This is a genomic window from Cellulosimicrobium sp. MI9406 (assembly GCF_040595865.1).
In the GTDB taxonomy this organism is placed as follows: domain Bacteria; phylum Actinomycetota; class Actinomycetes; order Actinomycetales; family Cellulomonadaceae; genus Cellulosimicrobium; species Cellulosimicrobium funkei.
In genome coordinates, this window is the sequence record NZ_JALIZI010000012.1 from 1 (window position 1) to 57671 (window position 57671).

Annotated in this window: 39 protein-coding genes (1 of these 39 running past the window's edge); 10 read left to right on the forward strand and 29 right to left on the reverse strand. The window is 73.8% G+C overall.

All coding sequences use genetic code 11. The annotated features are described in order from the left end of the window. Positions 1-448: 448 nt before the first annotated feature. Together MT994_RS18790 and MT994_RS18795 are read right to left on the reverse strand one after the other, a co-directional pair. Complete coding sequence (locus tag MT994_RS18790; protein WP_354807519.1) at positions 449-2140, reverse strand: 5-oxoprolinase/urea amidolyase family protein; 1692 nt, start codon at positions 2138-2140, stop codon at positions 449-451. Continuing rightward, the gene (locus tag MT994_RS18795) at positions 2137-2937 is read right to left on the reverse strand and encodes a 5-oxoprolinase subunit PxpA (protein ID WP_354807521.1); all 801 of its coding nucleotides are present in this window, start codon (positions 2935-2937) and stop codon (positions 2137-2139) included. Before MT994_RS18795 ends, MT994_RS18790 begins: the two co-directional genes overlap by 4 nt. A gap of 136 nt (positions 2938-3073) precedes the next feature. Here MT994_RS18795 and MT994_RS18800 point away from each other — a divergent pair, with 136 nt between their 5' ends. Continuing rightward, complete coding sequence (locus MT994_RS18800) at positions 3074-3748, forward strand: GNAT family N-acetyltransferase (RefSeq protein WP_354807522.1); 675 nt, start codon at positions 3074-3076, stop codon at positions 3746-3748. Between the two features lie 112 nt (positions 3749-3860). Here the strand turns inward: MT994_RS18800 and MT994_RS18805 are convergent, their stop codons facing one another. The 15 genes from MT994_RS18805 to MT994_RS18875 form a co-directional block, all read right to left on the reverse strand. Next, positions 3861-4595: a hypothetical protein gene (locus MT994_RS18805; RefSeq protein WP_354807523.1), complete on the reverse strand. Its 735-nt coding sequence runs from the start codon at positions 4593-4595 to the stop codon at positions 3861-3863. A 262-nt stretch (positions 4596-4857) separates the two neighbouring features. Then, positions 4858-10443 (reverse strand): ThuA domain-containing protein, encoded by a 5586-nt coding sequence (locus MT994_RS18810; RefSeq protein ID WP_354807524.1) that lies wholly within the window; start codon positions 10441-10443, stop codon positions 4858-4860. Between the two features lie 105 nt (positions 10444-10548). Further along, on the reverse strand, positions 10549-11493 hold the full coding sequence (locus MT994_RS18815; RefSeq protein ID WP_354807525.1) for a sugar phosphate isomerase/epimerase family protein: 945 nt from the start codon (positions 11491-11493) through the stop codon (positions 10549-10551). Between the two features lie 186 nt (positions 11494-11679). Continuing rightward, positions 11680-12903, reverse strand: a complete 1224-nt coding sequence (locus tag MT994_RS18820; protein WP_076406053.1) for a substrate-binding domain-containing protein — start codon at positions 12901-12903, stop codon at positions 11680-11682. Positions 12904-13051: 148 nt separating this feature from the next. Beyond that, positions 13052-14134, reverse strand: coding sequence for an ABC transporter permease (locus tag MT994_RS18825; protein ID WP_061268735.1), 1083 nt, complete (start codon positions 14132-14134; stop codon positions 13052-13054). After that, positions 14131-15177, reverse strand: coding sequence for an ABC transporter permease (locus tag MT994_RS18830; protein ID WP_354807526.1), 1047 nt, complete (start codon positions 15175-15177; stop codon positions 14131-14133). Before MT994_RS18830 ends, MT994_RS18825 begins: the two co-directional genes overlap by 4 nt. Beyond that, complete coding sequence (locus MT994_RS18835; protein ID WP_354807527.1) at positions 15174-16832, reverse strand: sugar ABC transporter ATP-binding protein; 1659 nt, start codon at positions 16830-16832, stop codon at positions 15174-15176. Before MT994_RS18835 ends, MT994_RS18830 begins: the two co-directional genes overlap by 4 nt. Further along, the gene (locus MT994_RS18840) at positions 16829-18076 is read right to left on the reverse strand and encodes a Gfo/Idh/MocA family oxidoreductase (protein WP_194520986.1); all 1248 of its coding nucleotides are present in this window, start codon (positions 18074-18076) and stop codon (positions 16829-16831) included. The genes MT994_RS18835 and MT994_RS18840 overlap by 4 nt, the downstream gene beginning before the upstream one ends. 234 nt (positions 18077-18310) lie before the next feature. Next, positions 18311-19312, reverse strand: coding sequence for a sugar phosphate isomerase/epimerase (locus tag MT994_RS18845; RefSeq protein WP_021483379.1), 1002 nt, complete (start codon positions 19310-19312; stop codon positions 18311-18313). A 40-nt stretch (positions 19313-19352) separates the two neighbouring features. Beyond that, on the reverse strand, positions 19353-20147 hold the full coding sequence (locus MT994_RS18850) for a hypothetical protein (RefSeq protein ID WP_354807529.1): 795 nt from the start codon (positions 20145-20147) through the stop codon (positions 19353-19355). A 255-nt stretch (positions 20148-20402) separates the two neighbouring features. Further along, entirely contained in the window at positions 20403-25388 is a 4986-nt protein-coding gene (locus MT994_RS18855) for a ThuA domain-containing protein (RefSeq protein WP_354807530.1), read from the reverse strand. Positions 25389-25640: 252 nt separating this feature from the next. Further along, positions 25641-26813, reverse strand: a complete 1173-nt coding sequence (locus tag MT994_RS18860) for a Gfo/Idh/MocA family oxidoreductase (protein ID WP_021479936.1) — start codon at positions 26811-26813, stop codon at positions 25641-25643. 119 nt (positions 26814-26932) lie between these two features. Further along, positions 26933-28000: a substrate-binding domain-containing protein gene (locus MT994_RS18865; RefSeq protein WP_021479937.1), complete on the reverse strand. Its 1068-nt coding sequence runs from the start codon at positions 27998-28000 to the stop codon at positions 26933-26935. Between the two features lie 117 nt (positions 28001-28117). After that, complete coding sequence (locus MT994_RS18870; protein WP_021479938.1) at positions 28118-29158, reverse strand: ABC transporter permease; 1041 nt, start codon at positions 29156-29158, stop codon at positions 28118-28120. Next, complete coding sequence (locus MT994_RS18875) at positions 29155-30675, reverse strand: sugar ABC transporter ATP-binding protein (protein ID WP_021479939.1); 1521 nt, start codon at positions 30673-30675, stop codon at positions 29155-29157. The genes MT994_RS18870 and MT994_RS18875 overlap by 4 nt, the downstream gene beginning before the upstream one ends. 408 nt (positions 30676-31083) lie before the next feature. Between MT994_RS18875 and MT994_RS18880 the strand changes: the two genes are divergently transcribed. The 4 genes from MT994_RS18880 to MT994_RS18895 all read left to right on the forward strand — a co-directional run bounded on the left by MT994_RS18880 (position 31084) and on the right by MT994_RS18895 (position 34395). Continuing rightward, a complete protein-coding gene (locus MT994_RS18880) occupies positions 31084-32265 on the forward strand; it encodes an ROK family protein (protein WP_034655387.1) in 1182 nt (393 codons plus the stop codon). 69 nt (positions 32266-32334) lie between these two features. Then, entirely contained in the window at positions 32335-33000 is a 666-nt protein-coding gene (locus MT994_RS18885; RefSeq protein WP_021483712.1) for a ThuA domain-containing protein, read from the forward strand. 10 nt (positions 33001-33010) lie between these two features. After that, positions 33011-33922 carry a dihydrodipicolinate synthase family protein gene (locus MT994_RS18890; RefSeq protein WP_354807532.1) on the forward strand — a complete coding sequence of 304 codons (912 nt, stop codon included), beginning with the start codon at positions 33011-33013 and terminating at the stop codon, positions 33920-33922. A gap of 200 nt (positions 33923-34122) precedes the next feature. Continuing rightward, positions 34123-34395 carry a hypothetical protein gene (locus tag MT994_RS18895; RefSeq protein WP_241770100.1) on the forward strand — a complete coding sequence of 91 codons (273 nt, stop codon included), beginning with the start codon at positions 34123-34125 and terminating at the stop codon, positions 34393-34395. A 9-nt stretch (positions 34396-34404) separates the two neighbouring features. On the opposite strand, the gene MT994_RS18900 is transcribed toward MT994_RS18895, so the two are convergent. From MT994_RS18900 to MT994_RS18910, 3 genes are all read right to left on the reverse strand, one after another. After that, positions 34405-35508, reverse strand: coding sequence for a hypothetical protein (locus tag MT994_RS18900; protein WP_354807533.1), 1104 nt, complete (start codon positions 35506-35508; stop codon positions 34405-34407). Positions 35509-35542: 34 nt separating this feature from the next. Continuing rightward, positions 35543-37930 (reverse strand): NAD-dependent DNA ligase LigA, encoded by a 2388-nt coding sequence (gene ligA, locus MT994_RS18905; protein ID WP_354807572.1) that lies wholly within the window; start codon positions 37928-37930, stop codon positions 35543-35545. 122 nt (positions 37931-38052) lie between these two features. Beyond that, positions 38053-38634 (reverse strand): M15 family metallopeptidase, encoded by a 582-nt coding sequence (locus MT994_RS18910; RefSeq protein ID WP_194520991.1) that lies wholly within the window; start codon positions 38632-38634, stop codon positions 38053-38055. Between the two features lie 195 nt (positions 38635-38829). Between MT994_RS18910 and MT994_RS18915 the strand changes: the two genes are divergently transcribed. Further along, entirely contained in the window at positions 38830-40053 is a 1224-nt protein-coding gene (locus MT994_RS18915; protein WP_168946063.1) for a histidine kinase, read from the forward strand. Next, positions 40050-40775, forward strand: a complete 726-nt coding sequence (locus tag MT994_RS18920; RefSeq protein WP_031315413.1) for a response regulator transcription factor — start codon at positions 40050-40052, stop codon at positions 40773-40775. Before MT994_RS18915 ends, MT994_RS18920 begins: the two co-directional genes overlap by 4 nt. A gap of 7 nt (positions 40776-40782) precedes the next feature. Here MT994_RS18920 and MT994_RS18925 read toward each other — a convergent pair whose 3' ends face one another. From MT994_RS18925 to adhE, 3 genes are all read right to left on the reverse strand, one after another. Further along, the gene (locus MT994_RS18925) at positions 40783-41172 is read right to left on the reverse strand and encodes a hypothetical protein (protein WP_021480880.1); all 390 of its coding nucleotides are present in this window, start codon (positions 41170-41172) and stop codon (positions 40783-40785) included. A gap of 64 nt (positions 41173-41236) precedes the next feature. After that, the gene (locus MT994_RS18930) at positions 41237-41458 is read right to left on the reverse strand and encodes a helix-turn-helix transcriptional regulator (RefSeq protein ID WP_031315411.1); all 222 of its coding nucleotides are present in this window, start codon (positions 41456-41458) and stop codon (positions 41237-41239) included. A 214-nt stretch (positions 41459-41672) separates the two neighbouring features. Continuing rightward, positions 41673-44417 (reverse strand): bifunctional acetaldehyde-CoA/alcohol dehydrogenase, encoded by a 2745-nt coding sequence (gene adhE / locus MT994_RS18935; RefSeq protein WP_354807536.1) that lies wholly within the window; start codon positions 44415-44417, stop codon positions 41673-41675. A 206-nt stretch (positions 44418-44623) separates the two neighbouring features. On the opposite strand from adhE, the gene MT994_RS18940 reads away from it, so the two are divergent. Further along, a complete protein-coding gene (locus MT994_RS18940; protein WP_354807538.1) occupies positions 44624-46846 on the forward strand; it encodes a prolyl oligopeptidase family serine peptidase in 2223 nt (740 codons plus the stop codon). A gap of 93 nt (positions 46847-46939) precedes the next feature. On the opposite strand, the gene MT994_RS18945 is transcribed toward MT994_RS18940, so the two are convergent. The 3 genes from MT994_RS18945 to MT994_RS18955 all read right to left on the reverse strand — a co-directional run bounded on the left by MT994_RS18945 (position 46940) and on the right by MT994_RS18955 (position 51423). Continuing rightward, positions 46940-49417, reverse strand: coding sequence for a glycosyl hydrolase family 65 protein (locus MT994_RS18945; RefSeq protein WP_043656207.1), 2478 nt, complete (start codon positions 49415-49417; stop codon positions 46940-46942). Next, entirely contained in the window at positions 49414-50202 is a 789-nt protein-coding gene (locus MT994_RS18950; RefSeq protein WP_354807539.1) for a beta-phosphoglucomutase family hydrolase, read from the reverse strand. The genes MT994_RS18945 and MT994_RS18950 overlap by 4 nt, the downstream gene beginning before the upstream one ends. 168 nt (positions 50203-50370) lie before the next feature. Beyond that, positions 50371-51423, reverse strand: a complete 1053-nt coding sequence (locus MT994_RS18955) for a hypothetical protein (RefSeq protein WP_354807541.1) — start codon at positions 51421-51423, stop codon at positions 50371-50373. Positions 51424-51581: 158 nt separating this feature from the next. Between MT994_RS18955 and MT994_RS18960 the strand changes: the two genes are divergently transcribed. Next, positions 51582-52010, forward strand: coding sequence for an ester cyclase (locus tag MT994_RS18960; RefSeq protein WP_194520996.1), 429 nt, complete (start codon positions 51582-51584; stop codon positions 52008-52010). Here MT994_RS18960 and mnmA read toward each other — a convergent pair. Both mnmA and MT994_RS18970 read right to left on the reverse strand, forming a co-directional pair. Next, complete coding sequence (gene mnmA / locus MT994_RS18965) at positions 51983-53170, reverse strand: tRNA 2-thiouridine(34) synthase MnmA (protein WP_354807543.1); 1188 nt, start codon at positions 53168-53170, stop codon at positions 51983-51985. The genes MT994_RS18960 and mnmA overlap by 28 nt on opposite strands. Beyond that, the gene (locus tag MT994_RS18970; RefSeq protein ID WP_354807573.1) at positions 53167-54399 is read right to left on the reverse strand and encodes a cysteine desulfurase family protein; all 1233 of its coding nucleotides are present in this window, start codon (positions 54397-54399) and stop codon (positions 53167-53169) included. The genes mnmA and MT994_RS18970 overlap by 4 nt, the downstream gene beginning before the upstream one ends. 290 nt (positions 54400-54689) lie before the next feature. Between MT994_RS18970 and MT994_RS18975 the strand changes: the two genes are divergently transcribed. Then, a complete protein-coding gene (locus tag MT994_RS18975; RefSeq protein ID WP_354807545.1) occupies positions 54690-55736 on the forward strand; it encodes an aminoglycoside phosphotransferase family protein in 1047 nt (348 codons plus the stop codon). A 61-nt stretch (positions 55737-55797) separates the two neighbouring features. Here the strand turns inward: MT994_RS18975 and MT994_RS18980 are convergent, their stop codons facing one another. After that, positions 55798-57671, reverse strand: partial view of a PhoX family phosphatase gene (locus tag MT994_RS18980; protein ID WP_194520999.1) — the 3' portion only. It continues 259 nt past the right edge of the window; 1874 of the gene's 2133 nt are visible here — the last part of the coding sequence; its start codon lies beyond the right edge, outside the window; its stop codon occupies positions 55798-55800.

Below are 57671 nucleotides of genomic sequence, written 5' to 3' on the forward strand. Positions count from 1 at the left end.
CCAGGCCAGCCATGCCACAGGGACAAAAAATTTGGCATTGACTAACAAGCACACTGTTGAGTTCTCAAACAACCGACACACACCAACTCAGCACCACCCGACCGGGCAGAACCTCGCTTGGGGCAACCCTTCAACCTTACCAGGTCTTCCCCGGCTCCTCAACCCCGGCTGTTCGCCGTGGTCCAGTCGCCGTGGTCTTCCTCGTCGCGGGCAGAGAACACTCTACGCCATGCGGTGGAAGGGTTTCGACCCCGGGACCAGCCACCCTCGATCGTTCGAGGCGGTGTCTGTTCCTCCCTGTCGGGCCGACATCCAGAACATTACGCGGCCTCGCGCGACATGGTCAAGCCGCTCCCCGGTGACCCGGCCCACAGGGACGCTGCCGCTCGCCGCACGGCACGACGTGCGGCCGTCCGCCCCGCCCTCCCACGCTCCCCCGGCGCCGCGCTCAGACCGTCGTCGCGAGCCGCAGGATCACGCGGTCCCCCGGTCGGAGCTGGGCCGCACGGTCGACGTCCCGCTCGCGGAGCACCCCGATGACGGGGTATCCCCCGGTGACCGGGCGGTCCGCGAGGAAGACGACGGGACGCCCGTCGGGCGGGACCTGGACCGCGCCGCGGACGAGCCCCTCGGACGCCAGCTCCCCCGGCCTGCGGGGCACGGCCTGGCCGTCGAGCCGCAGGGCGACGCGGTCGCTGTCCGGCGACACGGTCCGCAGCGCGCGCAGCGCGTGCCCCGCACCGGGGAGGAACCAGTCGGACCGCGGCCCGGGCAGCACCTCGAGCACCGCGCCCGCCCGCTCGCCCGGACGCGGCTCGCCGGGCGGGAACCGCACCGGTGCGACGTCGGGCCACGGCCACGTGCCCGACGGCGCGGCCCCCACCGCGACGACGTCGCCCGGCTGCAGGGGTTCCGGACCGAGCCGGGCCAGCACGTCCCGCGCGCGCGACCCGAGGACCGCGGGCGGCCGGAGCCCGCCACGCACCGCGAGGTAGGTGCGCAGACCGCGCGCCGCCAGGCCGAGGCGGAGGGTACCGCCGTCGGGCACCCGGAGGGCCGCGTGCATGCCGACCGGGCTCCCGTCCACGCTCGCGGGGACCGCCGCCCCCGCCAGCGCGACGACCGCCCCGCCGGCGAACCGCACGGCGAGACCGCCGAGGGTGACCTCGATCGCCGCCGCACCGTCCGGGTTGCCCACGAGCCGGTTCGCGAGCGCGTGCGACGCGCGGTCGGCCGCTCCCGACGGCCCGACGCCGACAGCGGCGAGCCCCGGGCGCCCCGCGTCCTCGACGAGCGCGAGGGGACCCGTCGCGAGCACCTCCAGGGCGCGCGCGGCCGGCAGCGAGGGGGTGGTGGCCCCGTCCTGTGCGGGCTGCACGCGCGGCGCCCCCGCGCTCCCGTCCTGCTGCGCCCTCCCCGACGGCACGAGCGGGCCGCCGCCCGCGGTCACGGCCGCGCGGACCGGCACGAACCGCACGCGCGCGCCGGGCGCGACGAGCGAGGGCGGGTCGCGGTCGACGTCGAACATCCGCGCGTCCGTGCGGCCGAGGAGGCGCCACCCGCCCGGGGACTCCCCCGGGTAGACGGCGGTGAGCCCGCCCGCGAGCGCCACCGAGCCGGCGGGGACGCGGGTGCGCGGGGTGGCCAGGCGCGGGGCGGCGATCGCGGGATCGACCCCGGAGAGGTACGTGAAGCCCGGCGCGAACCCGCCGAACGCGGCCTCGTACTCGCGGCCGTGGTGCCGCGCGACGACCTCCTCAACGCTCAGGCCCGCCCAGCGGGCGACGTCGTCCAGGTCGGGGCCGTCGTAGCGCACGGGGATCTCGACGAGCTCCCCGACGTGGGTGGTGGGGCCGGTCGTCGACGCGCGCCGCGCCGCCGCGCGCAGCCACGCCCGGGCGGCGGGGACGTCCGCGGGCGCCGCGCAGCGCACGAGCACCGTGCGGGCGGCCGGGACGACGTCGACCACGCCGGGCGGCGCGTCGCCCAGGGCCCGGTGCAGCGCGCGCACGGCGGCGAGGTCGGGAAGGTCGACGAGCAGCGCGGCCTCGCCGAACGCGTGCACCGTCACCTCGCCGTCGGGGCCGTCGGCCGCGTCGCGGACCGGTGACCCGGGAGCGGGCGACCCTCCGGTCGTCACGGCACCGCGTCCTCGCCCGCCGAGCCGCCGTGCGGGGAGTCGACGAAGGGCTGCACGACGACCCCGGCCTCCTGGAGCGCGGTCCGCAGCGCCCCGAGCAGCCCGACCGCCCCGGGGGTGTCCGAGTGGACGCACACCGAGTCCGCCTCGACGCGCAGCGACGTGCCGTCCGCGGCCTCGACCGTGCCGGTCGTCACGAGCCGGACGACGCGCCGGGCGACCTCGTCGCCGTCGTGCACGACGGCGCCCGGCCGCCCGCGCGGGACGAGCTCGCCCGACGGGAGGTAGCCGCGGTCCGCGAAGGCCTCGCGGACGGTGGGCTGGCCCGCCGCGTCCGCGAGCCGCAGCACGGCCGAGCCGGGCAGCCCGACGACGGGCAGCGTGGGGTCGTAGGCGTGCACCGCGTCGACGACGGCCCGGGCCTGCGCCTCGTGGTGGACGATCGCGTTGTAGAGCGCGCCGTGCGGCTTGACGTACCGCACGCGGTCCCCCGCGAGCTGGGCGAACCCGTCGAGAGCGGCGAGCTGGTAGAGCACCTCGTCGGCGAGCTCGCCGGGGTCCACGTCCATGAACCGCCGCCCGAAGCCCGCCCGGTCCCGGTAGCTCACGTGCGCGCCCACCCGCACCCCGCGCGCGGCGGCGTCCCGCGTCACGGTCCGCATGGTCGTCGCGTCGCCCGCGTGGAACCCGCACGCGACGTTCGCGCTGGTCACGAGGCCGAGCAGGGCATGGTCGTCGCCGAGGGTCCAGCGGCCGAAGCCCTCGCCGAGGTCGGCGTTGAGGTCGATGCGCGTCACGCGTCCATCATGCCCGGGACGCGCGCTCGGCGGGCTCCGCCGCGGACCCCACCGGTGCGCCACCGGTGCGCCACTGCTGCGCCACCGCGGTGCCCACCGTGCCGTGGGCGGAGACCGCGGGCGTAGATTTCCTGGCATGCCGGACGACACCACCACCGCCACGACGGCCGTGCGCCGCGCGACGACGGCCGACGCCGCCGCGCTCGCGGACCTGGCCGCGCTCACGTTCCCGCTCGCGTGCCCGCCCGGCACGTCGCCCGACGCGATCGCGGAGCACGTCGCGACGCAGCTCTCGCCCGACCGGTTCCGCGCGTGGGCCGCGAGCGCCGCGCACGCGCTGCTGCTCGTCGAGGCGGCGTCGCCCGGCGCCTCAGCAGGAACGTCGGCGGGCGCGTCGGGAGACACGTCGCCAAGCACGTCGGCGGGCACGTCGGCAGGCACCGTGGAGACGGACGCCGGGTCGCCCGAGGCCCCGAGCGGCCCCCTCGGGTACGCGCTGCTGGCACGAGGCCTCCCCGACCACCCGGACGTGGCGGCCGCCGTCGGGCCGGGCGAGGCGGTGGAGCTGTCGAAGATCTACGTGCACCCCGCCGCGCAGGGCACGGGCGTCGCGAGCGTGCTCATGACCGCGACGACGGGGGCCGCGGCGCTGCTCGGGCCCGGGCTCCCCCTCTGGCTCGGCACGAACGGGCACAACGCGCGCGCCCAGGCCTTCTACCGCAAGCACGGGTTCGCCGTGGTGGGTGGCCGGACGTACGTCGTCGGCGGGGAGACCCATGCGGACGTGGTCATGGCCCTGCCCCGCCGCTGACGGACGGGAGGTCCCGGTCGGGCTCGGCCTGCACCCCGGAGGGCGCCCGACCGGGAGGTCGGTGGGCGGCCCGTGCGGGCCGCGGTCGTCCGGTGGACGGTGGTCGGTCGGCTCAGTGGTCGTGCGCGTCCTCGCCGTCGGCGCCCTCGTGGCCGCCCTCGTCACCGCCCGTGTGGCCGAGGCCGAGGCCCCCGTCGAGCGAGTCGTCGGGGTGGACGGGCAGGAAGACGTGGACGTGGCCCTGGCCGCCCGCCGTCGAGCGCAGGTCGAGCTGGACGGCGGCGAGACCCCACGTCTCGACGGCGCGCGTGCGCAGGTCGCCCGCGAGGGCGTACAGGTCGGGGGCCGCGGCGGAGTCGGCGCTCGCGGCGAGCCCGACGGCGTCGAGCGCGTCCCCGACGAGCTCGAGCGACGTGAGCATCCCGTTGCGGACGATGTTGTGCTCGGAGGAGCCGCTCGCGAGCGCCTCGGTCTCGGCGACGAGACCGTCGACGGTCGCGTGCCACGCCCCGACGTCCGCCGGGTCCGCGGGGACGGCGCTCGACCCGTCGACGGGGAGCACCGCGTGGAGGCCGTGCAGGACGGGGACGAGCTCGGTCTGGAGGTACCGGGCGTGGTCGATCGACGCGACGAGGTTCTCGGCGTCGCGCGCCTCCTCAGCCGCCTCGAGCTCGGCGACGCGCGCCGGGTCGACGGCGAAGCCGCCGTCGTCAGCGGCCGCGCCGCCGCGCGTGAGCCCCACGACGGCCGCGACGGCGACCGCCACGAGCGCCAGCGCGCCGACGACGAGCAGGACGCGGCGCCACGGGTCGAGGCCCACGAACCACCGGCGCGCGCGGACGCGCACCGGTGGCCGGGGTTCGGGGCGGCCGGCACCGCCCCGGTCGGCAGGACGGGAGCGTGCGGGCGTCGTCGGGCCGCCGGTGCGGCCGGAGCCCTTCCGGGATCCTCCCGCCGGGGTCCGGGTCGTCGGCGTCCGTGCCGAGGTGCGCTGTGCCACCTGTCGCTCCTGTCCTGTGGTCCTCCCGCCGGGTCCGCCGGCCCGGCCCGTGGGCCGGGCCGGCGAGGCGGCCGGTGACGGGGGCGGGTCTCCCGTCACCGGCCCGCCGTCAGCCGCAGCTCACGGCGTCGTACGGCACCTCGATCTCGGTCGTGACGTCGCCGAGCGTCGCCGTGACCGTCGCCGTGCCCGCCTCGAACGCCGTCGCGCGCGACGCGAACGACTGGTAGGCGTTGGCACCCACCTCGACCGCGCCGAACTCCTTGGAGCCGAACGGCGTGGTGAGGGTGATCGCGATGGGCGCCTCGTCGGCGTTCGTCGCGCGCAGGGCGAGGTACGCCTTGCCCGCGAGGCAGCGGGCCGAGGCGGTGACCTCGACGTCGACCGTGGGCTCGGGCTCGGACTCCGTCGTGAGACGGAACCAGTCGAACGCCACCGTGACCGGCGTCTCCTGCTCCGGACCGATCGCCATGAGGCCGACCTTGGTCAGCGCGGCGTCGTTCGTGACCGGGTCGCCCAGCGGCGTCCAGTTCACCCCGCCGTCGCTGACCCAGCCCTGGTACGTGCTGCCCACCTTCTCGAGCCGCAGGTACCAGTAGCCCGACTCGGTCGAGTCGGCGAGCTCGAGCTGACGGTTGCCGCCGTTGCCGAACTGGCCGCCCTTCTCCGAGACGAGCTCGGCGCCGAGGTTCAGCGCCGCGCCCGGGGCGTTCTTCGCGAGCACGTCGGCCTTGACGTAGTTGTCGTCGTCGCCGTACGCGATGAGGCCCGCGAGCTGCCACCGGTGCACGAGCGGCGCCTTGAACCGCGTCTCGACGACCCAGTCGCCCTCCGGTGCCGTCTGGAGGACGAAGTTGCGCGGGTCGCCGTTGTTGCCGGCGTTGATGTCGCCCGGCTGGGTCGTGATGCGCAGCTCGCCGTCGGCGACGGCGACCTTCGACCCGTCGTAGCGCACGACCGCGTCCCAGCGGCAGCCGTCGAGGGCGTCGCCCTCGAACTCGTCGTTCGGCTCGCGCTCGCCGTCGTCCGACCCGTCGCCCGTGACGCGCACGTGGTCGACCCTGGCGACCGAGTCGGGGGCCGCGGTGTCGCCGCCGGCCATCACGCCGAACGTCGCGCCCGGCTTCACGGGCGCCGAGCCCGCGAGCGCCGTCCACGTCCGGCCGTCCGCCGAGTACGCGGCCGTGATGGCGGAGCCGTCCGAGACGAGGCGCAGGTGGATCGACGTCGGGAAGTCCCCCGCGACGTTCGTCTGGCCGTGCCACGTGCGGGCGCCGCCGGTCTCGGTCTGGAACTCGAGGAACCGGTTGCCGTTCTGGTTCTTCGTGAACGCGAGCTTCGTGTACTCGTCGTCGGTCACGTGGACCAGGAGTCCGGCGTGCTGCCAGTGCCGGGCGAGCGGGACGTCGAGCTTCGTCTCGAGCGTCCAGGCGCCGGCGGGTGCGGGCTGACCGAGGTAGCTGATCGGCCCGGTCTGCGCCTCGTTGATGTCGCCCTGCACGACCGGCAGGACGGCGTGGCCGTCGGCGACGGTGATCGGCTTGCCGTCGGCCTGGCGGACGACCGTCCACCGCGGGTCGAGGGTGTCGCCGTCGAACTCGTCCGACGCCTGCGCGAGGCACTGCGGCGGGGTCTCCTCACCGGGTCCCCCGGTCTGCGGGTCGTCGTCGAACGCGAAGTCCTGGAACTCGACGGCGCTCGTGGCCGACGTGCTGTGCGCGGTGACGAAGAGCCCCACGTCCTGCACGGACGCCGCACCCGGGAGGGCCTGGGGCTCCCCGATCTGCGTGAAGTTCTCGCCGTCCTTGCTCCAGGAGGCCGTGTACAGGTCGCCGTCGCGCACGATCCGCACCCACGCGGGGTAGCTCGTCGAGCTCGCGGCGGACGACGTGACGAGCTGGCCGGCCGCGTTGCCGCGGAGCCACTCGAAGCCGCCGCTCGGGCGCATGCCCAGGGCGGCGTAGCCCGGCGAGCTCCCGACCTGCGTGACGTCGTTGCGGACGATGATCCCGGCCTTGGCAGACCCGTTCGAGTTGCCCTGGCTGTTGATCTTCACCGTCGCCGACCAGTTCTCGTCGGCGCCCTGCTCGCGGTAGATGGTCGAGTACTCGTCGGTGCCCTGCCACATGTTCGCGCCGCCCGACGTGATGAGGTACTTGCCCTCGGCGAGCTGCTCGAACGTCCCGTTCGCGTTGGTGAAGGTCTTCATGCCCCCGAAGAGGTCGCCGACCTGCGCCACGACGACGCGGGACCGCGTGTAGAGGCCCTTGTCGTTGGTCGCGACCGCGGTCAGCTCGTAGTTGTTGTCCGCCGTCACCTCCCACGTGGCCTCGTACGGCGCCTCGGTGTCGGTCCCGATCGACTCGCCGTCGACGAAGAACTCGACCTCGGTGACCGTGTTCTCCGTGTCGTCGGCCTCGGCCGTGACCGTGATCTCGCCCTGCTCCAGGCGCACGCCCGCCTCGGGCGCGGTGATGCGCACCTTCGGCCGCGTGGTGGCGGAGACGCCCTTGCCGTCGGCCTCGACGAAGTTGAGGCGACGCTCGCCCGCGCCGGGGAAGACGACGTAGAGCGTGAACGGCTCCCGGGGGTCGGTGACGTCCACGGTCACGTCGGTGAACGTGCCGAGACCCGTCTGCGGGATCTGGGCCGTGCCGAGGAGCTCGCCGTCCGCGGCGTCGCGCCGCAGCTCGATCGTGCCCTCGGCCGCCGCGGCGACGCGCAGCGTGAGCGCCTGCACGCCGTACAGGCTCACCGGGTCGTACGACGCCCAGGCCCCGTTCGACCCGGTGATGACCGAGCCGCCGCCCTCGACGTCCCGGCTCGGGATCGTCGTGGTGCCGTCGGAGTCGGCGTGGAACTCCGCCTCGCGCTTCTTCGGGAAGATGAGCGTGGTGTCCGAGCCGGTGAGGGCCGGGACGTCGTCCACGCCGCCGCGGTCGGTGTAGCGCGCGTCGATCACGTAGAAGACGTTCATGTCCTCGCCGTGGCCGCCGCCGAGGCTCGTCGCGACCGTGCCCGTCCGGCCGTGCAGCGGCTCGGAGGGGTGCGCGTGCGCGTCGTGGCCGAGCGCGGGCTGGATGATGACCTGCTCGTCGTCGATGGTCTCGCCGTCCGGCGAGTCCTCGGCGTCCGTCACGGCCACGTCCCACGTGATGTCGTCGCCGAAGGTGAAGAACGAGCCGGTGGGCGGCAGGCCGAAGTCGACCTCGGGCCGCGTGTTGCCGACCGTGATCGGCACGGTCGCCGTGCCCACCTTGCCGGCAGGGTCGGTCACCGTGAGGCGGGCGTCGTAGACGCCGTTCTCCGTGTAGGTGTGGCTCGGGGCGGCGGACGTCGAGTCCGTCGTGCCGTCACCGTCGAAGTCCCACGCGTACGTGAGCGCCTCGCCCTCGGGGTCGGTGCTCCCGGTCCCGTCGAACGACACCTCGAGCGGCGCGATGCCGGAGTCCGGCGTCGCGACCGGCTTCGACACCGGCGAGCGCGAGCCCGACAGGTAGTCGATGCGGTGCAGGCCCGAGTTCGGGTTGTCGCGGCCGAAGCCGCCGCCCCAGTCGAGCACGTACATCGCGCCGTCGGGCCCGAACTTCGAGTCGATCGGCGCGAGGAACTGCTCCTGCGGGAGGAACGGGTTGACCTTCTCGACGTCGGTCACGCCGGGAGCGGCCTCGGGGTCCTTGAGGTCGATCGTGTACATCTTGTTCCGGGCCCACTCGTAGAAGAAGGCCTTGCCGTCGTAGGACGACGGGAACTTCGTGTCCGAGTCGAGCTCCGGGTCGTACTCGTAGAACGGGCCGCCCATGGGCGCGAGGCCGCCGCCGGCGTTGATGACGCCGGGCACGGACGAGCGCTGGTAGCCGTACCAGAGGTCCGCCGGCTGCGCGGCGGGGAGCTCGGTGAGGCCGGTGTTCTTCACCGAGTCGTTGACCGGGGCGTCGCAGTCGAAGAAGTCACCGACCGTGACCGGGCTCGTGCGGTAGTCGACGTCGCGGAACGGCTCGTTGTTCCCCATGCACAGGGGCCAGCCGAAGAAGCCGGGCTCCTTGATGAGGTTCCACTCGGCGATACCCGCGGGGCCGCGGTTCGCCGGGTTGTCCGACCCGTTGTCGGGCGAGTAGTCGGCGACGCCGAGGTTGCCCGTCTTCGGGTCGATGGTGAACCGGAAGGGGTTGCGGAAGCCCATCGCGTAGATCTCGGGCAGCGTCTTCTCGGTGCCCGGCGCGAAGAGGTTGCCCTCGGGGATCGAGTACGTGCCGTCGTCCTCGGGGTGGACCCGCAGCACCTTGCCGCGCAGGTCGTTCGTGTTCGCCGACGTCGCGCGCGCGTCGTGGAACGTGCCGTCGCGCTCGGAGATCGGCGCGTAGCCGCCGGACGGCTCGGAGTGCGGGTTCACGTCGTCGCCCACGCCGATGTACAGGTCACCGGTCTCGTGGTCGACGAGCAGGCCGCCGCCTGTGTGGCCCGGCTCGTCGGGCAGGCGCCCGGCCGGGATCTCCATCAGGACCTTCTCCGACGCGGGGTCGATCACGGTCGCGCCGGGGCCGTCCGACGACACCGTGAACCGCGAGACGCGGTTGAAGAAGTTCGCCGGGTCGGAGTCGTTCGAGCTCGCGGGCGAGTAGTACTGGTACAGGTACCCGTTCTCCGCGAAGTCCTTGTCGAGCGCGATGCCGAGCAGGCCGTCCTCGCCGCCCGAGTACACGGGGAGCGTGAGCGCCGTCGTCGTGTTCTGCGTCCGCGGGTCGTAGACGCGGACCTGGCCGCGCACGAGCTCGGTGTAGAACACGCGGCCGTCGGGCGCGACGTCCATGCCGAAGGGGGCGCTCGTGTTCGAGTCGAGCGCGACCTTCTCGAACGAGCCCCAGTCGGTGCCGCCGCAGTCGCCCTCGACGAGGCCCGCCGCCCACTGCACGCCGCCGACGACGTGCTGCACGAAGTCGGGCTCCTGCGTGTAGTGCGCCCCGAAGTGGCCCATGCCCGTCATCCAGGCACGACCGCCGTCGTACGGCTTGCACCAGGAGATCGGGTGGTCGTAGCCCATCTTGTTGCCGCCGGCGTCGTACGTCGTCTCGTCCATCGTGGCGAGGACGTGCGCGCTGCCGCGGACGTTGGCCGAGAAGTTGTACCACTCGTCCGCGCGCGTCCAGCGCTGGGACAGGTGCTCGGTCGACGGGTGCGTGCGGTCCTCGACGCGGACCGTGCCGGGCAGGCCGGGGCTGTTGCCCGTGGCGGCGTGACCGGGCATGAGCGCGCCGATCATGTCGTCCCACCACTGGTAGCTGCCGCGCATGTCGGTCGCGTTGTGGATGGCGACGATGCCGCCGCCCGCCTGCTGGTAGCGCTCGAGCGCGGCCTTCTCGTCCGCGTTCCACGGGTCGCCCGACGTCTGGAACATGACGAGGGCGTCGTACTGCGCGAGGTTCTCGTCGGTGAACACCGAGGAGTCCTCGGTGTGGTCGGACTCGATGCCGACCTCGGCGAACGCGGCCTCGAGCACGGGCGTGCCCTGCGTGATCGCCTCGGTGTGCCGGAACTGGGTCGTCTTGGTGAAGATGAGCACCTTGTGCTCGTCCTCCGCAGGGACGGGGTCGTCCGCGGCAACGGCCGTCGTGACGGGCGCAAGCGTGAACGCGAGCGCCCCGACGGTCAGTGCGGCGGCGACCGATCTCGCCCTGCGTGGGCGTCGTGCAGTCATCGTGGTGCCTCCAGGGGCATGACGTGCGGGCCCGGACGTCGTCGTCCGGGCAGGGTGGTCGTCATCCCGCGGCGTGCCGGCGCCGGCGGTCGTCTGCGACTACGGCTACGTGCTCTCCGGCTCGGGCATCAGTCCCTTCAGGTAGGCGAGGCCATCGACGGCGATGGCGTCCTGGGTCGGCGCCAGCGGGCGCCAGATCGAGGCGGCCGTGGCGATCGTCGCGTTCTCGGCGGTGAAGGACTCGATGACGAGCGGTCCGTCGTAGCCGGTCGCGTCGAGCGCGGCGAGCAGGCCGCGCCAGTCGAGGTGGTCGGTGCCCGGTGCGCCGCGGTCGTTGCCGCACACCTGGACGTGCGCGATGCGCTCGCCCGCGCGCGTCACCGCGGCGGGCAGGTCCGTCTCCTCGATGTTCATGTGGTAGACGTCGAGCATGAGGCCGATGCCGGCCGCGGGCAGGCGCCGCACGACCTCCAGCCCCTGGTCGACGGTGTTGACGAGGCTCGTCTCGTAGCGGTTGAGCGGCTCGAGCCCGACGACGACGCCCGCCGCCATGGCGTGCTCGACGACCGGGGCGAGGTGCTCGGCGAGCTCCTCGTAGGCAGCCTCGCGCTCGGCCGGGCCGAGCCGCCACGTGCGCCCGACCGACGCGTACGCCGGGCCGCCGATCACCGGGGCGCCGACGGTCCGCGCGACGTCGACGACGTGGCGCATGTAGTCCTGCGTGGCGCGCACCGTCGCGGCGTCCGTGGCGACGAGCTCGCGCCCCTCGCCCATGACGAGCGAGACGCTCGCGGCGAGGCCGTGGTCGGCGAGGACGGCGGCCGCCGTCGCCGGGTCCCAGTCCCCCGGGTTCTCGACGGGCAGCTCGAGCACGTCGAAGCCCCACCCCGCGACACGCGGGGCGATGTCACGCAGCGCGCCGTCGGTCAGGGGCGACGTCCACACCCACGTGTTGACGCCGAGCGCGCGCCGGCGCACCGGGACGGGCGCGCCGTCGGGCGCGAGCAGGTCGGTCGCGCGGTGCGCGGGGGTCGGGCGGGGAAGAGCCACGTCGCTCTCTCTCGTCGGGTCCGAGCACTCGGCCGTCCCGCCCGCGTGCCCGACGCCGGCGGCGCACCCCCGTGCGGGAGGTGCGCCGCGCCGTCGGGCGGGCGGGCGGGGCGCCCGGCCGGTCGGACGGCGACCGGGCGGCCCCAGGTGGTCCGGCCGCGCGGCCGGACCGGGGTGGTGCTGGCGTCAGCGGTCGGTCCAGGCCTCCGGGAACCCGGGCAGGTCCTCGCCGCCGAACTTCGCGTAGTGCAGGGACGGCATGTCCTTGTTCGCCTCGAGGTAGGCGTCGAGGTCCTCGGCGACGACCGGCGACTGCGGCAGGACCCACTCGGACGGCACCTGCTCGCCGGCCCAGATCATCTGCGCCGCGAGGATGGGCGTGCGCCACTGGAAGTTGGAGTACACGGCGCCGATGGCGGTCATGTCCGTGTCCTTCCACTTGCGCAGGAAGCTCATCTCGTCCTCGCCCATGAAGACGGGGTACGGCTTGCCCGCGTCCTCGAACGCCTCGACGGCTGCGACGGCGCCGTCGCCGGCGTCCATCCAGATGCCGTCCACGTCCCCGCGCTGAAGGTACTGGGTGACGATGTCCTTGATCTTCGCCCCGTCGCCGCCGGTGAACTCGGCGCCCACGACCTCGAGCTCCGACTCGGAGAAGATCTTGTCGGCCGCGGCCCAGCGGTTCTCGAGCACGTCGACGCCGGGCAGGATGCGCAGCGCGAGGACCTTCGAGCCGGGCTCGAGGTTCTCGACGAGGAACTCGGCGCCGTCGGCGCCGTACGCGTAGCCGCCGATCGGGTGGATGAACGTCACCATGCAGTCGGTGTTGACGCCGCGGTCGAACACGATGACGGGCTTGCCCGACTCGCACGCCGCCTCGACGGCGGGCGTGAGGGTCGCGGTGGTCGACGGCGAGATGATGATCGCGTCGCAGTCGCCCGCCGCGACGAACGCCTGGATGTCGGAGATCTGCTTGTTGTCGTCGTCGGCGGCGTCGGAGACGCGGAACTCGCCGATCACGCCCTCCTCGGTGAGGACGTCGACCTGCTGCTGCATGGTGATGAACCCGGTGACGCGCCACGGGTTGGACACCGACGCGTTCGAGAAGCACAGCGTGTTGCCGCCCTCGGCGCTCGCGAACTCGGCCGTGTCCACGTACTCGGGCTCGATGGCCTGGAGCCACGGCTGGTCGGCCGGGCCCTCGGGCACGACCTCGCGCTGGGCGAGCTGGCGGTCGTAGTCCGCCTGGACGAACCACTCGGAGTCGGCGCCGCCGGACTCCTCGCCCGCGGGGCTCTCCTCGGCCGAGGTCTCCCCGCCCGTGTCGGTGGGGGTGTCGGTCGTGCAGGCGGCCGCGAGGAACAGCGTGGCCACCGCCGTGCCGGCCAGGAGTGCTCGTGTACGTCGCATGTCCTTCTTCTCCTTGGTGAGACGTCGTCGTCCCGCAACGTGCGGGGAAGGGGGTACAGCTCGGGTGCTGCCGCACGGCCGTGCGCGGGGGTCCGGCAGGGGTCGTGCGCGGGGAGGGGCGCGGGCGTCGTCGCCGGGCGCGCGGGGCTCAGGCGTTCGCGGGGGCGGGCTCCTTCGGTGCGGGGGTCGGGCCCGCCGCCGGCGGGGCGTCGGGGGTGGACGCGCGGCGCCGCGACCGGCGCGGCAGCGCGGCGTAGGCGACGGCCGCGATGATGATCACGCCCTGCACGGCGGGGCGGATCGTCGACGGCAGGCTCAGCTGGTTGAACAGGGTGAACAGCGCCTCGAGCGTGAGCGCGCCCGCCATCGCGGCGATCACGGTCCCCCGCCCGCCGCCGAGGACGACGCCCCCGAGCACGACGGCGGTGATCGCCATGAACTCCAGGCCCTGCCCGACCTGGGCGGTGACGCCGGCGTACCCGCCGATGAGGATCGCCGCGACGGTCGCCAGGAAGCCCGACAGGAGGAAGGCGCGCGTGCGCACCCACCACACCGAGCCGCCCGCGTAGCCCGCCGCGACGTCGTTGTCGCCCGTGGCGACGAGCGTGCGGCCGAAGGGGCGGCGCATGAGCAGGGCCGCGGCCACGCCGAGCACGACGACGACGAGCAGCGCGTACGGCACCTGGAACTGGCCCGGGTTGTCGGGGATGCCCCCGCGTCCCCACTGCCGGAACCCGTCGGTGAGGGCGCCCGTGGGGGCGCCGCCCGTCCAGAGCCGGATCGCGCCGTAGAGCACGAGCATCATGCCGAGCGTCGTGATGAACGACGGCACCTTGAGCAGCGTGGTCACGAGGCCGTTGACGAGCCCGACCGCGAGGCCGAAGACGATCATGAGGGCCATGACGGGCCAGGTCATCGAGTCCTCGCCGTCCATGAGCTTCGCGGCGATGACGACCTGGGCGCCCACGAGCGAGCCGACCGACAGGTCGAACTCGCCCGAGACGATGACGAAGTACTGCCCGATCGCGAGGATGACCAGCGGTGCGGCCTTCTTGACGAACGCCATGAGCGACATCGGCTCGCCGAACGACGGGTTCATCACGAGGATGACCGCGAAGACGAGCACGAGCAGCGCGAACACGGTCCAGCTGCCGCCCGCGGTGAGGCGCTCGAGCCAGCCGGCCCGCGGCGCGCGCGCCGGGATGGTCCGGCGCGTGGTGTCGGTGGTCATGCGGACGCACCTCCGGTGCGGGTCGGGCGGAAGCGGGCCCGGCTGCTCGCCGGGTCGATCTGGCGCCGGGCGTACAGGGCGACGGCGGCGATGATGATGACGCCGCGCAGCACGTCCTTGAAGAACGGGTCGACGTCGAGCACGTTGAACACCGTGTCGAGCACGGCGAGGATCAGCACGCCGCCCACCGTCCCGACGACCGAGCCGCGCCCGCCCATGAGGAGCGTCCCGCCGAGCACGACGGCGGCGATCGAGTCGAGGTCGAGACCGTAGGAGTAGACGAGCGCGTTGCCGGTGCCGAAGCGCGCGGCGATGAGCAGGCCGGCGACGCCCGCGCAGACCGAGCACAGCACGTGCGCGAGGATCAGCGTCCGGTCCGTCCGGATGCCCGAGAGCCGCGCGACGTCGGTGTTCCCCCCGACGGCGAACATGTGGTACCCGGGGCGGGTGCGCGTCAGGAGCACGACGCCCGCGGCCGCGACGAGCAGCATGACGACCGTCGAGACCGGCACGGGGCCGACGCGCGTGTACCCGAACATCTGGAACGAGGCGGGCACCTCCCCCGCCGGGCCCTTGAACTGCGTGTCGAGGTAGCCCTTGATGATGAGCCCGACGCCGAGCGTCGCGATGAACGCGTTGACGCGCAGCTTCGCGATGACGAGCCCGTTGACGAGGCCGACGACCGCCGCGACGCCCACCGCCGCGAGGACGCCGAGCCAGACGCGCGACGGGTCGCCCGCCATGGTCGTCGCGCCGACGATCGAGCTGAGCGCGACGACGTAGCCGACGGACAGGTCGAGCGACTTGCACAGGACGGCGAACGTCTGCCCGATCGCGACGAAGCCGAGCAGGCTCGTCTGCGTGAGCATGTACGCCGTGTTCGCCGTGCTGAACAGGTTGCCGCCGCCCACGGCCACGAGGACGCCGGCGATCACGAGGATCCCGACGAGGGCGAGGTAGACGATCTCCGTCGAGCCCAGCCGGCGACGGCGCGCGGGTGCGCGGCTCGCGGTGGGGGCGGCGGTCGCGACCGCGGTGCTCATCGGTGCTCCTTCGGGCCGTCGGGGGCGTGCGGGGCGTTGCCGGGCGTGGTGCCGGGGTCGGCGCCCGGGAGGTCGTCGGCGTCGGCGAGGGCGCCGAGGTCGACCTGGACGTGCTCGCCGGAGGTGTCCTCGCCCGCGCCCGTGGCGAGCGCCATGACGGTCTCCTCGTCGCTGCCCGCGGGGAGCTCGCCCGCGAGGCGGCCGTCGCGCATGACGAGCACGCGGTCGGCCATGGCGACCACCTCGGGGAGCTCGGACGAGATGAACAGCACGGCGACGCCGTTCGCGGTGAGCTCGCGCATGAGGTCGTAGACCGCGCGCTTGGCGCCCACGTCGATACCGCGCGTCGGCTCGTCGAGCACGATGACCTGCGGGTCCGTGACGAGCCACTTCGCGAGGACGACCTTCTGCTGGTTGCCGCCCGACAGGTACTGGACCTCGGCCTCCTGCGAGCTCGCGACGAGCTCGAGCGAGGACAGGATGCCCGGGATGCGCCTCGCGCGCCGGTCGGCCTGGCCGGGCACGACGGCGTCGAGCACGAGGCGCGCGTTGGCGAGGATCGACTGGCCCAGCGCGAGCCCCTCGGCCTTGCGGTCCTCGGTGACGAGAGCGAGGCCGGCGCGGACCGCCTGGCGCGGCGAGCGCACGTCGACCGGCTTCCCGCCGATGAGGACGCGGCCGCGCGTGAACCCCGCGATGCCGAAGACGCCGTGCGCGATCTCCGTGCGTCCCGAGCCCTGGAGCCCGGCGAGCGCGACGATCTCGCCCGCGCGGACCTCGAACGACACGTCGTCGACCTGCGTGTTGCCGACGCCCTCGAGCGCGAGCCGCACCTCGCCCGGGACGATCGCGGGGTCCTTGTCCGGGAAGTACCCCGCGAAGTCGCGGCCGACCATCGTGCGCACGAGGCGGTCCGCGTCGATGTCCGCCGTCGGCGTCGTCAGCACGTGGTTGCCGTCCTTGAGCACCGTGATGGTGTCGCAGAGGTCGAAGATCTCCTTGAGGCGGTGCGAGACGTAGAGGATCGCGACGCCGCGCTCCTTGAGCCGGTGCACGAGCTCGTAGAGGAGCTCGACCTCCTGGTCGGCGAGCGCCGCCGTCGGCTCGTCCATGGAGATGATCCGCGCGTCGTAGGAGACGGCCTTGACGATCTCGACGATCTGCTGCTGCGCCACGGAGAGCGAGCCGACGCGCGTCCACGACGCGAGCCCCGTCAGGCCGAGCTCGGTGAGCAGGGCGGTCGTGTCCGCGTGCATGCGCCGCCGGTCGACGAGGCCCGCGCGGCGCGGCTCGCGGCCGAGGTAGACGTTCTCCGCGACGGACCGCTCGGGCAGGAGGTTGAACTCCTGGAACACCGTCGACACGCCCGCGTGCTGCGCGGCGAGCGGCGAGGCGAACGTCGTCGTCTCGCCGTCGAGCTCGAGCGTGCCCGCGTCGGGGCGGTGCACGCCGGCGATGATCTTCATGAGCGTCGACTTGCCGGCGCCGTTCTCGCCGACGAGCGCGTGGACCTCGCCGGGCCGCACGTCGAGGTCGATCCCGCGCAGCACGGAGTTCCCGAAGAACTCCTTGCCGATGCCGCGCAGGCGCAGGAGCGGCCGGTCGTCGCCCTCCCCCGCGGCGGGACGCGGCTCGCGCGTCGTCGTCGCGGTCACGACGCGACCTCGACCCAGCCGCCCGTGCGCACCGACGTGGCCACGGCGTCGGCGAGCCGCGCTGCGCGCAGGCCGTCGTCGAACGTGGGCAGGCCGTCCGGGACGACGCCCCCGATGGCCGCGGCGGTGTCGGCGACGAGCGCGTCGAAGCAGTCCTGGTAGCCCTGCGCGTGCCCGGCGGGGAGGCGCGAGTACCGGGCCGCCGCCGGGGACAGCGTCTCGGGGTCGCGCACGAGAAGGCGCGACGTCGTGCGCCGGCCCTCCCAGAGCGTCTCGGGCTGCTCCTGGTCGAACGCGAGGGTCGACTCCGAGCCGGAGATCTCGAGGTAGAGCCGGTTCTTGCGGCCGGCCGACACCTGCGAGATCACGGCCGAGCCGAGCGCGCCGCCGTCCGTCGCGTACTGGAGCGTCACGGCGTCCTCGGTCGCGACCTCGTGCACGACGCCGTCGGCGCCCCGGCGGTGCGGGTTCACCGTGGCCGACTGCGCGACGAGGCGCACGATGCGCTGGCCCGTCGTGAACTCCAGCAGGTCGCAGAAGTGGGAGCCGATGTCGCCGAACGCGCGGCTCGCGCCGCCCAGCGCGGGGTCGACGCGCCAGTTGTCGTCGGAGTCGCGCAGCAGCCAGTCCTGCAGGTACGAGCCGTGCACGAGCGAGACGGTGCCCACCTCGCCGCGGCGCACGCGCTCGCGCGCCTCGCGGACCATGGCGTGGAAGCGGTAGGTGAACGGCACGACGGCGACGCGGCCGTCCCGCTCCCGCGCCGCGGCCGCGAGGCCGGCGAGCTCGACCGCGCCCGCGACGTCGGTCGCGAGCGGCTTCTCGCACACCACGTGCTTGCCGGCGGCGAGCGCCGCGCGCGCCAGGGGGACGTGCAGGTGGTTGGGCGTGCACACGTGCACCACGTCGACCTCGGGGTCGGTGAGCAGCTCCTCGACCGTCGCGACGGCGCGCTCGGCGCCGAGGCCCGGCGCGGCGGCGCGCGCGATGTCGAGGTCGGCGGCGGCGACGCTCACGACGCGGCCTCCGCCCGTGCGCACGGCCCGGGCGTGGACCCCGCCCATGAACCCGGTGCCGAGGATCCCGGCGCGATACCCGGCGGCGGGCAGCCCGAGCTCGTCGGGGCTGCTGGCGGGGAAGGTGCTTCGGGCGGTCGAGGCCCCTGGCGTGGTCGCTCCCGGGAGGGGCGTCTCCGGCTCCAGCACCGGGGTACGCACGTCCTGCGCGACGTCGTCGGCTCGCATGGATGACAACGTAGGGGCACTTATGTCGAGCGTCAAGCAAAAGCCGAACATCGATCGTCACGTTTAGATAACCCTGTCCGCAAAACAAATGTGAAGGATCACATCGGCGCCGCCGGACGCGGGCACGCCACCGCCCCCGGCCGTCGGGACGGCCGGGGGCGGTGGCGTGTCGGACTGCCCCCACCCGCCGGTCGGCGACGCCGACCGACGGGGAGACTGCGGTGCTGCGTGGTGCTACTTGGTCGAGAACGCGGCGTCGAAAGCCGCGTCGGGCGCGTCGAACGCGTACTTCTTGACGAACTCCAGGGCCTCGGGGGCACCGACGAGACGGTCCATGCCGGCGTCCTCCCACTCGACCGAGATCGGGCCCTCGTAGCCGATCGTGTTGAGCATCCGGAACGCGTCCTCCCACGGCACGTCGCCGTGGCCCGTGGAGATGAAGTCCCAGCCGCGGCGCGGGTCCGCCCAGGCCAGGTGCGAGCCCATGCGGCCGTTGCGGCCGTTGTGCATCCGCTTCTTCGTGTCCTTGCAGTCCACGTGGTAGATGCGGTCCTTGAAGTCCCACAGGAAGCTCACCGGGTCGAGGTCCTGCCACACCATGTGGCTCGGGTCCCAGTTGAGCCCGAACGCCTCGCGGTGCCCGATCGCCTCGAGCGTGCGGACCGTCGTCCAGTAGTCGTACGCGATCTCGCTCGGGTGCACCTCGTGCGCGAACCGCACCCCGACCTCGTCGAACACGTCGAGGATCGGGTTCCAGCGGTCCGCGAAGTCCTGGTACCCGGCGTCGATCGCCTCCTGGGAGACCGGCGGGAACATCGCGACGTACTTCCAGATCGCCGAGCCCGTGAAGCCCACGACGGTCTTCACGCCCAGCTTCGCCGCGAGGCGCGCGGTGTGCTTCATCTCCTCCGCGGCGCGCTGGCGCACGCCCTCGGGGTCGCCGTCGCCCCACACGACGTCCGGCAGGATGTCGCGGTGGCGCTGGTCGATCGGGTCGTCGCACACCGCCTGGCCCTTGAGGTGGTTCGAGATCGCGTAGACCTTGAGGTCGTACTTGGCCAGCAGGTCGAGCTTGCCCTGGACGTACTCGTCGTCGTCCCAGCGCCAGGGGTCGAGGTGGTCGCCCCAGCACGCGATCTCCAGGCCGTCGTAGCCCCAGCCGGACGCGAGGCGTGCCACCTCCTCGAACGGCAGGTCGGCCCACTGCCCGGTGAAGAGGGTGATCGGTCGTGCCATGGTCGTGTCTCCTTCGGTCGTTCTCGGTTCGTGCCCGGGGTCACCGGGCGGACGTCTTGGTCAGGGGGCGGGGCGAGTCCGCCGCGGCCTCGTCGGTGCCCGACGCGCGCGAGCGGCGCCGCACGACGACGTAGCCCCCGGCGAGCAGCAGCGCGGCGACCACGGCGACGGCGACCCACACGAGCGCGCTCGTCGAGCCTTCGTCCGTGGCGGTGCCGTCGGCCGCGGCGCCCTCTCCGGCGGCGTCGTCGCCCGCGGCGGCGTCGTCGCCGGCCGCGTCGGCGCCTGCTGCGTCATCCTCCGCACCGGCGGCGTCGCCGCCCTCCTGCGCCGCCGCGTCGCCCTCGCGCGGGGCGGGCTCCGGCAGCGGCACGACGTCGACCTGCGCCGACGCGGTGGCCTCGGCGGGGTGGGTGATCGTGGCGGTGAGCGTCCAGTTGCCGTCGGCGAGGACGCCGGGGTCGGACGTGTACCAGCCGACGCCCTCGGACGCCGACCGCAGCGTGAGGGGGCCGACGGTCTCGCCGGCCGCGGACTCCCCCGTCACCGAGACGTCGGCCGCCTCCTCGACGGGGTGGCCGTCGACCTTCCAGGTGAGGTTCGCGGACACGCCGCCCTGGCCGTCCGTGCCGAGCGAGATGACGACGTCGCCGCCGTGGGCGCCGGCCGGGGCCGCGCCGACGAGCGCGAGCACGCCGCCGAGCAGGAGGCCCAGCGCCGCGGTGAGGAGCGCGCGGGCGCGGTGCCGCACGGGGGCGGCCGTCCGGCGGAGCGGCAGGAGCCGCGTGCCGCCCGGAGGCCGGGGGCTGGTGCGCTGGCGGGGCGTACGGGACATCGGGTCATCACCTCGTCGTGGGTCCGTGTGCGGTGGGGGCGGCGGTCGTCGCCGGTCCCCCGGGGTGCCCCGGCGCCGGGCCGGAGCGCCCGTTCCCGGGCGCCGGGGCCGGAGACCCGGAGGTCCCCGTCGTGCTCGTCGTGCGGGCAGCGTACGGTCGGCCCGGCCGATGGGCCGCCCGGACGCCCGAGCGCCCGCGCGCCGAGCGCGGTGCCCGGCGGGCCGGTGCTCAGCGCACCGACCCGCCGGAGCTCGTCAGGAGCAGGACCGGGCCGCGTAGTCCGCCGTCCCGGAGAACGTCCTCCCCTCGGCGTCCGTGGCGGTCACGGTCACGGTGCCCGCGTCGACCGCGACGGCGCGCGACGCGAACGACTGGTACGCGTTCGCACCGGGCGCGACGTCCGCGACCTGCTTCGACCCGTACGGGGTCTCGAGCGTGATCGCGAGCGGGACCGTGTCGTCGTTCGCCGCGCGGACCGCGACGAACACCTTGCCGGCCATGCAGCGCGTCTCCGCGGTGATGGTGACGGCGATCGGCTCGGCCTCGTCCTCGACCACCCGGAAGTGGCCGAAGGACGCCGGAGCACCGGTGTCGGCCGACGCCCCGAGGGCGAAGAGCCCGACCTTGGCGTCCGCGGCGGGCGCGTTGGTCACGCTCTCGTCGAACGTGGTCCACGTCTCGCCGTCCGCGCTGTACGCGCCGGTGAACGTGTCACCGGAGCGCGTGAGGCGCAGGTGCCACACCGACTCGGCGAGGCTCCCCGTCTGCGGCTGCGGGTTCTGCACCACGCCGCCGACCTCGCTGCGCAGCTCGATCCGGGCGTTGCGCGCCTGGCCGGCCTGGTTGTCGACCACGTAGTCGAGCTTCACGTAGTCGTCGTCGCCGCCGTAGACGATCAGACCGCCCTGCTGGTACTGACGGTCGAACGCGGAGCCGTCGACGACGGTCTCGATCGTCCACTCGTCACCCGGCTGGTCCTGCAGCACGATGTTCGGCACCGGGCGGTTGTCCGTCCCGTAGATGTCCGTGGGCGTCGTGTCGATCTGCAGGGAGCCGTCCGTCACGCGGTAGCCGGTGGGGTCCTCGCGGACGATCGACCAGCGGCACGTGTCGAGGGCGTCGCCGTCGAACTCGTCGTCCGGCCCGGGGGCCGCCGCCGTGTCGTCGGGCGTGATGTGGAACCAGTCGAACTCGGCGTCGACGACCGGGGTGGTCGTGTTGTTGCCCTTGAGGGCCACGAGCCCGATCTTCGCGTTCTCCAGGTCGGCGATCGACTTGGTCTGCGGCATCGTCGTGAAGTCGATGCCGTCGGCCGAGTAGGCCGCCTGGAGGCTCGCGCCGTCGCTGACGAACCGCACGTAGACCGTGTCGGGGTAGTCGGCACCGAGCGCGGCCGAGTTGGACTCGTTGACCTCGTTCGGCTGGGCGTTCTCCTCACGGATGAACTGGAAGATCCGCGTCGCCGGGTCCGCCGTGGCCGACCGGCCCTGGAGCACCATCTTCGCGTAGTTGTCCTGGTCCTCCCAGATCAGCAGACCGGCCTGCTGGTACTGCTGGCGGGCCGGCAGGGTCACCTTCGCGGTGGCCGTGAACGGTCCGTCCGGGAGGTCCTGGAGCACCAGGTTCGGCACGACGGTGTTGTCCGTGCCGTAGAAGTCCCGCGTCGCCGTGGGGACCACCAGGCGCCCGTCGCGCACGACGAGGTTCTGGTCGCGGTTCGTCACGGTCCAGCGGTCCTCGTCGAGGTCGGTGCCGAGGAAGTCGTCCGAGCGGCCGGAGAAGCAGAGCCCCGGACCGGTCTCGGGCGCCTTGACGGTCACCGTCGTGTACTCGACCGAGTACGCGCCGCGCTCGTCGGTGGCCCGCACCTGGAGCCGGTAGGTGCCCGGCTGGTCGTACGTGACCGCGAACGAGTCGGTGCCGTCGACGAACCCGTCGCCGAGGCCCGCGTCCCACGCGAACGTGACGGCCTCGTCCTCGGGGTCGGTCGCCGTGACCGACGCCGTGACCTCCAGCGGAGCGGTGCCCTCCGTCGGCGTGACCTCGAACGTGTCGATGGTCGGGCGCACGTTGTCCGTGACGCCGCGGCCGTCGAACTCGAGCCAGTTGACGTTCATCTGGCCGGCCACGTTGACGAAGTAGAGCGTCCCCGTGCCCTCGGGCACGTCGGTGATCTCCGTCGTCGCCATCGTGTACGCCTGCCAGTCACCGGTGTTCGGCACGGTCACCCGGCCGATCTCCGGACCGTCGGGCGCGTCCCAGCGCACGGACACCGTGCCGCCCGAGGGCGACGCGACGCGCATGCCGAGACCCTCGACGTTGTAGAGCGACATGGGCTCGTAGGCCCACCAATCGTCGACCTCGATGTAGCCGAGGTTCTGGCCGCCGCCCGCGGTGTCGCTGGCCTGCTCCGTCTGGACGCCCGGGTCACCCGTGCTCGCCGAGCCGGGGAGCCGGCCCGTCGAGGTGTAGTACTCGGCCTGGAGCAGCTTCGGCTGCAGGATCTGGAGCGAGTTCGTCGTGAGCGGGACGCCCACCTCGCCGCCGTCGTCGGTGTAGAACGCCTCGAGCACCCAGAAGATGTTGGCCTCGAGCCCGTGGCCCTCGTCGCGGGCCGTCTGCATGACGCCCTCGCAGCCGGTCAGCTCCTCCATCGGGTGCGCGTGGGCGTCGTGCCCGAGCGCGGTCATCATCTGGAGGTTGGAGCAGTCCACCTCGCCGTCGGGGTCCTCGACCTCGACGACGTAGCGCACCTGGTCGCCCCACTCGAACACGCCACCGTTGTCCGGGAACGTGATCGTCACGCTCGGCGCCTGGTTCCCGACGACGATGCTGACGTTCGCGAAGCCCGTCTGGCCGTTCGCGTCGGTCGCCACGAGCTGCGCGGTGTAGCTGCCGTTCTCGGTGTAGGTGTGCACCGGGTTCGCCTCGGTCGACGGGTCGGACCCGTCGCCGAACGTCCACTGCAGCGAGATCGGGTCGCCCGCCGGGTGGCGGGTGCCCTCCGAGGAGAACTGCACCGTGAGGGGCGCGGCGCCGCTGGTCACGTCCGCGCTGGCGCGGGCGATCGGCGTCGGGTCACCCTGCACGTAGTTGACCTTGTAGATGCCCGACGTCGTGTTGTTGCCGCCGAAGCCCTGGCCCCAGTCGATGACGTAGAGCGAGCCGTCCGGACCGAAGTCGAAGTCCATCGCGCGGTAGAAGCCCGCCGCGGGGTCGAAGTGCTTCGGCAGGATCCGGTTGATGTCGACGAGCTCGTCGCGGTTCTCCCCGTCGAGCTGGAACGAGTACATCTTGCCCTGGTTCCACTCGCCGAAGATCGCCTTGCCGTCCCAGTACTCGGGCCACTTGACGTCCGAGTCGAGCTCCGGGTCGTAGTCGTAGACGGGGCCGCCCATGGGCGCACCGCCGCCGCCGATCTCCGGGAAGAGCGGGTTGCCGGCGTAGTTGTACCAGACGTCGGCCGCGACGGCCGGCGGGAGCTGGGTCAGGCCGGTGTTGTTCGGCGAGTCGTTCACGGGCCCGTTGGCGCAGTCGAACGCCTGGCCCGACTGGCCGGTCGCGAAGTTGTAGTCGATGTACGCCGCGTTGTCACCGGTGCAGTACGGCCACCCGTAGAAGCCCGGCTCCGCGACGATGTTCCACTCGACCGTGTTCCCCGGGCCGCGGCTCGGGTTGGCGTTCTGCGCGTCGGGGCCGTAGTCGCCGACGAGCACGTTGCCCGTCTTCTGGTCCACGCCGATGCGGAAGGGGTTGCGGAAGCCCATCGCGAAGATCTCGGGCTTCGTCTTGTCCGTCCCCGGGGCGAACATGTTCCCCTCGGGGATCGTGTACGTGCCGTCGTCCTCCGGGTGGATGCGCAGCACCTTGCCGCGGAGGTCGTTGGTGTTCGCCGACGTGCGCTGCGCGTCGTACGACGTGCGGCCCGCGCGCTCGTCGAGCGGCGCGTAGCCGGCCGACTCGAACGGGTTCGTGTTGTCGCCCGTGACGATCACGAGGTTGTCGTCGCCGTCGAAGACCATGTCACCGCCAGCGTGGCAGCACGTCTCGCGCTGCGTCGGGATGACGAGGACCTTCTCCTCGCTCGCGGCCGAGATCGTCCGGGTCGCCTCGTCGTACGTGAAGCGCGAGACGCGGTTGTGCGGCCCGTCCGTCCCGACGTCCTGCGGCGACCAGAAGAGGTAGACCCAGCCGTTCTCCCCGAAGTCCGGGTCCAGGACGACGCCCGTGAGCCCGTCCTCGTTGGCCTGCGTGACCGCGAGGGTCATCGCCGTCGTGGTCTGGTTGCTCTCCGGGTCGATGAGGCGGACGCGCCCGTCGCGCTCGACGTAGAAGACCGTCCCGTCGGGGGCGACGTCGAGCATCATCGGGTTGGACGTCTCCTCGTCGAGCGAGACGACCTCGTAGCTGTCCGACTGCGACGCGGCGCAGTCCGACGGCACGACGCCCGCGGCGGTCTGGATGCCGCCGAGCAGGTGCTGGAGGAACTCCGGCTCCGCGTAGGACTCGTTCGTGTGGCCGCCACCGGTGTACCACGAGCGGCCGCCGTCGTACGCCTGGCACCAGGCGATCGGGTGGTCGGCGCCCATCGCGCCCGAGCCCGCCGTGTAGGACGTCTCGTCCAGGCTCGCGAGCACGTGCACGGTGTCGCGCGGGTTGGTGCGGTAGTTGTACCACTCGTCGTAGCGGTCCCAGCGCGACGGCAGGTGCGCCGTCGACTCGTGGGCGTGGTCCTCGACCTTGACGGTCGCGTCCTGGTTCTGCGGGTGGCTGCTGAAGTACGCGCCGACCAGCTCGCCGTACCACGGCCAGTCGTACTCGGTGTCGGACGCCGCGTGGATGCCCGCGTACCCGCCGCCGTTCTGGATGTAGCGCTCGAACGCGGCCTGCTGGTCGTCGTTGAGGACGTCACCCGTCGTGGACAGCCACACGACGGCGTCGTACTGCGCCAGGTTCTCGTCCGTGAACGCTCCCGCGTCCTCGGTCGTGGTCACGTCGAAGTCGTTCTCCGCGCCGAGCTGCTGGATCGCCGCGATGCCCGCGGGGATCGACCCGTGCCGGAACCCGGCGGTCTTGCTGAAGACGAGCACGTCGAACGGTGCGGTGTCGGCGGCGGCTGCGACCGGAGCCGCCGGGGCGACGCTCCCGGCGGCGGGGGCCGCCGTGGCCGACACCGCCGTCGCGATGGTCAGGGGGAGAGCGATCGCCGCCGCGGCTGCTGCCGCGACCGTGCGCCTCATGGCGAGCGATCCTCCAAGCACGTTTCTCACAAGGTCTCCTCGTCGAGATGGGGAACTGTGCTGCGCTCCGCCGGGTCGGCGCCATCGGCCTGCCGTCCGTCCCGGGCTCGTCGGCGGACTGTCTCGGTGCTCCGCCGGGCACCTTCCTCGCCGCCAGCGCGGCGGTCGTACCTCCTCTCGTCGTCCCGGTCGTCGGCCGTGCACCTGCGCGCGGCCGACGACCGGTCTGCCGTCCGTGCGGCGGGTCGAGACCTAGGGCTCGACCCAGCCGCCCGACGCCGCGCTGCGCTCGACCGCGTCGAGCACGCGCTGGACCACCAGACCGTCCGCGAAGGTCGGCGCCGGGTGCGTCCCCGCGGCGATACCCTCGACCAGGTCGACGACCTGGTGGGTGAAGGCGTGCTCGTAGCCGAGGCCGTGGCCCGCGGGCCACCAGTGCCCGACGTACGCGTGCTGCGGCTCCGTCACGACGATGCGGCGGAAGCCCGCGACGGCCGGGTCGTCGGCGGCGTCGAAGTAGTGCAGGACGTTCATGTCCTCGAAGTCGAACGCGACCGAGCCCTTCGACCCGTTGATCTCCAGCCGGATCGCGTTCTTGCGGCCGTAGGCGAACCGGGTCGCCTCGAACGTGCCGATCGCGCCGCCGGACATCCGGGCGAGGAAGATCGCGGCGTCGTCCACGGTGACGGGGCCGCGCTCGGTGCCGCCCTGCCCCGAGAGACCGGCGAACTCCGTCGCGACGGGACGCTCCTTGACGAACGTCTCGAGCAGGCCGGAGACGCTCGTGATCCGCTCACCGGTGATGAACTGGGCGAGGTCGATCACGTGCGCGCCGATGTCGCCGAGCGCGCCGCTGCCGGCCTTGGTCTTGTCCAGACGCCACGACAGGGGCGCGTCCTCGTCCGCGATCCAGTCCTGGAGGTACTGCGCGCGCACGTGCCGCACCGTGCCGATGCGGCCGTCGGCCACGAGCTGGCGCGCGAGCTGGATCGCCGGCACGCGGCGGTAGGTGAAGCCCACCATCGCGACCTGCCCGCGCCGCGCGGCGGCCTCGGCGGCCGCGACCATCTTCTCGGCCTCGGCGACCGTGTTCGCGAGCGGCTTCTCGCAGAGCACGTGCTTGCCGGCCTCGAGCGCGGCGATCGCGATCTCGGCGTGGGTGTCGCCGGGCGTGCACACGTCGACGAGGTCGACGTCGTCCCGGCCGACGAGCGCCTGCCAGCTCGTCTCCGTGGACTCCCAGCCGAGCCGCTGCGCGGCGGCGGCGACCGCCTCCGGGTTGCGGCCGCCGAGGACCCGCATCCGCGGGTCGAGGGGGAGGTCGAAGAACCGGGGGGCGGTCCGCCAGGCCTGCGAGTGCGCTGCCCCCATGAACGAGTACCCGACCATGCCGACGCCGAGCTGCGCGCCGTCGTTTCCTGCCATGACGTTCCTTCCGTGCTTCTCACGGCGCACGCCCACGGTCCGGCCGGGCGGTACCCGGGCGGACCGTGGGCGTGGTCCGCGTGCTTCCTGCTGCGTGCTGACGGGTGCCAGCGGGTCCGTCAGGACTGGAACGCGGTGGGCAGGTACTGGTCGACGTTGTCCTTCGTCACGACGGGCGCGAAGAGCTGGACCGTGCGCGGCACGTCGGACGACGCGAGGTCGCTGAGGTTCTTCTCGTGCGCCACGAGGCGGGCGAGCTTGATGCCGTCCGCGGCCTGCGTCGACGGGTAGACGACCGTCGCCTGGAGGACGGAGTCACCGGCCTGGATGTGCTCCATGACCTGCTTCGAGCCGGCGCCGCCGACCATGAAGAACTCGTCGCGGCCCGCGTTCTCGATCGCGGAGAGCACGCCGACGCCCTGGTCGTCGTCGTGGTTCCAGATGGCGTCGATCTGCGGCGCGGCCTGGAGGAGGTTGGCCGTCGCGGCCTCGCCACCCTGGACCGTGAAGTCCGCGGCGACGCGGTTGTCGACGTCGAGGCCGCAGTCGGACAGCGCGTCCTCGAAGCCCTGGCTGCGGTCCTGCGTGAGCGGCAGCGAGTCGATGCCGGCGATCTCGGCGACCACGGCGTCCGGGTTGTCGCCCAGCTGCTCGCAGATGTACTGGCCGGCGCTCACGCCCATGCCGTAGTTGTCGCCGAGCACCGTCGTCCGGGCGGCGAACGGGCTGGAGAACTCACGGTCGACGTTGATGACGGGGATCCCGGCGTCCATCGCCTTGGTCGCGACCTCGGTGAGCGCGGCGCCGTCGAACGGCAGCAGCACGATCGCGTCGACGCCGTCGTTGATGAAGCCCTCGATCTGGCTGATCTGGACGTTCACGTCGTTCGTGCCGTCGGCGACACGGAGCTCGACGTCCTCGTACTCCGCGGCCTCCGCCTCGGCGGCGGTCGTGATGGCGCCCATCCAGCCGTGGTCGGCGGCGGGGGCCGAGAAGCCGATGACGATCGGGTCGCCCGGGGCGTCGTTGTCGGAGACGGCCTGGTTGGCGCTGCCCCCGCCGTCGCCCTCGGCCGTGCCCTCGTCCTGCGGCGTGTTGGAGGTGCACGCCGTCGCGATCAGCGCGATCGAGGCGGCCGAGACCGTCGCGAGCGTGATGCGGCGGCGGAGGGTGGTGCGTGCGGACATGGGATCTCCTTCGATGCTGTCCTGCGGGTGGAACCTCAGGGGAACTGGCGGGGTGTGGGTGGTGCGGGGCTCGTCCGGCTGCGGCGTGGTGCGGGGGCGCCGCGGGGCTCGGGGTCGCTAGGTGGTGCGCCGGGAGAGGCGCTGCTGGAGCAGGACCGCGCCGACGATGATCGCGCCCTTGGCGATCTGCTGCACCGAGCTGTCGATGTTGTTGATGATGAAGACGTTCGTGAGCGTCGTGAAGATCAGGACACCGAGGACGGTGCCGACGATCGTGCCCCGGCCGCCCGCGAGGAGCGTGCCGCCGACGACGACCGCCGCGATGGTGTCGAGCTCCATGAGCAGGCCGTTGGTCGAGGAGCCGGCGCTCGTGCGGGCGAGGATCATGACGCCGGCGATGCCCGCGGTCAGGCCGGACAGCGCGTACACGTACAGCAGGTGGCGCTTGACCTTGATGCCTGCGAGCCGAGCGGCCTCGGCGTTGCCGCCGACGGCGACCGTCCGGCGGCCGAACGTCGTGCGGTTGAAGAGGAACCAGCCGAGCACGGCGACGACCGCGAAGATCCACACGATCTTCGGCACCCCGAGGAGGTTGCCGCGGAAGACGTCGTTGAACGCGTCGACCTGGACGATCTGCGTGCGCTTCTGCGCGATGAGCTCGGCGAGACCGCGGGCGGCGACGAGCATCGCGAGCGTCGCGATGAACGCCACGACCTTCCCGTAGGCGACGATCAGGCCGTTGAGGAGGCCGGCGCCGATGCCCACCGCGAGCGCGCAGATCACCATGACGACCCAGCCGTACGACTGCGTCGCGAGCGTCGTCGCCCAGACGGACGCCAGGCCGAGCACCGAGCCGACGGAGAGGTCGATGCCGCCCGTCGTGATGACGAAGGTCATCCCGATGGCCACGACGCCCACGACCGACCCGAGGCTGAGGATGGTCATGAGGTTGCTGACGCTCAGGAACCGCTCGCCGCCCGTCGCGAAGCCCACGACGCACAGGAGGAGCAGCGCGACGACGAGGCCGATGTTCCGCCCCGCGGCGCCGGACATGAACCCGCTCTTGCGGCGTTCGCCCGCGGCCTTCTCGACCCGGGCCGACTCGTCGGCCTCCGGCTTCTTCGTCGGCATCGACGCCGACACCTGCTGCTCGCTCACGCGACACTTCCTTCCATGACCATGTCGAGCACCTGGTGCTCGTCGATGGAGCTCGAGGGCCCCTCGTGGACGACGCGACCCTCGGAGACGACGAGGACGCGGTCGGCGAGGCCGAGGACTTCGGGGATCTCGCTGGACACGACGACGACGGCGGCACCCTCGTCGGCGAGCCTGCGGATGAGGGCGTAGATCTCGGCGCGCGCGCCGACGTCGACGCCGCGCGTGGGCTCGTCGAGGAGCAGCACGCGGCAGCCGTGGACGAGCCAGCGGGCGAGCATCGCCTTCTGCTGGTTGCCGCCCGACAGCGTGCGGATGGCCCGGTCGACGCCGGTGGGGCGCAGCTCGAGCGAGTCGGCCTGCTCCTTGGCTGCCTTGCGCTCGGCGCTCTCGTCGAGGAGACCGAAGCGCGCGAAGCGCGCGAACGTCGAGAGCGTGACGTTGCGGTAGACGGGTTCGTCGAGGAGCAGGCCCTGGCTCTTGCGCTCCTCGGGCGCGAGCCCGATCCCGGCACCGACGGCGGAGGCCACGGACCCGGACCGCAGCCGCGTGGAGTCGACGGTCACGGTGCCCGCGGTCGCCTTGCGCGCCCCGTAGACCGTCTCGATGATCTCCGAGCGGCCCGCGCCCACGAGCCCGGCGAGACCGACGATCTCCCCGGCGCGCACCTGGAACGACACGTCCGCGAACACGCCGCGCAGGCTCAGCCCCGCGACGTCGAGCACCACGGGAGCGGCGTCCACCGGGCCGTCGGAGTCCGGGAAGACGTACTCGACCGAGCGCCCGGTCATGAGCGTGATGAGCTTCGCCGTCGGGGTCTCGGACACCGGGAGGTTCTGCGCGACGGTCCGGCCGTCCTTGAGGACGGTGATGCGGTCGCCGATCTCGCGGATCTCCTCGAGACGGTGGGAGATGTAGACGACGGCGACCCCCGCCTTGGTCAGCTCCTTGACGACACGGAAGAGGTTGCCCACCTCCTCGGAGTCGAGCACCGCCGAGGGCTCGTCCATGATGATGACGCGCGCGTCGTGGGACAGCGCCCGGGCCATGGAGACGATCTGCTTGCCGGCGGCCGACAGCCGTCCGACCTCCGTGGTCGGCGAGACCTCCGAGTGCCCGAGCCGCTGGAGCAGCTCGCGCGTCTTGCGCACCGCCTCGCGGCGCTGGGAGAACCCCATGGTCGCGAGCTCGTGCCCGAGGTAGACGTTCTCCGCGACGGTCAGGCCGTCGACGACGTCGAGCTCCTGGTACATCGTCGCGACGCCGTGCTTCAGCGCTGCCACGGGGTCGGAGATGGTGATGGGCTCGCCGTCGAGGAGGATCCTGCCCTCGGTGGGCTGGTGGGCACCGGCGAGCACCTTGATGAGCGTGGACTTGCCGGCCCCGTTCTGGCCGAGGAGACAGTGGACCTCGCCCGGGAGGATCTCGAGATCGACGCCGTCGAGCGCACGAGCCCCGGGGAAGACCTTGACGATGCCCTGCATCTGCAGGAGCGGCTGGGGAGGGTCTGCGGTGACCATGCGGTGAACCTAGCGAACCTTTTGACGAGCGTCAATCATAAGGTTGTCGTCTTTTGCCACTGTTACCACTCCGTGACCGACAAAAGTGTGCGCGCCCTGATCGCCGGATGGGAACGCTCCCGCCGCTCCCGGGGTGCCCCGGGGTGCTGCGGAGGCGATAGTGTCCGGCAAGCCCTGTACGAGCAGGGATGCCGACGATGCGACGTGCGATCGGGGACCAGGGGGAGCTCGTGGGGCGGTCGTCGCCCGGACCGGAGGCCCGCCGTCGGACCTCCACACCTTTCGACGACGTCCATGTCGCCTTGGGAGGGGACAGTAGGGTACCTTTTGGCGATCGTCAAGCAAAAGCCGATGACTCGTCCGCCTGGTACGGACGACCGACGAGAGGCTCCGTGATTCACTGTGCCCATGGAGGAACTGCTGAAGTTCGCGCCGCGCCCGACCGGTGCCGGCGACATGTTCCAGCTGCTCCGGGACGGTCAGCCGCGCACCCGTGCGGACCTCGCAGCGATCACGGGGCAGGCGCGGTCGACCATCGCCGCCCGGATCGACCTCCTCATGACGGCCGGCCTCATCGCCCCCGCGGGCGAGGCCAGCTCGACCGGCGGGCGCCCGCCCGTGACCTTCGCCTTCAGCCCTGAGGCGCGCATCGTGCTCGCCGTGGACCTCGGCGCGACCCACGCCCGCCTCGCCGTCACGGACCTCGCGTCCAACGTGCTCGCCGAGACCGACGCGGCCCTCGCGATCGCGGACGGTCCCGACGTCGTCCTGTCGTGGGTCGCGGACACCGGCGAGAAGCTCGTCGCGACCACGGGGCGCAGCATCGACGACCTGGTCAGCGTCGGCGTCGGCCTCCCCGGCCCCGTCGAGCACTCCTCCGGGCGGCCCATCAACCCGCCGATCATGCCCGCGTGGGACGACGTCGACGTCCCCGGGATCCTGCAGAAGCGGTTCGACGCCTCCGTGCTCGTCGACAACGACGTGAACATCATGGCGCTGGGCGAGCACCGCACCGCGTGGCCCGCGGTCACCGACATGCTCTTCGTCAAGGTCGCGACGGGCATCGGCTCGGGCATCATCGCCGACGGCGAGCTCCGGCGCGGCGCGCAGGGCGCCGCGGGCGACATCGGGCACGTCGCCGTCCCGAGCGCCGCCGACGTCCCGTGCCGCTGCGGGAACGTGGGCTGCCTCGAGGCCGTCGCGAGCGGCCAGGCCGTCGCCGCGGCCCTCGCCGCCGCGGGCCTCGACGCGACCACCAGCTCCGACGTCGTCGCGCTCGTGCGCGGCGGCGACCTCGCCGCGAGCCAGGCCGTGCGCCAGGCCGGCCGCGACATCGGGTCCGTGCTCGCGGCGTGCGTCAGCCTGCTCAACCCCTCGCTCATCGTCATCGGCGGCATCGTCGCCGAGGCGGGCGAGCACCTCATCGCGGGCATCCGCGAGATCGTCTACCAGCGCTCGCTGCCCCTCGCGACGCAGCACCTGCGCATCGTCACCTCGCAGGCACGAGGTCAGGCCGGCGTGCTCGGTGCGAGCGCCATGGCCGTCGATCACGTACTCTCGCCCGCAGCGATCGACGCGCTCATCGCCTGAGCGCGGTCGACGGGGGCCGCTGCCCGCGCGCGCGGGCGCGACGAGTGTGACGAAGCACGAGGAGGAGTCATGACCGAGCGGAACCGTCGAGCGCTCGTGGTCCGGGGCGGGTGGCCCGGGCACGCACCCGAGGAGGCCGCCGAGCTGTTCATCCCGTTCCTCGAGGCGTCCGGCTACGACGTGACGCTCGAGGGATCGCTCGAGGCGTACGCCGACGAGGAGTTCATGACGAGCCTCGACCTCGTCGTGCAGTGCTGGACGATGGGCGAGATCCTCCCGGACGAGATGCGCGGCCTGCGCACGGCCATCGCGAACGGCACCGGGTTCGCGGGCTGGCACGGCGGCATCGTCGACTCGTTCCGGCTCGCCACCGACTACCTGCAGATGGTGGGCGGGCAGTTCGCCGCCCACGCGCACGACCTCGTGGACCACACGATCGAGATCGTGCCCGAGCGCGGGGACCACCCGATCGTCGCGGGGATCGACTCGATCGCGCTGCACTCGGAGCAGTACTGGGTGCTCGCCGACTCGTACAACGACGTCCTCGCGACCACGACGATCCTCCCGCGCGACGGCGACCCGTGGCACGAGCCCGTCGTCTCCCCCGCCGTGTGGACGCGACGCTGGGGCGCCGGACGCATCTTCGTGTGTGCGGCGGGGCACCAGCTCGCCGACCTCGAGGTACCTCCGATCCGCACGATCGTCGAGCGCGGCATCCTCTGGGCGAGCCGCTGAGCCCGCGCGCATGACCGCCTTCCGCGGCCTGCTCGCCTACCCGATCACCCCCCTCACCGACGACGACGCCCCTGACCTCGAGGCTCTCGGCCGGCTGGTCCGGGACGCCGTCGGGGCCGGGGTCGACGGCGTCGTGGTGCTCGCGTCGTCGGGCGCCGGGGTCACGTTCGACCCGGACGAGCGCGACGCCGTCGTGCGGGCGGCCGTGGCGGCGGGGTCGACGGGCGCCACGGCCGTGCCCGTCCACGTCGCCGTCAGCGGCGCGTCGACGCGCGAGGTCCTCGCACGGGCCCGTGCCGCGCGCGACACGGGCGCCGACGGGCTCGTCCTCGCGCCGTTCTCCTACCTCCCGCTCGACGAGGCGGAGGTCGTGGCGCTGTTCGAGGCGGTCGCGGCGGCCGTCGACCTGCCGGTGTGCTTCTACAACCGCAGCGTCCAGACCGCGTACGACCTCACGCCGGGCACCCTCGCGCACCTCGCCCGCACGACGACCGTCGCCGCGGTCAAGGACGCGGCGTCCACGCCCGCGCGACCCGGGGGGCGGGTCGCCGAGCTGCGGGCCGCGACCGACGGCCTCGGCGTGAGCGTCGGGCTGAGCGGCGACGTCCCCCTCGTGCGCGGCGCCGAGCCGGCCGACGCCTGGCACACCGGGCTCGCCGCGCTCGTCCCCGCGGAGTACGTCGCGCTCCGCCGCGCCCGCACCGCGGGCACGGTGCCCGACGCGCGGGTCGCCCGCTGGCTCCATGACCTGACCGCCGTGCTCGTCGACCTGCGCCCGGTGAGCGGGTTCCACGCCCTCGCCACCCTGCTCGGCGTGCCGACCGCTCCCCCGCGCGGGCCGTCGCTCCCCGTCCCGCCCGACGGCGTCGCGCGGCTGCGCGAGGTCGTCGCCCGGCGGCCTGGCACCCCGGCCCCGGTGTGACTCCCGGCCACCACGTCGTCCGGAGCGTCGCCGACGCGCCGTGGCTGCCGCCGGGCGGTCGCGCCGACGTCGTCCGGACTCCGGGTGGAGGAAGGTGCCCTGAACCGACCGGCCTCGCTCGGCTCCTCGTCGAGCGCGACGGCGCCGTCTTCTGCGTCCCCCGTGACGGCTCCGGGAAACCGGATCTGCCTACGGTGCGAGTGGCAGCCGAGGAGTCGGGTCAGCAGGCCGCCGAGAGGTTGGCCGCCGCGGTCCTCGCCGGGCACGCCGACCTCACGCTCGTCGGGTACGTGCGCAACACGGTGTCCACGACGGCGGCGGACTACCCGTGGCCGACCCCGTTCGCGTACTTCGCCGTGTTCCGCGCCGCGATCTCAGCCGTCCGGGTCCCGGGCACCTGGGTACCGCGAGAAGCACCGGGCGACCTCGTCGAGCGCCACTGGTGGCCGTTGGTCGCCACGCCGACGACGTAGAGGCGTGCCTCAGGCAGCGAGCACCGCGGCGTGCAGGTCGAGCAGGCCGGTGGTGCGCTCGCTCGGGCCGCGGCCGAAGCCGCACTCCGTCGCGACGCCGACCGGACGGTCGCCGAGCACCGACGCCGCAGCGGCGAGCCGACGGCGGGCGCCCTCGACACCGTCCTCGTGGTGCAGGAGCCCGAGGTAGAGCTCCGTCGCCGGGTCCAGGCGCAGGTCCGCCAGCGGCGCGGCGTACGCGACGTCGTCGCGCGCGATCGGGACGGGCAGGTGGACCCACTGGACCGGCCGGTCGAGGTGCTCCACGAGGGCGTTCGCGACGCGGACGAGGTTCGCGGTGTCCGTCGGCTCGACGAAGTGCTTCTCCGCGACGTCGCCGTAGCAGAGGTGGAACCCCAGCTCGGCCCCGGCGGGCACGTGCCGCGCGAACGCCGCGGCCCGGCGCGCGCACCCCGCGACGACGTCCTCGTCTCCCCCCGCCTCGGCGTCGAACCACGCGCGCGCGGCCCCGCCGCCGAGGTTCGCGCCCTCGACGAACGCGAACTCGGTCGCGAGGTCGACCTGGACCGCGAGGTCCTCCGCGGGGATCGCGGCGGTGATCGCCGCGAGCTCGCGGACGAGTGCGGCCTCGTACGCCGGGTGCACCGCCGCGCGGTCCTGGGGCGCGACGAACGCCGTCACCGGCGCGAGCGGCGAGGGCAGGCACACCTGGAAGCGGGCCCCGGCCGGGAGGGCGCCCTCCTCGCGCAGCGCGACGAAGTCGGCGTACGAGGCGAGGGCCGCGTCGGCGTAGCCGAGCGGGCCGAACCGCAGGTCCGCCGCGTCGACGGAGCCGTCGAGGACGTGCGGGCGCACGTCGAACCCCGCGACGACGACCGGGTCCACCGGGACGCGCGCGAGGCCGTCGACGGCGGAGAACCGCTCGCCCTGGAAGAGGATCCAGTGGAACCGCTCGCCGACCTCCCCGTCGGGGACGCGGCGCACGTGGTCCCCGAGGTGCTCCCCCACCGCGCGGAAGGTCTCGCGCGCGGTCGGCAGGTTGACGGAGCCCACGAGGTGGGCGCCGCTCAGGGTCGGGACGGTACGGGACGGGGCGGTGGTGGCGTCGAGCACCGGAGCATCGTAGGCGCCCGGCCCGACGCGCGGCTCAGCCGTCCGCGCCGGGCTCTCCCCCGCCCTCCCCGGCCGGGGCGTCGCCCGCGTCGTCCGACGCCGAGCCCGCACCGAGACGGTCGGCCACGGCGTCGGGCCCTCCGGCGAGGAGCGCGACGAAGCCCTCCTCGTCGAGGATCGGCAGCCCGAGGTCGCGCGCCTTCGTCTCCTTGGAGCCGGCGCTCGCCCCGACGACGACGTAGTCCGTCTTCTTCGAGACCGACCCGGACGCCTTGCCGCCCGCCGCGATGACGGCCTCCTTGGCGCCGTCGCGGCTGAACCCCTCGAGCGATCCCGTCACGACGACCGTCAGCCCGGCGAGCGGACCGGTCGGCTCCTGGCGCGCGCCGGGGCCGGGGTGGTCGGGGATCTCGAAGCGCACCCCGGCCGCCCGCCAGCGATCGACGATCTCGACGTGCCAGCCGACGGTGAACCACTCGACGACCTGGTCGGCGATCACGGGCCCGACGCCCTCGACCGCGGCGAGCTCGTCGCGCGTCGCGGCCCGGATCGCGTCGAGCGAGCCGAACCAGTCCGCGAGGGCACGCGCCGCGACCGGGCCCACGTGCCGGATGTTCAGGCTGACGAGGATGCGCCAGAGGTCCTTCGTCTTCGCGAGCTCGAGCTCCTCCACGAGCTTCGTCGCGTTGGTCGACGCCTCGAAGAGCGGCTCCCCCGCCTCGATCGCCTCGCGCTCCGCGGCCTTCGACAGCTTGCGCTTCTTCCGGAACGGCCACACGGACTTCACGGTCGCGGTCGAGCCGTCGGGCATCGTGATCTCGGCCGGCTCGCCCGTGCCGTCGTACTCGCGCGGCAGCCCGGTCTCGGAGTCGCGCACGACGACCCGGATCGGGACGAGCTGCTCGACGCTCAGCTCGAACAGCCCGGCCTCCGTGCGCAGCGGCGGCTCGGCCGGCTCGAGCGGCTGCGTGAGCGCGGCCGCCGTCACCTCGCCGAGCACCTCGACGTCGAGCCCTCCGCGCGAACCGATGTGCTCGACGCGGCCGCGCACCTGGGCGGGGCACGACTCGGCGTTGGGGCAGCGCAGGTCGACGTCGCCCTCCTTCATGGGGCGCAGCGGCGTGCCGCACTCCGGGCAGTCCGCGGGCATGACGAAGTCCTCGCGCGGGTAGCCGTCGTCCGCGAGCGCCGCGACCGGGCCCAGGATCTCGGGGATGACGTCGCCCGCCTTGCGCAGCACCACCATGTCGCCGATGCGCACGCCCTTCGCGCGGACGACGTCCTGGTTGTGCAGTGTCGCCTGGCGCACCGTGCTGCCCGCGACCTTGACCGGCTCCATGACGGCGTACGGGGTCGCGCGGCCCGTGCGCCCGACGCCGACCTGGATCGCGAGGAGGCGCGTGTTGACCTCCTCGGGCGGGTACTTGTAGGCGATGGCCCACCGGGGCGCGCGGCTCGTGGCGCCGAGCCGCCGCTGGAGCGCGAGCTCGTCGACCTTGACGACGATCCCGTCGAGCTCGTGCTCGATGTCGTGCCGGTGCTCGCCGAAGTAGGCGATGCGGTCCATGACCTCGTCGAGCCCGTGCACGACCCGGTTGTGCGGCGACACCGGCACGCCCCACTGCTCGAACAGGGCGTAGGCGTCGGACTGCCGCGCGAGCTCGGCGTGCTCGCCGGCCTCCCACTGGAGCGCGCCGACGCCGTGCGCGTACATGCGCAGGTTGCGGCTCGCGGTGACGGCCGGGTCCTTCTGGCGCAGCGACCCGGCCGCGGTGTTGCGCGGGTTCGCGTACGGCGCCTGGCCCGCGGCGACCAGCTTCTCGTTGAGCGCGGCGAAGTCCGCGACGCCCATGAACACCTCGCCGCGGATCTCGATGACGTCGGGGTGCGTCGCGGGGTCGCCGGCGAGGCGCTGCGGGATGCTCGGGATCGTCCGCACGTTGGCGGACACGTCCTCGCCCGTGCGCCCGTCGCCGCGCGTGGCGGCCCGCACCAGACGGCCCTTCTCGTAGAGCAGCGCGATCGCGAGGCCGTCGATCTTGACCTCGCACAGGTAGTCCACCTCGGCGTCCGCGGCCACGCCCAGGTCGCGGTGCACGCGTGCCGCCCACGCGGCGAGGTCCTCGGCGCTGAAGGCGTTGTCGAGGGAGAGCATGGGCTCGAGGTGCTGGACGGTCGCGAAGCCGGCCGCGGCCCGCCCGCCCACGCGCTGCGTCGGTGACTCGGGCGTCTGGAGGGCGGGGTGCGCGGCCTCGAGCGCCTGCAGCTCGTGCATCCGCGCGTCGTACTCCGCGTCGGACGAGACCGGCTGGTCCTCCTCGTAGTAGGCCCGCTGGTCGGCCTCGACCTGCGCGACGAGCTCGGCCCAGCGCCGCTGCGCCGCGGCTTCGTCGAGCTCGGCGGCGGACGACGCCGCGGGCACGTCCTCGTCCGTCGGGGTCGGGGGGGTCGGCGCTGACGTCGCGGGGGTGCTCTCGCTCACCCGCACATCATCGCGCGGACCGCCCACATCCGCCGCCCCCCGGACCGCACCCCGGCGGGCCCTCACCCCCAGCCGTGCGAGGCGTCCTCGTGCATCGGCGGGCACGTCCCGCCCGGCTCCGTCGCGGCCTCGAAGTGCCACATCTCGTTCGCGTACGTGCGGCACAGGCCGAACCGGGGGCCGTGCTCGCCGAGCCACAGCGCGCCGTCCGTCGGCCCGACGTCGATCGCGAGGCCCGCGACGTGCTCGGAGGTCTCGGGCGGGAGCACCCACCGGTGGGCCTCCTCGGGCGACCCGTAGCGCTCGAGCGCCGCCTCGACGAGCTGCTCCTGCTCCGCCGCGGTGCGCCACCCCGAGGTGAGCGTCAGCTCGACCCCCTCGGCGTCGGCGGCGGCCCGCGCCTCGTCGAAGCGCCGCTCGAGCTCGGGGTCCAGCCCGGTCGCGGTCTGGGGGCGCAGGGTGGGCGACGGGTCGGCGACGGCGTCGCCGTCGTGCGTCGTCACGGTGAGGTACGTGAGCGCGCCCGCCGCGCCGAGCGCGCCGACGGCGAGGACGCCGAGCACGGTGCGGGCGACGCGCCGCGGGCCGCGAGAGCCCGGGACGTGGCGGGCGGGCGGGGTGGGGCGCAGGGGGGTCGTGGTCATGGGACGAGGCTCGCCCGCGGCGACCTCGCGCCACATCGACCCGACGGCGACTCCTCGGCCCCGCCGTGCGGTGCAGCCGGTCGGGGAGCGTCCGCCCCCGGCCCGACGTCGTTCCGCCCTGGGGCGGAGGCGGCACGGGCCGGGTTCCCTCCCGGGGCGGTGCCGCGCACGACCCGCCCCGGCTACCGTGGACGCGTGCCCCCGACGACCCGCCTGCCCGTGTGGGCGCAGGACCTCGCGACCGCGCTCGTCGCGGGCGCCGTGTGGTTCACCGTGGTCATGGTCATGGAGCGCGGCGACTACTGGTACCCGCGCTTCCCCGACTCGTACCGGGTCGCCGGGCTGGGGATCGTGCTCGCGCTCGCGCTGCGGCGCGTCGCGCCCGGCCCGCTGTTCTGGGGCACCGTCACGCTGTACCCGCTCGCGATCCCCTGGATCATGCAGACCCCGTTCGAGCTCGTGCCGCTCATGATCGCGGCCTTCGCGGCGACGCGGTCCGGGGCGGTGCCGCCGGTCCTGGCGACGGTCGGCGCCGGCCTCGCGGCGTTCGCGCTGCAGCTCGCGGGGCGCCCGGGCCTCGTCCTGCCGCCCCGGCCCTTCTTCGTCGAGGAGCTCTGGGTCGCGAACTCCCCCTCCGACGTCGTCCTCGCGCTCGCCCTCGTGCTGGTCGCGGTAGCCGCGGGGTACTTCTTCCGCCGCCTCGCCCTCACGTCCGAGAGCCTGCGCGAGCGCAACGCGGAGCTCCAGGCGCTCCAGGCCGAGCTCGCGGAGCGCGCCGTGCTCGCCGAGCGCACGCGGATCGCGCGCGAGCTGCACGACGTCGTCGCGCACCACATGTCGGCGATCGTCGTGCGCGCCCAGGCGGCGGACCGCGTCGCCGCGAACCGTCCGGACGCGCCGGCCGAGGCCGTGCGGTGGATCGCCGACGAGGGCAAGCAGGCGCTCACCGCGATGCGGTCCGTCGTGCAGGTGCTGCGCCGCGGCACCGAGGCCGACGGCGGCACCGCGGCCCTCGCCCCGACGCCCGACGGCGACCGGGCCGCGGACGAGCTGCGCGCGGCCGCCCGCCGCCTGCGCGACGCCGGGCGCGCCGTCGACCTCACGCTCCCCGACCCGTGGCCCGCGACGAGCGCCGAGTCCGGCCTCGCCGTCGTCCGCATCGCCCAGGAGGCCCTGACCAACGTGCTGCTGCACTCCCTCGCCCACGACGTGACCGTGACCCTGACCGACCGTGCGGGCGACCTGCGCCTGCGCGTCCACGACGCCGGACCGCCGCTGCCGAGCACCGACGGGCGGCAGGGCCACGGCCTGACCTCCATGCGCGAGCGGGCGCTCGCGGCCGGGGGCGCGCTGTCCGCCGGGCCGGACGGGCGCGGCGGCTGGACGGTCGAGGCGCGAGTCCCCCGGGCGGCGGCGTGAGCGCCCCCGGCACGGGCACGACGCCGGTCCGCGTCGTCGTCGTGGACGACCAGGCGACCATCCGGCTGGGCCTGCGCATGATCCTCGACAACGAGCCGGACGTCACGGTCGTCGGCGAGGCCGGGGACGGGGAGACGGCGGTCGCCATGGCGCGCGCCCTGCGCCCCGACGTCCTGCTCATGGACGTGCGCATGCCCCGGCTGGACGGCATCGAGGCGACCGCGCGCATCGTGGCCGACCCCGAGCTCGCGGCGGTGCGGACGCTCGTCCTCACGACGTTCGACGACGACGAGTACGTCTACGGCGCGCTGCGCGCGGGCGCCGCCGGGTTCCTCCTCAAGGACGCGGACCCCCAGTCGCTCGTCGACGCCGTGCACCGCGTCCACGCCGGCGACTCCCTGCTCGACCCGGCGGTCACGGGCCGCATCATCTCGACCTACGTCGAGCTCGCCCGGCAGGCGCCGCTCGCGGCCTCCGACGCCGTCGAGACCGGGTCCGCGGTCACCGGGCTCGACGCGGCGACCCCGCGCGAGCGCGAGGTGCTCCTCGCGGTCGCGCGCGGCCTGTCGAACCGCGAGATCGGGGCGGAGCTGCACCTCACCGAGGCGACCGTGAAGAGCCACGTGCGGTCGCTGCTCACCAAGGTCGGGCTGACGAACCGGGTGCAGCTCGTGATCCTCGCGTACGAGGCCGGGTTCGTGCGGCCGGGCGGCACGGCCTGAGCCCGGCTCACGCCTCCGGGGGCAGGCCCTCGACCGCGTGCCCGAACGCCTCGACGATGCGCCACATGTCGCCGAGCAGCACCTCGACGCGCTGCTCGAACCCGTCTCCCACGTAGACCCACGTGTCGTGCGACCCGTCCCTGCGGTGGAGCGACACCACGAGCTCCGACGCCGACCGCTCGTCCCGGTGCACGCCGTCCGGCGACGCGTGCGCCGCGAGGGTCGTGGCGGGCACCGTGAGCTCCGGGCCGAGGTGCTTGCGGTCGTGCGGGTGGTCGCCCTCCTCGTGGACGGCCACGCACCACGGCGGGCAGTCGTCCACCTGCCAGGACGGCCTCCCGAGCGGCGAAGCCCACACTGCTGATCCCCCTGTCGTGCTGTCGAGCACGTCGGTCATGCCGATCACCTCCCCGGCGACGGGACCATGATGCCGGGGGCGTCCGACACGCCGGACCGCGCCGTTACGAAGGCGGTGGACGGAGGAGCGAGACGGGGTCGACGTCGAGCCGCTCGGCGAGCTTCTCGACCGAGCGGAGGGTCAGGTTGCGCTCCCCGCGCTCGACCCCGCCCATGTAGGTCCGGTGGACGCCGAGGAACTCGGCGAAGTCCTCCTGGCTCATCCCGCGGCCGACCCGGAGGGTCCGCAGGTTCTCACCCAGCGCGCGCTGCAGATCTCCTTGCACGCGTGCAACCGTCACCCAGCGCTACTCCTCGGTCTACAGACTTATCAGTATCACCCCGTTCCCGAACGACCCCTCCCCCCGCTCCGCGAGGGGCGCCCGCGCGACGCGTGCTACTCATAGATAGCACACTGCGGGCCCCCCGTCACACGACGGAGCCCGACGGCGGAAGGGGACTCGCGCCGTCGGGCTCCGGGTTTCGTGGGGCCGGGAAGGGTCAGCCGGCCGCCACGCTCCCGGCAGGCGGGGTCGCCGCCTGCCCGTCCTCGGTGCTCGCGCCCTCGTGGGCCGCGAGACGCTCTGCCCGCACGACCTCGCGGCTGCTGCCGCGGTAGGCCGCGACGAGGATGTCGCGCATGTCCTCCAGGACCGGCATCCGCGGGTTCGCCGGGGCGCACTGGTCCTCGAACGACCGGAGCGCGAGGTCGTCCAGGCGGCTCATGAACGCGCGCTCGTCGACCCCCTGCGCGGCGAACGTCGCCTCGATGCCCACCTTGGCGCGCAGCTCCTCGACCGCCTTCGCGTACGACTCGACGCCCTCCTCCGGGGTGGAGGCCGGCAGCCCGAGGTGCTTCGCGATCTCCTGGAACCGCTCCGGGGCCACGTAGCGCTCGTACTTGGGCCAGCTCGTGAGCTTCGTGGGCACCTGGCCGTTGTAGCGGATCACGTGCGGCAGGAGCACCGCGTTGGTGCGCCCGTGCACGAGGTGGAAGGTCGAGCCCACGGTGTGCGCCATGGCGTGCACGATGCCGAGCATCGCCGAGCCGAACGCCATGCCCGCGATGGTCGCCGCGTTGTGCATCTTCTCGCGGGCCTTCGGGGCCGCCGCGCCCTGCGTGACCGAGTCCTCGATGTGCTCGAAGACCATCTTGATCGCCTGCAGGCACAACCCGTCGGTGAAGTCGTTCGCGTAGACGGAGACGAACGCCTCGGTCGCGTGCGTGAGGGCGTCGAAGCCCGAGTCGGCCGCGAGCTTCGCCGGCATGGTGTCCGTGAGCACGGGGTCGACGATGGCGACGGTCGGCGTGAGCGCGTAGTCCGCGAGCGGGTACTTGAAGCCCGTCTCCGGGTCGGTGATGACCGCGAACGGTGTCACCTCCGCGCCGGTGCCCGACGACGTCGGGATGCACACGAGCTTCGCCCTCCCCCCGAGCTCCGGGAACTTGTAGGCGCGCTTGCGCACGTCGAAGAACTTCTCCCGCATGTCGGAGAACTCGATCTCCGGGTGCTCGTACCGCAGCCACATGACCTTGGCGGCGTCCATCGGCGACCCGCCGCCGATCGCGATGATCGTGTCGGGCTCGAAGTCGCGCATCGACTCCGCGCCGCGGTTCACGGTGCCGACGCTCGGCTCCGGCTCGACCGCGTCGATGATCTGGATCGCGACCTTCTCCTCGCGGCGGGCGAGGACGTCGAGCACGCGGTCGACGACGCCGATGCGGCTCATGACCTTGTCGGTGACGATCGTGACGCGGTGCACGTCGCGCATCTGCGCGAGGTACTGGATCGAGTTCGGCTCGAAGTACGTCTTGGCGGGCACCTTGAACCACTGCATGTTGTTGTTGCGCCGCCCGATCCGCTTGACGTTGATGAGGTTGACCGCCGACACGTTGTTCGACACCGAGTTCGCGCCGTAGCTGCCGCAGCCGAGCGTGAGCGACGGGAGCAGCGCGTTGTAGATGTCGCCGATGCCGCCGAGCGACGTCGGGCTGTTCCACAGCACGCGCACGGCCTTCACGCGCGACCCGTACCGCTCGACGAGCGCCTCGTCGGACGTGTGGATCGCGGCCGAGTGGCCCAGGCCGTCGAGCTCGACCATGCGCTCCGCGAGGCGGACGCCGTGCTCGGTGTCGCGTGCCCGCAGGACGGCCAGGACGGGCGTGAGCTTCTCGCGGCTCAGCGGCTCGTCGGGGCCGACGTCGTCGATCTCCGCGAGGATGATCGACGTGTCGTCGGGGACCTCGAACCCGGCCTCGCGCGCGATCCACACCGGCGACTTGCCCACGACCTTCGGGTTGAGCTTCGCCCCCGCGCAGTTCGTGCCGTTCGCCTCGACCCCGAAGATCAGGCGCTCGAGCATCGCCTTCTCGGCGGGCGTCACCCGGTAGGCGTGCAGGCGGGCGAGCTCGCGCATCGCGTCGTCGTAGATCACGTCGTCGAGGATGAGCGCCTGCTCCGAGGCGCACACCATGCCGTTGTCGAACGCCTTCGACATGACGACGTCGTTGATCGCGCGGCCGAGGTCGGCGCTCTTCTCGACGTAGGCGGGGACGTTGCCGGCCCCGACGCCGAGCGCCGGCTTGCCGGCCGAGTAGGCCGCGCGGACCATGCCGTTGCCGCCCGTGGCGAGGATGAGCGCGACGCCCGGGTGGTGCATGAGCGTGTTGGTCGCCTCGATCGACGGGTGCTCGACCCACTGGATGCAGTCGTCGGGCGCGCCGGCCGCGACCGCGGCGTCACGCACGATGCGGGCCGCCTCGACCGACGAGCGCTGCGCGCTCGGGTGGAACGCGAACACCACGGGGTTGCGCGTCTTGAGCGCGATGAGCGACTTGAAGATCGTGGTCGACGTCGGGTTCGTCACCGGCGTCACGGCGCACACGACGCCGACGGGCTCGGCGATCTCGACGACGCCCGTGAGCTCGTCGCGACCGATGACGCCGACCGTCTTGAGGTTCGCCATCGAGTTGGGCACGTGCTCGCACGCGAAGATGTTCTTCGTCGCCTTGTCCTCGAAGACGCCGCGCCCGGTCTCGGCGACGGCCATCTGCGCGAGGTGGCCGTGCTGGTGCAGGCCGGCGACGGACGCCTTGAGGACGATCCGGTCGACGTCCTCCTGCGTGAGGCTCATGTACTGGTCGAGCGCCTTGCGGGCCCGCTCGACGAGGACGTCGATCTCGTGCGTCGTGCGGGTGTCCTCGGTGCGGTTCTCGACCTTCGTGCTGGCGCTCTTCGCGCTCATGCGTCCCCTCCGGTGCCCGACCTCGCCGGGCGTCGGCCGCGGGTGTGCCGGGGCCGGGATGCCCCGGCTCCTTCGGCGGTCTCTCTACTTGTGAAGGTTTTCACAAGCCGCGCGTCCCCACAAGGGTCCGGCCCCGATGCGGGCCGAAGGTCCCCGCCTCCTCGTGACCTCCGCACCGCGGCCAGCGCGCCGTAGGGTGGGTGACCATGACCGCCGAGCAGACGACGAGCCCCTCGCCCGCGACCGAGAGCCGCGCCGCGACCGACCGACCGGACGGCACCCCCCACGACCCGTACCTCTGGCTCGAGGACGTCGAGGGCGACGAGGCGCTGGCCTGGGTCCGCGCCCGCAACGCCGAGGTCGCCGACACGCTCGAGACCGCCGACGAGTTCGCCGCGACCGAGCGTGCGATCCGCGAGGTGCTCGACTCCGACGCGAAGATCCCCGAGGTCTCGAAGATCGGCGACCGGTACTACAACTTCTGGCGCGACGCGCAGCACGAGCGCGGCGTCTGGCGGCGCACGACGCTCGAGTCCTACCGCACCGACGACCCGGAGTGGGAGACCGTCCTCGACCTCGACGCGCTCGCCGCGGCCGAGGGCGAGTCGTGGGTCTGGCACGGCGCGAGCGTCCTGCGCCCGACGCCGGAGCAGCTCGCCGCGGGCGAGCCGTGGCGGCACGCGCTCGTCGAGCTCTCCCCCGGCGGCTCCGACGCCGACGTCACGCGCGAGTTCGACCTCGTGGAGAAGCGGTTCGTCGCGCCGGAGGACGGCGGCTTCCACCGCGCCGAGGCCAAGGGCTCGCTCGGCTGGATCGACGCCGACACCGTCTACGTCTTCACCGACTTCGGCCAAGGCACGCTCACGCCGTCCGGGTACCCGCGCGTGGTCAAGCGCTGGACGCGCGGCACCCCGCTCGACGGCGCGGTGACCGTCTACGAGGGCACCGACGACGACATGTACATCTCCGCCTGGCGCTCGCACACGCCCGGGTTCGAGCGCGACTTCGTGCACCGCTCCAAGGCGTTCTACTCCGACGAGCTCTACCTCGCCGAGCGCGCCGGCACGCCCGAGCAGCGACTGACGAAGATCGACGTCCCCGACTCCGCCGAGGTCGGCGTGCGGCGCGAGTGGCTGCTCGTCGAGCTGCGCGACGACTGGACCGTCGGCGGCACGACGTACCGCGCCGGGTCGCTCCTCGCGGCCCGGTTCGACGACTTCCTCGCGGGCGACCGCGGCTTCACCGTGCTCTTCGAGCCCACGGCGACGACGTCGCTCGCCGGCGCCACGTGGACGCGCCACCACCTCGTCGTCAACGTGCTCGACGACGTGAAGAACCGGCTGCACGTGCTGACGCCGCCGGACGCCGCCGCGCCCGGGGGCGCCGTCGGGCAGGAGGCCGCGGACGCGCCGTGGGTGCGCTCGGAGATCCCGGGCCTGCCCGCGCTGGGCACCGTCGCCGTCGGGGCGGTCGACCCCGTCGACACCGACGACCTCTGGCTCGTCACGACCGACTACCTCACGCCGACGACGCTCTCGCTCCTGTCGCTCGGCGAGCACCCGGGCGACGCGGGCGCGCCCGAGGTCGTCAAGTCCAACCCCGCGTTCTTCGACGCCGACGGCATGACGGTCGCGCAGCACTTCGCCACGTCCGACGACGGCACCCGCGTGCCGTACTTCGTCGTGGGCCGCGCGGACCTCGTCGCGGGGGCGGGCGACGGCGGCAGCGGAACCGGTACCGCGCCCACGCTCCTGTACGGGTACGGCGGCTTCGAGATCTCGCTCACGCCCGCGTACTCCGGCGCGCTCGGCCGCGCGTGGCTGTCGCAGGGCGGCGTCTACGTCGTGGCGAACATCCGCGGCGGCGGCGAGTACGGGCCCGCCTGGCACCAGGCCGCGCTCAAGGCGAACCGGCACCGCGCCTACGAGGACTTCGCCGCCGTCGCGCGCGACCTCGTCGCCCGCGGGATCACCACGCCCGAGCACCTGGGGATGGAGGGCCGCTCCAACGGCGGCCTGCTCGCCGGCAACATGCTCACGCAGTACCCCGAGCTGTTCGGCGCCGTCATCGTCGGCGTGCCGCTGCTCGACATGCGCCGCTACACGAAGCTCCTCGCGGGGGCGTCGTGGGCCGCGGAGTACGGCGACCCGGACGACCCCGAGCAGTGGGAGTTCCTCCGCACGTTCTCGCCGTACCACCTGTTCGACGCCGAGCGCGACTACCCGCCCGTGCTGTTCACGACGTCGACCAAGGACGACCGCGTCCACCCGGGCCACGCGCGCAAGCTCGCCGCGAAGATGCTCGGCGAGGGCAAGGACGTCACGTACTACGAGAACATCGAGGGCGGCCACGGCGGCGCCGCGAACAACGCCCAGGCCGCGCACATGGCCGCGGTGCACTACCGCTTCCTCGCCGAGCGCCTCGGCTGACCGGGCGCTCCCCCCGGGCCGAGCAGGTGGTCCTGGCGCGTCCGCGAGACCGGACGCGCCAGGACCACCTGGTCGGCGAGGTGCGGGCGGGCCTCAGGAGTGCGGCACCGTCGCGGTGATGAGGGTGCCGTCCTCGCGGCGGTTGCCGGAGAGGGCGCGCAGGCTCGGGCGGCCCGGCCTGACCGGGCCCTGGCCGTCGAGCGCGACGCGCGCGACCTCGCCCGGGACGACCTTCACCTGCTCGCCGCGCACGACGACCTGAGCGCCGTCGCCGGTCTCGGCGTCGAGCTCGATCGCGTCGGGCAGCACGGTGACGCGCAGCCGCGAGCCGCGCCACTGCACGCGGAACGTGAGCGACTCCCACTCCTGGGGCAGGCGCGGGTCGAACGTGAGGTCGCCCTCCGAGTCGCGCATGCCGCCGAACCCGTACGCGAGCGCGGACCACGTGCCGCCCGCGGACGCGACGTGCACGCCGTCGGACGCGTTGGCGTGCAGGTTCGCGAGGTCGACGAAGATCGACGACACGAAGTACTCGAGCGCGAGCTCGTGGTACCCCACCTCGGCGGCGACGATGGACTGCACGACGCCCGAGAGCGTCGAGTCGCCCGTGGTCAACGGGTCGTAGTACTCGAAGTCGGCGAGCTTCTCCTCGGCGCTGAAGTGCTGCCCCTGGAGGAACAGCGCGAGCACGACGTCGGCCTGCTTGAGCACCTGGTAGCGGTAGATGACGAGCGGGTGGTAGTGCAGCAGGAGGGGCCGCTTGTCCTCGGGCGTGTGCGCGAGGTCCCAGATCTCGCGCTCGAGGAAGTGCGAGTCCTGCGGGTGGATGCCGATGCTCTCGGCGTACGGGATCGACATGTGGTCGGCCGCGCGGACCCACTCCGCGGCCTCGTACGCGCCGAGCGAGAGCCGGTCCACGAGACGCGCGTAGTCCTCGGGGTGGTCGGCCTTCATGCGCTCGACGACGTACGCCGCGGCGCGCAGGTTGAAGCGCGCCATGACGTTCGTGAAGAGGTTGTCGTTGACCACGGTCGTGTACTCGTCCGGCCCGGTGACGCCGTGGATGTGGAAGTTGTCGTCGCCGTTGGCGCGCCAGAAGCCGAGGTCCTCCCACATGCGCGCGGTCTCGACGAGGATGTCGGCGGCCTCGCGGCGCAGGAAGTCCTCGTCGCCCGTCGCGCGCACGTACTGCACGAGCGCGTAGCTCACGTCGGCGTCGATGTGGTACTGCGCCGTCCCGGCCGCGTAGTAGGCGGACGCCTCCTCGCCGTTGATCGTGCGCCAGGGGAAGAGCGCGCCCTTCTGCGACAGCTCCGCGGCGCGGCGCCGGGCGGCGTCGAGCATCTGGTAGCGGAAGCGCAGCGCATTGCGCGCGTACCGCGGGCTCGTGTACGTGAGGAACGGCAGGACGTAGATCTCGGTGTCCCAGAAGTAGTGCCCGCTGTACCCGGAGCCGGTGAGGCCCTTCGCGGGGACGCCGTTGCCCTCGGCGCGCGCCGTGGCCTGCGCGAGCTGGAACAGGTTCCAGCGCACGGCCTGCTGGACGCCCGGCTGGCCGGGGATCTCGACGTCGGAGCGGGCCCAGAAGTCGTCGAGCCACTCGCGCTGGAGCGCGAGCTGGGCCTCGACGCCGGTCTCGCGCGCCCGGTCGAGCGTGCGCCGGCAGCGGTCGACGAGCTCGCGCGACGGCACGCCGCGCGACGTGTGGTACGCGACGAGCTTGGTGAGCCGGATGGGCCGCCCGGGCTCGGCGTGCACGCGGAAGACGTGCTTCGCGAGGTCGTCCTCGGCGAGCGTGCGCACGTCCCACTCGTTCTCGGTCTCGAGCAGGTCGTCGGCCGCGACGGCGAGCGTCATGCCGGAGTTGGTGCAGCGGTAGGACAGCACGAGGCGCTCGTCGTCGCCGAACTGCGTCTGCGGCTGCAGCACCCGGCCGGTGAACTGGTTCGTCTTGCGCGGGTCGAAGCCCTCCCCCAGCGACGCGGACCGCACGTGGTACTCGTCCTGGCCGTCCTGGCGGTTGAGGATCTGGGACGAGATCGCGACGGGCGCGGCCGCGTCGAGGAGCGTGACCTCGAACGTCATGACGGCGAGGTGGCGCTCGACGAACGACACCATGCGCTGCGAGCGGATCTGGACGCGCTTGCCCGACGGCGTGCGCCACAGCAGCTCGCGCCGCAGGACGCCGTCCTGGAGGTCGAGCGAGCGCTCGTAGTCGATGAGGTCCGCGACGGGCAGCAGGAGGGGCTCGTCGTCCACGTAGAGGCGGATGACCTTGGCGTCCGGCACGTTGACGATCGTCTGCCCGACGCGCGCGAAGCCGTACGCCTCCTCCGCGTGCCGGATGGGCCACGTCTCGTGGAAGCCGTTGACGAACGTGCCGTGCGAGTGGGACTCGCGGCCCTCCTCGACGTTGCCGCGCATGCCGAGGTAGCCGTTCGCGACGGCGAACAGCGTCTCGGTGACCCCCAGGTCCTCCGCGGAGAACTGCGACTCGACGAGCCGCCACGGGTCGGCCGGGAAGCGCAGGCGGTCGACGGTGCCGCGCTCGTCGGCGGTCCGGCGGATCACGCGCCCGCCTCCTCGTCGGCGGGGGCGGTCACGGCGGGACGGACGGCGTCGGCGGTCGCCTCGCGAGGACGGTCGAGGACCGTCGCGTCGAGCTCGCCGAGGTCGGCCACGACGACGTCGGCCCCGTGCGCGAGCAGCGCGTCCGCGCCGACCCCGCGGTCGACGCCGAGCACGAGCCCGAACCCGCCGGCCGCGCCGGCCTGCACCCCCGACAGCGCGTCCTCCACGACGACGGCCTCCGCGGCGGGGACGTCGAGCAGCTGGGCCGCGTACAGGTACGTGTCCGGTGCGGGCTTGCCGGCGACGTGCTCGCGCGCCGCGACGTTCCCGTCCACGACGACCGCGAACCGGTGCGTGAGCCCGGCCGCCGCGAGGACGGCGGGCGTGTTGCGCGACGACGACACGACGGCGACCGCCGCGCCCGCCGCGGTCACGGCGTCGAGGAACCGGACCGAGCCCGGGTACGGCGCGATGCCCTCCTCGGCGAACATGCGGTTGACGATCTCGTCCTTGCGGTTGCCGAGCGCGCACACGCTGGACTCCCCCGGCGCGTCCGTGACCTCGCCGCGCGGCAGCGTGACGCCCCGCGACGCGAGGAACGTCGCGACGCCGTCGTACCGCGGCTTCCCGTCGATCGACGCGAAGTAGTCCGCGGCGGTGTACGGGGCGAGGCCGTGCGCGGCGCAGTAGGGCGCGAACAGCCGTTCCCAGGCGCGCATGTGGAGCTCGGCGGTCGGCGTGAGGACGCCGTCGAGGTCGAACAGCACGGCTCGCAGGACGGGCATGGAGATCCTTCGCGGTGGGGGGACGAGGGTCTGCGCCCGGCCGTTCCCGCGCCGTCCGGAGGCCGCGGGACGGCCGTCCGCACGTCGCCGTCGTGACCGTCGCGCGAGGTCAAGCGTACGCACCCGGAGCCGTGCGCGGAAAGCGCTCAGGGCGTGTCCGGGCGACGCTCAGGCGTGGGCGCGCTCGGCCAGGACGTCGGCGACGCGGCCGAGGTTCGCGAGCAGCGCGCGGTGCTCGTCGGGCGTGCCGGCGACCCCGCGACCGGGGCCGCCGCCGACGCCGGACCGCGGCGCGCCGAGGAGCGTCACGTCGTCGAGCGCGGGCAGCCCGAGCCCGATGCGGCGCCACGGCACGCTGACGAGGTCGGCGAGCTCGCCCAGCGCCGGCCCCGCGCACTGCGAGACCTCCGCGGGCGGCAGCGCGGCCCAGAGGCGCACGCCGCGCTCGACCGCGCGCGCGACCGTCTCCCAGGACCGCTCGTCCCACGCGCCGAGCGTCAGGCCGACCGCGTCGGCGCCCGCGAGGACGACCGGCGCGACGCCCACCCAGGCGGGCCCCACGTGGACGACCGTCGACGCGGACGCGGCGCGCGCGGCGTCGAGCACCGGGCGCAGCCCGTCCACGAGGTCCGGGCCGGGGACGGCGCGCAGGCGCGAGTAGCCCGAGAACGTGGGCAGCACGCCCGCGCCCACCTGCGCGAGCAGCGGCTCGTCCACCTGCACGACGACGTCCGCCCCCGGGACCTGACGGCGCACCTGCGCGACGTGCTCGGCCACGCCCGCGGCGAGCGCCTCGACGACCTCGCGCACCGCGCCGCGGTCGGACAGCACGCGGTCGCCGCGCGCGAGGTACACCCCGGCGGCGAGCGTCCACGGCCCGGTGACCGTCACGGCGAGCGGCCCTGCGTACCCGGCGCCCGCGATGGCGAGCGCCTCCACGTCCTCGCGAATGTACGCCTCCGCGCGGCGCAGGTCCGCCCCGCCGTGGTCCGCGAGCTTCCAGCCGTGGGGGCCGAGCTCGACGGGCAGCCCGGGCAGCAGCGCCGCGGTCCGCCCCGTCGCGTCGGCGCCGGGCCCGCGGCCCGGGAGCTGGACGAGGAACGGCACGCCCCGCACGCCCGTCGGCACGTCGGCGAGGTCGCCGAGCACCGTGAGCTGCGCCTCGAGGACGTCCGCGCCCTCTCCGCCGGGCCACGGCCCGAGCCCGCTCACCGCGGTCATGCCGCACCCCCGCGGGCCGCCTCGCGCGGGAGACCGCGCACCTCGTCACGAACCACGTGCCGTCCACCTCTCTCCAGGAGCACACCGGAACACCGAGCCGTGCCGCGACCCCGCCGGGGTCCGGGGGCCGCACGGCCGTCCCGCGGAAGGACCCCGCCATGGGCACGCACGAGAACAAGGCCGCCGCCGTCGCCGTGCACACGCACGCGATCCCGGGCAACCACGCCGACGCCGTCGCGGCGCTGCTCGCACCGGGCTTCCGCAACCACGACGCGGCACCGGGCGGCGACGGGGGCGACGAGGGCCTCGTCGCGACCATGCACTGGTACGCGGACGCGTTCGAGGACCAGCACGTCGAGGTGCTGCACGCGGTCGCGGAGGGCGACCTCGTGGCGCTGCACGTCGAGCTCAGCGCACGGCACACCGGCTACTTCCGCGGCGTCGCGCCGACGGGCCGCCGCTTCCGCGTGCGCGAGATGCACGTGCTGCGCTTCACCGAGGGGCGCGCGGCCGAGCACTGGTGCGTGCGCGACGAGTCGGCGCTCGTGCGGGCGCTCGCTCACCCGACGGCCGTCGGCGTCGGCTGAGCCCCCGGCTCGCGCGGGGCGCCGGAGCCTCGGCCGGCCCGGTACGCCCGGTCGACCGTGCCCTGCCCGAGCACGCGCGTGCCGGCGTAGACGACGAGCGACTGACCGGCCGCGACGCCCCGGAGCGGCGTGCCCGTGAGCTCGACCTCGATCGCCCCGCCCGGGACGGCGCGCACGTGCGCGGGGACGGGCGCACCGTGCGCACGCACTTGCACCTCGACGTCGGCCGCCTCGCCCGCGGGCGGGCACGCGTCGTCGAACCACACGGCGGCACCCGCCTCGATCCGGTCGACGCTCAGCAGCTCGGCCGGGCCGACGACCACCCGGTTGCTCGCGGGCTGGACGTCGAGCACGTAGCGCGGGCGGCCGTCGGGCGCGGGGCGGTCGATCCCGAGCCCCTTGCGCTGCCCGACCGTGTACGCGTAGGCGCCGTCGTGCTCGCCGAGCACCGTGCCCTCCGCGTCGACGATCTCCCCCGGCCGTGCGCCGAGGCGCGCGCGCAGGAAGCCCTGGGTGTCGCCGTCGGCGACGAAGCAGATGTCGTAGGAGTCGGGCTTCGCGGAGACCGACAGGCCGCGCCGCGCCGCCTCGGCGCGCACCTCGTCCTTGGACGCGAAGCCGCCGAGCGGGAAGATCGCCCGCGCGAGCCGCTCGGGACCCATGACCGCGAGGACGTAGGACTGGTCCTTCGCCGTGTTCGGGGAGCGGTGCAGCTCGCGCACCGTGCGCACCCCGTCCGGCGCGGACGCGTCGGGGACCTCCCGCGTCTCGACGCGCGCGTAGTGGCCCGTCGCGACGGCGTCGAACCCGAGCGCGGTCGCCTTATCGAGCAGCGCCTCGAACTTGATGTGCTCGTTGCAGCGCACGCACGGGTTGGGCGTGCGCCCGGCCTCGTACTCCGCGAGGAAGTCGGCGACCACCGTGTCCTCGAACCGCTCGGAGAGGTCCCACACGTAGTACGGGATGCCGAGCACGTCGGCCGCGCGGCGCGCGTCGCCCGCGTCCTCGATCGAGCAGCACCCGCGCGAGCCGGTGCGGAACTGGTCGCGATCGCGCGAGAGCGCCATGTGCACGCCGACCACCTCGTGCCCGGCCTCGACCGCGAGCGCCGCGGCGACGGCCGAGTCGACGCCGCCCGACATGGCGGCCAGGACCCTCACGCGGCACCTCCCGTGGGGCTCGTGACGCGCGTGCGCGCCGGGCTCGACGCGAGGCCCGCGGCCCGGGCGCGCTCGACGGCCCGGGGCAGGGCGTCGAGGAGGCGCGCGACGTCGTCGCGCGTGGACGTCACGCCGAGCGAGAAGCGGAGCGCACCCCGCGCGTCCGCCTCGGGGACGCCCATGGCGAGCAGGACGTGCGACGGCTGCGGCACGCCGGCCTGGCACGCCGAGCCGGTCGAGGCCTGCACGCCTGCGGAGTCGAGCAGGTAGAGCAGGGAGTCGCCCTCGGCGCCGGGGAAGGTGAAGTGCGCGTTGCCGGGCAGGCGGTCGACGCCGTCGTGCGCGCCGGGCTCGGGCCCGCTGAGGACGGCGTCCGGGACGCGCTCGCGCACGCCCGCGACGAGCTCGTCGCGCAGCGCGGCGAGGTGCGCGGCCCGCTCGGCCCGGTGCGCGACCGCCTCGGTGACCGCGACGCCGAACGCGCGGATCGCGGGGGCGTCGAGCGTCCCCGAGCGCACGCCGCGCTCCTGGCCGCCGCCGTGCAGCACGGGCGTGAGCGGGGCGTCGCGCCGGGCGACGAGCGCGCCGACGCCGACCGGGCCGCCGAGCTTGTGCCCGGAGACGGTCATCGCGTCGAGGCCGCTCGCGGCGAAGTCGACCGGCACCTGCCCGACGGCCTGCACGGCGTCGGAGTGCACCGGGATGCCGTGCGGCCGCGCGAGCTGCACGACCTCCGGCACGGGCTGCAGCGTCCCCACCTCGTTGTTGGCCCACATGACGGAGATCAGGGCGATCTCGTCCGTGTGCTCGGCGATCTCGGCGCGCAGGGCGGCGAGGTCCACGCGCCCCTCGGCGTCCACGGGCAGCAGGACGATCTCGGCGCCCGCGTGCTCCGCCATCCAGAACGCGGGGTCGAGCACCGCGTGGTGCTCGACGGCGGACACGACGATGCGCCGCCGGCGCGGGTCGGTGGTGCGCCGGCCCCAGAACAGGCCCTTGACCGCGAGGTTGTCGGCCTCCGTGCCGCCCGCCGTGAAGACGACCTCGCTCGGTCGCGCGCCGAGCGCGGCGGCGACCGACTCGCGCGCCTCCTCGACCGTGCGCCGCGCGGCGCGCCCCGCGGCGTGCAGCGACGACGGGTTGCCCGTGCGGGTCAGCTCGTCGACGAACGCGTCGCGCGCCGCCGGGGACAGCGGCGTCGTGGCGGCGTGGTCGAGGTACGCCGTCACGGGGACGGGGGTCGGCCCGCCGTGCGCGCCGGGGCGGGCGCCGGTCGCGGGGCCGGGAGCAAGGGTCACGGTCACCCAGTCTACGAACCGCAGGGCCGCGCTCGTCGTCCGAGGGGTGGGCGGCGCTGGACATCCCGGCGGAAAGCGCTAGGTTGTGGGACATCTACGCCCGGCCGTCGCCGGGCGCTCGCCCGGTCGCAGGACCGCCGTCGCGCGCCACACGTCGCCGCGGGACGGGAACGTGCCGCGGGCGGGACCGTCCAGCCACCGACAGGGGAAGTGGCCTCTCGATGCCCGACGACGTCGCGCCGCCCGCCGTCGAGGCCGCCGGGGACGTCCCGGTCGCCTCGGGCGGCCGACGCCTGCGCTGGGCCGACCTGCCGCTCGCGCTGCGCGACGAGCTGGAGGCGGTCGCCGGGGGCAGGGTCGTGCACGAGCGGTCGGTCCCGGCGGGGTTCAGCCCGGGACTCGCGTCCGTCCTCACGCTCGACGACGGCAGCCGCCTCTTCGTCAAGGCCGCACGGACCGCCGACGAGCCCGTGGCCGCCGACCTGCACCGCGCCGAGGCGAAGGTCGCGACGCGGCTGCCCCGCGCGGTCCCGGCGCCGCGCTTCGCCTGGGGCCACGGCGACGGCGACTGGGTCGCCCTCGCGTACGAGGCGGTCGACGGGCGCTCGCCCGGCACGCCGTGGGACCCGCACGAGCTCGACCGCGTGCTCGCGGCGCTCGTCCGCGTCGCGTCCGTGCCCGGCGCCCGGGCGATGCGCCTGCCGCCGACCGGCCCCGACTTCGCCGACATGGCGACCGGCTGGCGGGCCCTGCGCGCGCACCCCGACCCCGGCCTCGCCACGCTCGTGCCCTGGGCCGCGACGCACCTCGACGCGCTCGCCGAGGCCGAGCGCGGGGCGCTCGTCGCGTGCGAGGGCGAGTCGTTCGTGCACGGCGACCTGCGCGCCGACAACGTGCTGCTGACCCCGGAGAAGGTGTACCTCGTCGACTGGCCGTACGCGTCGCGCGGCGCCGCGTGGCTCGACCTCGCGATGCTCCTGCCGAGCGTCGTCATGCAGGGCGTCCGGGACGTGTGCGAGCCCGTCACGGTGAGCGCCGACCCGGCGCGACGCGCGCGCGGGGGCGCCTGGGCGGCTGCGACGTTCGCCGCGCACCCGCTCGGCCAGGACGTGCACCCCACGGACCTGCGCGCCGTCGTCGCCGGGATCGCCGGGTACTTCCTGCACTCCGCGCGGCAGCCCGCGATCCCGACCGTCCCCCGCCTGCGACCGTTCCAGCGCGCCCAGGGCGTCGCGGCCGTCGCGTGGCTGGAGCAGCTCGGGCTCTGAGCGTGTACGGGCCCCGGCGCCGTCGTGGCGCCGGGGCCGTCGTGGCGTCGGGGCCCGGGCGTCAGTCCTGCCAGACCTGCACGACCGCGGGCCGCGGCCCGGCGAAGGCTCCCGGCGGCACCGGGGCGCCCGGCGTGAGGTAGTCCGGGAAGTGCGACACCTGCGCGTCGAACGTCCCGTCCTCGCCGGGGTGCTGCACCGCGACGTAGACCATGCGGTCCGCCGAGTCCACGACGGGCCCGCACGTCTCGGCGCCGCGCGGCACCGAGAGGAACTGCTCGACCCGCCCGCGCTCGCGGCCGTCGAGCGTGACCTTGAACAGCCCGTCGCACTTCTGGATCGTGCTCGGCTGGCCGTCGGTCGAGATCCACAGGTTGCCCTCGGCGTCGAACGCGAGGTTGTCCGGGCAGGAGATCGGGGAGACCTTCTCCTTCGGGTAGCCCGAGAAGTAGGTGGAGGTGTTCGTCGCGGGGTCGCCCGCGACGAGCAGCAGGTTCCAGCGGAACGTCAGCGACGCGGCGTCGTCGCGGTCCTCGACGATCTCCACGACGTGCCCGTCGCGGTTGGTGTTGCGCGGGTTCGGCTCGGTCGCGGCCTCGGCCGCCGCCGGACCGCGCGCGGTGTTGTTGGTGCACGCGACGTAGACGCGACCCGTGACCGGGTTGGGCTCGACGTCCTCGGGGCGGTCCATCTTCGTCGCCCCGACCTTGTCGGCCGCGACGCGCGTGTAGACGAGCACCTCCTCGACGGTCATGCCCTCGACCTCGCTGCGCCCGTCGACGACGAGCGGGACCCACTCGCCCCGGCCGTCGAACGCGCCGTCGGACGGCACCGCGCCCGACCCGTCGATCTCGGACGCCGGCGAGTCGCCGCGGAACCGCGCGACGTACAGCGAGCCCTCGGTGAGCAGCGTCTTGTTGTGGCGGCGCGCGCCCTCGCTGTTCCCCGGGCGCATCGTGCGCGACGAGACGAACTTGTACACGTAGTCGAAGCGCTCGTCGTCGCCCATGTACGCGACCGCGTTCCCCCGGCGCGAGAGGATCACGTTGGCGCCCTCGTGCTTGAACCGGCCGAGCGCGGTGTGCTTCACCGGCGGCTCGTCGGGCGCGTACGGGTCGATCTCGACGATCCAGCCGAACCGGTTCGGCTCGTTCTCGTACCCGGGGTTGCGGGCGTCGAACCGCGGGTCGTCGAGCTCCCACCCGTACCCGGTCGCGGCGTCGCGCAGGCCGTAGCGCGCGTCGTGGCCCGTGCCCGACGTGCGGAAGTAGCCGTTGTAGTTCTCCTCGCCCGAGAGCACGGTGCCCCACGGGGTCGTGCCGCCCGCGCAGTTGTTGAGCGTGCCGAGCACGCGCGTGCCCGACGGGTCGGCGACCGTCCTGACGAGGTCCGACCCCGCGACGGGCCCGGTGAGGCGGAACTCGGTCCCGAGGTGCACGCGGCGGTTGTACCGGCTGTCGGCCACGTAGTCCCACGGCGTCCCGGTCCGACGACGGCGCACCTCGACGACGGACATGCCGTGCGCCGCGCGCTCGATCGCGCGGCGGGTCGGGGCGTCGTACGAGGCGTCGAACATGATCGCCGGGTTCGTGTACTCGTGGTTCGCGACGAGCAGCCCGCGCGTCCCCCGGCCCGGCCCCTTCCCCGCGCCACGGCCGCCGGCGAGGGCGTGCTGGCGCTCGAACGGCAGGATGTCGAGGTAGTCGTTGTTGTAGCCGAACTGCCGCGCCTGCTGCTCCGGGGTCTGGCGAGAGACGTCGAACGGCGCACCGCCGCGCAGGATCGGGTCGCCCCAGCGGATCACCGGGCGCCACCGGTAGCCCTCGGGGACGACGAGCGCGTCGCGCGTCGCGGGCTGGGGCGAGATCGCGCCGAACGCGAGGCCCTTCTGCGGGCGGCCACCGCCGTGGCCGCCGTGCGCCACGACGCCCTGGG

Excerpts from the sequence above, each read along its gene's own strand:
- MT994_RS18850 (WP_354807529.1), bottom strand. The coding sequence starts at position 20,147 with ATGTCCCGTACGCCCCGCCAGCGCACCAGCCCCCGGCCTCCGGGCGGC.
- MT994_RS18810 (WP_354807524.1), bottom strand. The coding sequence starts at position 10,443 with ATGACTGCACGACGCCCACGCAGGGCGAGATCGGTCGCCGCCGCACTG.
- MT994_RS18820 (WP_076406053.1), bottom strand. The coding sequence starts at position 12,903 with ATGCGACGTACACGAGCACTCCTGGCCGGCACGGCGGTGGCCACGCTG.
- MT994_RS18840 (WP_194520986.1), bottom strand. The coding sequence starts at position 18,076 with ATGCGAGCCGACGACGTCGCGCAGGACGTGCGTACCCCGGTGCTGGAG.
- MT994_RS18825 (WP_061268735.1), bottom strand. The coding sequence starts at position 14,134 with ATGACCACCGACACCACGCGCCGGACCATCCCGGCGCGCGCGCCGCGG.
- MT994_RS18865 (WP_021479937.1), bottom strand. The coding sequence starts at position 28,000 with ATGTCCGCACGCACCACCCTCCGCCGCCGCATCACGCTCGCGACGGTC.
- MT994_RS18875 (WP_021479939.1), bottom strand. The coding sequence starts at position 30,675 with ATGGTCACCGCAGACCCTCCCCAGCCGCTCCTGCAGATGCAGGGCATC.
- MT994_RS18845 (WP_021483379.1), bottom strand. The coding sequence starts at position 19,312 with ATGGCACGACCGATCACCCTCTTCACCGGGCAGTGGGCCGACCTGCCG.
- MT994_RS18925 (WP_021480880.1), bottom strand. The coding sequence starts at position 41,172 with ATGACCGACGTGCTCGACAGCACGACAGGGGGATCAGCAGTGTGGGCT.
- MT994_RS18855 (WP_354807530.1), bottom strand. The coding sequence starts at position 25,388 with ATGAGGCGCACGGTCGCGGCAGCAGCCGCGGCGGCGATCGCTCTCCCC.
- MT994_RS18955 (WP_354807541.1), bottom strand. The coding sequence starts at position 51,423 with ATGACCGCGGTGAGCGGGCTCGGGCCGTGGCCCGGCGGAGAGGGCGCG.
- MT994_RS18960 (WP_194520996.1), top strand. The coding sequence starts at position 51,582 with ATGGGCACGCACGAGAACAAGGCCGCCGCCGTCGCCGTGCACACGCAC.
- adhE (WP_354807536.1), bottom strand. The coding sequence starts at position 44,417 with ATGAGCGCGAAGAGCGCCAGCACGAAGGTCGAGAACCGCACCGAGGAC.
- MT994_RS18940 (WP_354807538.1), top strand. The coding sequence starts at position 44,624 with ATGACCGCCGAGCAGACGACGAGCCCCTCGCCCGCGACCGAGAGCCGC.
- MT994_RS18830 (WP_354807526.1), bottom strand. The coding sequence starts at position 15,177 with ATGAGCACCGCGGTCGCGACCGCCGCCCCCACCGCGAGCCGCGCACCC.
- MT994_RS18975 (WP_354807545.1), top strand. The coding sequence starts at position 54,690 with ATGCCCGACGACGTCGCGCCGCCCGCCGTCGAGGCCGCCGGGGACGTC.
- MT994_RS18910 (WP_194520991.1), bottom strand. The coding sequence starts at position 38,634 with ATGACCACGACCCCCCTGCGCCCCACCCCGCCCGCCCGCCACGTCCCG.
- MT994_RS18860 (WP_021479936.1), bottom strand. The coding sequence starts at position 26,813 with ATGGCAGGAAACGACGGCGCGCAGCTCGGCGTCGGCATGGTCGGGTAC.
- MT994_RS18800 (WP_354807522.1), top strand. The coding sequence starts at position 3,074 with ATGCCGGACGACACCACCACCGCCACGACGGCCGTGCGCCGCGCGACG.
- MT994_RS18880 (WP_034655387.1), top strand. The coding sequence starts at position 31,084 with ATGGAGGAACTGCTGAAGTTCGCGCCGCGCCCGACCGGTGCCGGCGAC.
- MT994_RS18885 (WP_021483712.1), top strand. The coding sequence starts at position 32,335 with ATGACCGAGCGGAACCGTCGAGCGCTCGTGGTCCGGGGCGGGTGGCCC.
- MT994_RS18890 (WP_354807532.1), top strand. The coding sequence starts at position 33,011 with ATGACCGCCTTCCGCGGCCTGCTCGCCTACCCGATCACCCCCCTCACC.
- MT994_RS18950 (WP_354807539.1), bottom strand. The coding sequence starts at position 50,202 with ATGCCCGTCCTGCGAGCCGTGCTGTTCGACCTCGACGGCGTCCTCACG.